This is a genomic window from Cerasicoccus maritimus (genome assembly GCA_031296935.1).
Classification (GTDB): domain Bacteria; phylum Verrucomicrobiota; class Verrucomicrobiia; order Opitutales; family Cerasicoccaceae; genus Cerasicoccus; species Cerasicoccus maritimus.
The window spans coordinates 56699-107261 of sequence record JAVDPD010000022.1 but is presented as its reverse complement, the minus strand read 5'-3'; the positions used below and the strand labels follow the sequence as shown (position 1 = coordinate 107261).

The window sequence follows — 50563 nt, the reverse complement described above, 5'->3', positions numbered from 1 at the left end:
ACCCCCGAAAAACCACCGGCTCATATCAGAAATCACCAATAGACCACGCAGCGACCAACTCCTCGACAGACAATGCTCTTAAAGGAAACCATCAAATCCGACGGGCTGTTAGGCTAAATGAGTTGATAAATACATTATACTCATTTTGGTACAATTTATTGGTAGCGTTCATTAGCAGCAACCACCAGTGTTAGGCGTTTGATGAGCGCAATTTGCGGCATTACAAGTTGCTGGTTCATTTCCGTCGTGCATTGGAGGAGGTAGTTGAAGAGCATGGCCTTGGACAAAATCAAGGCGGAAGCTGGTGCCTGGGGACTACATCGGCTTGTCGATGCTCAATTTGATGCGCGGGGCTTGCGCGGACAGCCGTTTATCAGCGTCATCACGATGGAGCCTGCGGCAAAACCATCGCTGAGTGTAGTGAGGTGAGCGCCTCCACCGTGGAGCGTATTTACCACGATTCTCAAGAAACAACTCAATCTCCGAAGGTTCCATCGAAAAATGAAACTCATACAACGAATCGCCTACGGATTCAGAAACTTTAACAACTACCGACTGCGTGTTAGCGCCCAATGCGAATAACCATCCAACGACTAGAATAAATTAAAAAATGGCCCACTCCCCAATCTTTGGTGTAGCCCCCAAAAGATATCTTGGGAAAGTCGATAAATGATGGTGCTCAGGGCGGGACTCGAACCCGCACGTCCATAGGACACTACCCCCTCAAGATAGCGTGTCTACCAATTCCACCACCTGAGCACTTGGGAAAGAGAGCTAGCAAATGATTCCAGCCAAAAGGTTCAACTAAAAATTTCACTTTTTTGAAAAATAATGAAATCTGTGCTCGCCCCTGAATCGTTAAAACACATGAATCAGGCACGAATCCCGCTTTTTTATTGGCCAAACGATGATTACCCCTACTAACCTATGCGTGATCATCTAAATTAATTCCGGCTGCCGGCTACGCATGTCCGACTCATCAGATAAGTCCAAACCCGAGAAATCCCTGTCTCTCGATCTAAGTCAACTCCAGGATCTGTCCTTCGGTCCTGACTGGAGCGATGCTGCGCGCTCGGCGGAATCCCGCAAGAGCAAGCCAGCGCCATCCAAATCCGGCAAAGGACCGTCGCGAGATCGTCGCCCCGAGCGACCGCCTCGTCGTCGAGAATTTAGTCAGGATTCGGGACCGCGCAGCGAACAGCGAGGCGGTCCACGTGGAGAACGCCGTGGCGGCGGAGGCCCGCGCGGAGAACGTCGCGGTGGACGTCATGGTGGTGGCCAACAAGAACAACGCACGCCATTTAAGCCGACTGTCGACGTTGCGTTCTATCCGGAAGATGCCCCCTTTAAAGCGCTATGCCATGCCATGCGCTCGAACTGCCGGACTTACGAACTATTCGAAATCGCTCGCCTCATTCTGGAAAAAGCCGACCGTTTTGTCGTCGTGCTGCATCCGAAGAAGGATGAAGGCCCGCAGGAATTTTTCATCAGTGTGCCGGACGGCCTGCCCTTCACCAGCGAAGACCAAGTTTTTGCCCACGTAATGAAGCATCACCTCGACAAATTTGTGGATGTAGAAGAAGTCGAAGTGGAACCGCCCTCGGGCAACTTCCCGGTGGTTAACCGCTGTGGTTTGACTGGTGCGCTCCTCGGCCCACCAAATTACCACCGCTATCAGGCAATGATCGCGGAGCACCATGCTGTGAACGTCACCAACATGCCGTTCGAAAAGTTTGTTTCGCGCATTGAATCCGTTCGCGACGAAGAAGTCGTCCAGCAGTGGGTCGACCAAATGCGCAAGGAAACACATTACAAGCTTAAGACAGCCGACGAGCTGGTCGAAGGCTTCGACAATCTGGAATCGCTCAAGTTTTACTTGCTCAATAAGCGCAAGGCAGAAATCGTCCGCACCACGCACCAAGCACGATTCTCCGGCCAACAGGCCGAAACGCTGCCTCGTGGTCCGCTGCGCGACTCCATCTTTGGCTGGCGCGAGCAGCAGCAGCGCTTCCCGCTGGAAACCGCCAACAACCTGCGCGGTCGCCTGCGTCGCATGCACTTCACCATTTACAAGCGTGGCTCCAAGGGTGCCTCGTATGTCTGCTCGGTTAAGCGCAAGTTCCGCAACTCGCAGACACGCCTTGCTGAATCGCTACAGGAGTTGATTGATTTCATAGAAAAGCATCCGAACATCGAGGTGACTCACCTCCCGGAAAAGTATCTTGGCATCGATGTGTCCGCCAAGACTATTGAGCCGCCTCAGGAAAAGGCACCGGATATTGAATCCGTCCCCGAAGAAGAGGCCGCAAAAATAGTCGAAGCACACGAGCAAAAGCGCGCTGCCAAACAAGCGGAAGCAGCTGACACTGAAGAGAAGAAAACTGAAGAACCTCCTGCCCCCGAAACGCCAGTTGAACCCGCAAAGCCAACTGTAGAGCACCTGGAAGACCCCACACTGCGCCAGATGATGTTCGATCTGCGCTGGTTGGTCACCGAAGGTTATGTTACCGAATATGGCGACGGTCGTCTCTTTGCGCCAGCCCCCATGGAAGAACACAGCACGAAGGAAGAGGCATCCTCGAAGCCGGTTGAGTCCACTCAGGAAAAGCCATCAACTGAAACAGCTACGGCCGACACACCTGAAATCGCAAAAACAGAAGAAGCTCAGCAAAAAGCGGAACCGGAATCAGATTCTGCTGACAAACCAGAAAAAGAAGCGACTCCCAACTAATCCGCTTCCTAATTCTCATTTCCTCCTGTTTGAATGGCATATGCTGTCGTTCCGCAGGTTGCATACACATTCTTCGGTGTTTGCAGTTCAGTTAATCGTATGCAGCAAGTTGTTATACGCCACATTCCTGCATATCGATTTATTGATTCGAATCAGTGAATTCACTGGCCATCTGGTGATAACTGATTTCCTTTGCCTGTCTCGCTTGGACTCATGTTTTCCCGTAAAAGCCATCTTGATAAAGTAATTCTCCCCCTGACTTTCGGCCTGGGATTGGTTGCAGTACATGCGGAAAACCCTCTCAAGCCAGATACGATGGCCGAATCACCAATGGAGTCAGAAACGCCGGCCAATGAGCACGCATCAGCCCGCGCACTCGATGCGTTGAACATCTGGAACACTACGCAAACTGGCTATTCAGATTATCAAAGCGGCCTCGAAGCCGACATCGATATTCTACAAATAGTTCGCCAAAGCCCACTGGTAATGGATCTCGATACAGACATCGCGCCAATGCAGCTAACTTTGCGCGAGGCTATTGATTTGGCGTTGGAAAAAAACCTGGGGCTCAGCATTACTCGTTATTCTCCAGGCATCTCGCTCGATACATTGACGGTCGCCGAGGCCGCATTTGATCCTACGATCAATGCCTCATTAACTGCAGATGAAAGTGGCTCCCCCCCCTCCTCCTCTCTTTCTGGCGTATCATCAGGCCGCGCAGTGAATGCCGACCAGCAGTTTAACCTCAGCGTCGATAAGCGCTTTACTTACGGCACCGAAGTCTCTCTAGGGACACGACTCAATCGCGCCACCACCAACTCCAGCAACGCCCTGCTCAACCCAGATTATTCCACAAGACTGGGTTTGAGCTTCCGCCAGCCACTCTTGTCTGGTTTTGGCCAGACAGTCAACTTGGCGGACGTTACCAAAGCACGTATTGGCCTTCGCTCCAGTCGCTTAGAGGTTCGCCGTGAAGTGCTCGATTTAATCGCCGATGTCGAGATGGCTTATTGGAATCTTGCCGCTGCTCGTCAGCGTCAGGCGCTCTATATTTCCAATCTCCGCCTCGCAAAATCTCTGCTCGAGGAAAACCTCGAACGCGAGCGCGTTGGCCTGGCGACCCGACTGGATGTCTTGCAGGCCGAAGCGTCCCTAGCCGCTCGCAGTGAAGATGTGATTCTGGCTCAGGAAACTGCGGACAATGCAGAAGACGGTCTGCGCTCGGTGCTCGGCGTGCTGTATTCAGAGTCCCTTAACCCGCTGGCCGTGGAGCCACTACCTGAGAATGATCCTGAATTGCCAGAGTTTCGTGACAGCGTTACCGGGGCTTTATCCAGCGACATGGATAGCCAGATCCAGCTAGAGTTGATCGATCAGTTGGGTGTCGATGTCAAAGTCGCCAACAACAATACGCTTCCTGACTTGGATCTCTATGCGGGAGCCGGCGTCCTCGGGCGAGAGTCCAGCGCTGACTACTCATACAAAAGCGCCTTCGAATCCAAAGGCTATGACTGGAACGTCGGCCTGGAGTTCAGTATGCCGTGGGGCATGCGTGCACAGGAAGCCCGTTTGCGCAGCTCAGTACGCTCAGTATACCGCGCCGAAACACGTTTGGCCGAAATTCAACAAGAGCTAATGCGCCGTCTACGCCTGGCATGGCGCTCCATCGCCTCGGGCCGCGAGCGCCTGGCCACCACCCGCGCGTCCCTGCGGCTCAACGAAGAAAGCTTTGAGCAGGAACGCGCGCGCTACGACGCCGGTCTTTCCAATTTCCGCAACGTGCTGGAAGCCCAACGCGACTTCGACAACGCAAAGCTGCGTCACCTGGCCGCACTCTACGACTTACGCCAAGCCGTCGTCTTGCTCGCTCGCCTCGATGGACGCCTCCTCGCGCGCCACGGTTTCAACTGGGATGAAGTCGATGATGGGACGCAAACCCCGCCCACCCCAATTGCCCCATTGAGCGAAGAGCGCTGGCCCGCACCGGAATTTAACAGCTTCAACCAAGAGCCAGCCACGTTACCCGCCAGCTACGGAAACGTGCCCGATGCGCTGACGGAAACTTATCAAGGAATGGAAAACTAGCACATGAAAAGCCTGCCAACCATAATCATAGTTTGCCTGCTTATTGCCGGAGGCTGGTGGACCTGGACCCGACTCGAGAAAGAGTCGGAAAAGACCAAAAGCAAGCCGCTGCAAACCTCGGAGGTAACCATTGGCTCCATCGAAGATGTAGTCAATGCCGGCGGCTACGTGGAGCCCGTAATCTCCACCGAGGTGCGTTCTGAGATTACTGGCCGCATTGAAACGATCCACATCGCAGATGGCGATACTGTCGAAGCTGGCCAAATCCTCCTTGAACTGGAGAAAACCGAACGCGAAACCGAACTCGAAGAAGCCGAGCGTCTGTATGAAGCCCAGGCCCTCCGCCTCAAACAAGCCCAGCGTGACTACGCACGCCTGGAAGACCTCCGCGCCAAAAACTTTACTAATGAAAAGGATTTCCTCGACGCAAAAACCGAGCTAGGCCTCATGGAAATTGAGCTGGAGGTGCGCCGAGCTCGTTTGGAAAAAGCCAAAGACAACTTGGCCAAAACAACGATCCGCGCCCCGCATGAAGGTGTGGTTGGCAACTTTGACCTCAATCCCGGGCAAGTCATCACCGGTGCCACATCCGTCAACCAGGGAACGACTTTGATGACGATCAACGACTTGCTCAAACTACACGTACGCACTAAGGTGAACGAGTTGGACATCAACAAGATACAGAAGGCCATGAAAGCGCGTGTTGCCTTTGATGCCCTGCCGGACGAGGAGTTTGTCGGCGAAGTTTCCCAAATTTTCAGCTATGCAGAGTCAGAGGGCAATGAGCGAATTTTTCGTGTTCTAGTGACTTTCGAAGCCGGTGACGACCGCATCCGCCCCGGCATTAGCTCAACGGTGACCCTCCCCCTCAATCAGGTTGACGACGTGCCAGTAGTTATTCCGACGGCGCTCTTTAAGTCGAAAGATGGCTTCGTGGCCTACCGGCAATCCGCAGGCGACGTCTGGGAAGAAGTCGTGGTGGAGACCGGCTTGAGCGACGTCCACTTCGTTGAGGTCATCAAAGGGCTCAACGTAGGCGACAAAGTCAGCCTGACTCGCCCTGAAGAAGATAAGCCGAATGCTGATTCTTAACCTTTGGCTCGCATGGCGCTGATCGAACTCCAGGACATCCGCAAGCACTACAAGATGGGCGACGAAACCGTCAAAGCACTCGACGGGATCACGCTGAACATCGAGATAGGTTCGTATTCCGCCGTCCTGGGCCCCTCGGGATCGGGCAAGTCCACACTCATGCACTTGCTCGGATTCATGGATTTTCCGACTTCCGGTAAAATGCTGTTCGACGGCGATGACGTCTCCCGACTCAGCGCCGCCAAACGTGCCTGGTATCGGGCTAACCGTCTTGGCTTCGTCTTTCAAACATTCAACCTCCTCCCCCGCCTGAGCATTTTGGAAAACGTCCGCCTGCCACTCGACTACGCACGTAGCGACCGCAAAAAGGACGATCTGGCCAAGGAAGCGCTCGCTCGGGTGGATATGACGCACCGCATCAGCCATCGTCCGGGCCAGCTATCCGGAGGAGAGCGTCAACGCGTCGCCATTGCCCGCGCCCTTGTCAACAACCCGAAGCTCATCCTGGCTGACGAGCCCACCGGTAATCTCGACACCAAAAATGTCGAGCGCGTGATGGAGCTTTTTGATGCCCTGGTTGACGAGGGCCAAACACTAATCCTCGTCACCCACGACTTGGAAGTGGCCCAACACGCACGCTCCATCATTCTTGTGCGCGACGGGCACTTGGTCGGTGGAGAAGAAGATGGCCCCGAGGATCGTTTCCCTCACGCTGGAAAGGAACAGCAATGATGATCGCTGGCGCAGTCGTGCATGGGGTCCGCGAGATCAGCTCTCATAAATTTCGCAGCTTGCTGTCAATGATCGGCATCATCCTCGGTGTGGCCGCGCTGGTCGCGATGGTGGGTGTCGTCGAAGGTATGATGTCAGGCTTTCGCAAAACTTTTGAAGCAACCGGCGGCATCGAGAAGATGGAAATCGAGCATGCCGAGCCACCCATCGAGCAGCAGCCTTACGCGCATCGCTCACCTCGTCGCACCTTGAAGGATTATTACGCGCTACAGGCAGCCGTGCCGAATGCTCGACGTGTTTCGGCAGAAAAAAGTTTGAATTGGACTCCTTTGCAGAGCAGCACCCGGCGTGAGTGGACTCGTCTACGCGGCACTACACCCGAGACTTTTGAGATCGAGCGCTTCTACATGCGAGAAGGTGGACGTGCGATTTCAGACTGGGATGTGGAACAGAAAACCCGCGTTATGATTCTAACTGATCGAACCGCCAAACGCCTTTTTGGTAACTCTTCCGATGCAGTCGGCGAAACGATTGTTACTCGCGGAGTCGTGTTCACAATAATTGGAGTCATTGAGCCCGATGAAACAGATTCCTGGAGCCGTTCTCGATCGACCTTCATTCCGATTTCTACCGCAATCCACTACTTTGCTGAACCTGATGACGACACAATTCATGATCTCGGCGTCCAGGCAAAAAGGATGGAAGACATTCCCGACTTGAGCGATCAGATTGAGCGCACGCTGCTGGTGACTCATCGCGGCATTAAGGATTTCAACGTGGAAACACGTGAAAAGGAATTGGAGGACTTCCAAGAATTGGAGCGATCATTCGTTTATTCGTTAGGCGGCGTAGCGGCCATTACTCTGCTTGTCGGCGGTATTGGCATTGCCAACGTTATGTTGGCGTCAATTTCCCAGCGAATTCGCGAAATCGGCATTCGCAAGGCAGTTGGCGCTCGGGGCAGCGACATTTTCATCCAGTTTGTCGCCGAAGCGCTCGTCATTAGCGTGATCGGTGGCCTAATCGGTATCATTGCCAGCGTAGGGCTCGTTGAATTGCTCCGCGACTTCATTCCCGAAGACAAAGGCGATGTCGCGCTTTCGGCTAAGGCAATGGGCTGGGGCTTCATGTTCAGCGTAGTCGTTGGCTTTTTGTCAGGGGTATTTCCTGCGATCAAAGCCGCCCGCCTGCCGGTGATTGACGCCCTGCGCTACGAGTAGCGAATTAATCTTCTGCCAATGGCGGACGTGGGATTACCATTTCTTCGTAGCCTTCCGGCGGCAGAAACTCGACATCTTCGACTTGCCGCTCCACGATCTCGACAACCTCCATTTTCATAATCAAATCGTCACTACGGTTGAAGCTTTCGATGCGCAAGGCCAGCACTTGGTCCGTGCCAAAGACTTCCTCGAACTGCTCTGTCATGCTCGTAGTCAGGCCAGGCAAGCTCGCCAAGGCGTCATTCTTAACGGCTGCTGTTGCCCAGACAATGGAGTGGTTCCCACTTTCTTCAGTTAGGAGAAATTTACGCGTCGGCAGGCCGAGAAGCTCTTCTTTTCCGTCCAGGAGCTTGATATTACCCGTGAACTTAAAATCGGAACCACCCTGTTCGAGCTCCTGAACGATGTATTTCTTCGAATTACCCATGAGTATAGTCATGGTATTTTCCTGACTATCGAGGATGAACGCTCCCTGTCCTTCGGGCAGCACCTGCATTAGATAATTGCCTTTGGCTACCAGCTTGGTTTCAGACACCTTCCCGCCGTTACTATTTTTGACAAAAATATCTCCAACGAAGGAAAAAGTCGAACACGCAGATAAAACCAGGCTAAAGAAATACAGGAATTGTCTTTTCATTGTCTAAAAATGTCTCAATGCGGATTGTTCGACAGCATATTTTGAGTCAAAATTAGCGCAAGCGGCAATTATTGCGGGTGATCCACTCGAAAATGCCGCAATTATGAAATCTAGAGGCATAAAGGGGGTTGACAGCGAGTAAGCACAACGCACAACTGTTTACCTTTTTCCCGAAACGCGTATCACGCGGAGACCCAACTGATCTTACATGCAGAACTTTGCTGACCAGTGCCTGGATATGGCCCAGGCCATCCTGAGCCACAATCTGGAAGCCATCAATGAGGATGGAACCATTCGCCCGATCGACGGCGAGCATTCCCGCACGGACGAGCCGGGCCACGCCGCGCTCGCCATCGGTGAATACTACCGACTCACGAACGACACGAAATTTGGCGACTACGACCTAGTCGACCTCGTCGCGCGCACTGTTACAGCGCAGACCTTCACCGATGAAGAAGCGGAAAACGGCCTCGCCTACGCGGCTCTCGGCCTGCTTTCTTTCAGCCCGGCCAAGGAGCGTAATCCCGTTTGGGAACGCCTGCTCGAGCAGACCCAGGAAACCCTGGACAAGCGCCTGCTGCAGCGGAGCGACTACGATAACCACCTCCAATCGTTCAACATCGCCAAGGCCGTTACCCGTTTCTCGATGGGCCTCTCCAAGAAGGACGAAACCGGCAAGCTGGTGGACCGCTTCATCGAGCGCATCAAGGAAAACAGCACCGCTGGTTTCATGGATGACGAGCCGGCCAAAATCGGTGGGTGCTTCGATCTTTATGGCATTCTGAGCTTCGTGTTCATCCGCCAGTCCCTACAGTTGCACGCCAACATGCACCTGCGCGACCGCAAGCTCCCGAGCCTGCGCACGCACGCTGAGAAGTATTTGAAGATGCTCCCGGACATCGTCCGCCTCGACGGCATGGGCTGGTCCTATGGCCGCGGCATCGGTGCCTACGGCCAAATGCACTGCATTAGTCTGATTCTCCAGTCCCTTCGTGATGGGTGGATCACCGATACTGACAAGCCGAAGTACATCGACCTGCTCCGTCGCCTCTTCCAATTCTTTTTCCTGACCTACGTCGACCGCGAACATGGCTTCCTTGTCATCCGTGACGACGAGCGTACCACTGGTGACAACCACACTACGCGCATGGCCAATTTCGACGCGGCGCGTTACCTGTGTCAGTGGGCCCGTCTCGCGCGCTCTATTGGCGGCGCTATGGACGCCAAGCCTAGCACGCCCAAGCGTGTCAGCCGTTTTGTTGTTTTCGACAAGTCTCACAAGAAGGAACAGGGCCTGTTCATGTATCACGACCCGGAAAGCGGCCTACACGTGCAGATCCCGCTGATCAGCCAGGGCCGCGAACGTTTCAGCGACTCCCTCGCCTTCCCGCACGCTCCCGGCGTGATCGATTGGCCCGTCTGCAAGTATGCGCCGATCCTTCTGCCCGAGCTGACCTTCGGCGACAAGGTGATCATCCCCTCCTTCTACGGCAAGCGTTGCACCATCCGTCAGGGACTCCGCGGCGCGTTGACTTTCTCCTACGAGCAGCCAGACCTGATCACTAAGGACGAAGAATTCGTTAGCGGCCTCGGCTCCTGCAAGGTCACCTGGACCTTCACAGGCGGCAAGATGACCAGCGAATTCGTCTTCAGCGTCAAGCAGCAGGTCTCGATGGACTCTATGCGCTATGTAATTGCCCTCGGCATGCCGCATAGCCAATACCGCTCCGGCATGACCTTTACCAACGGTCCGGAAGGCCTCCGCCCCGCCGTGGTCAAGGATGACTTCCACGCGGAGTGGGACACCGAATCCGTCACTGCGGACCCGGCTTACAAGACCTACTGGGGCAAGCTCCATTACCTCCAGTCCTTGAAGCGCGACCACCCGCTGATCATGCGCCCCGGCCAGCAATACCGCCTCACGGTGGAATTCGAGCCGGACTTGGCCATGGCCGACGAATAAGCTGATTGCGGAATGTGAAGTGCGGAGTGCGGAATGGGTAGCGAAAATCTACAAATCCGAACAAAAACCTTCGCTCTCCGCATTCTCAAATTAGTTGAGGCGTTATCGGAAGGTCGCTCGAGTAGAATATTTGCCAATCAAATAGGCAGATGTGCGTGCTCGGTCGCGGCAAATTATCGAGCGGCATGTCGCGCCAAATCTAAAGCTGATTTCATAGCCAAACTTGGAATCGTTGAAGAAGAAGCCGACGAGACTCTTTTCTGGTTGGAAATGATCCGTGATGCCGAGATTATGAAAAGCGAGAAGCTAGAACCACTGATGGAAGAGGCAAATGAATTGATTGCCATAACGGTCTCCTCGATCAATACCGCTCGTGGCGGCAAACGTTAACTAAACCATCACTTAATTCCGCACTCCGCATTCCGCAATCCTCACTAAAATGCTATCAGTCAGAATCATCCCTTGCCTCGACGTCCACAATGGACGCGTCGTTAAAGGCGTCAATTTCGTCAACCTAATCGATGCAGGCGACCCTGTTGAGCAGGCGAAAGCATACGAAAAACAAGGTGCCGATGAGCTGGTGTTTCTGGATATCACCGCCTCCAGTGACGAGCGCAATATCATGCACGATGTCGTGGAGCGCACGGCCAGCGAGTGCTTCATGCCGCTTACCGTTGGTGGTGGATTGCGTAGTATTGATGATATTCGCAAGATGCTCAATGCTGGCGCGGACAAAGTCTCGCTCAACACTTCGGCCGTTAAAACACCTGAGCTGATCAAGGAAGCCTCGGATAAATTCGGCAATCAGTGCATCGTAGTCGCCATCGACGCCAAGCGTGTCGCCACGGGTAAATGGGAAGTCTTCACCCACGGTGGGCGCACCCCCACCGGCCTCGACGCGATTGAGTGGGCGCGAAAAGTCACTGAGCTCGGTGCCGGTGAAATTCTGCTGACTAGCATGGACGCCGATGGCACCAAGGATGGCTACGATTGCGAACTGACGCGCGCCGTCAGTGAAGCAGTAACAATCCCCGTCATCGCCAGTGGCGGCGCTGGCAATCTCGATCACTTGGTCGACGTGCTCAAGGAAGGCAAAGCCAGCGCAGTATTGGCGGCGTCAATTTTCCACTTCGGCACATACACCATTCGTGAGGCCAAAGAAGCATTGGAATCGGCAGAACTGCCCGTGCGCTTGTAGCGGTAAATCTGTAAGATTCCTAGCGTTCGCCGATTGCGTCGCGGCGAGAATTGCCCTTCACTACTTCGAACGATTTAGCTGAATATGCGTCCTACTGCTTTTTACGCCATCATGGCCACCGCTGCGATGGTCATTATAGTCTACGGCATTCGTCAGGCCGCAGTGATTGTAGTTCCCTTTTTATTGGCGATCTTCCTGGTAATCCTGATCGCCCCGCTCTACTTCTGGCTACAGAAAAAAGGTGCCCCGTCTTGGTTGGCACTACTCACTTTAATTTTTGGCTTGGTTGGACTTGGTTTATTTGGCGCAAATTTCTTCACGAACGCCATTAATGAGATGATCACTAACCTGCCGAAGTATCAGCGGGAGCTGTCCTTTCAAATTAACGATAGCGTGGATTGGCTGGAAGCCAAGGGCGTCAAAGTGGAAGATGACATTGTCAACCAGATCTTCGACACCAGTGCACTGTTTCGCCAGACGCGCGACTTACTTAACAAGCTCGGTGGAATTCTGTCCAATGCCTTCATCATCATCCTGATGGCCATCTTCATACTGATGGAAGCAGCCCGTCTACCGCAAAAAATCCGCAATCTTCCAGGCATGACCAACAACCGTTGGTATGACTTGGTGCGCATTGTTGAAAGTGTTCGTAAATACATGGGCATGAAGGCCGTAATGAGCACACTTACGGGAATATTGGTCACTGCGCTGCTCTACATTATGGGCGTGGATTACCCAATCTTGCTTGGTGTGCTCGCTTTCCTATTCAATTTCGTCCCGAGCATAGGCTCTATCTTTGCCTCAATTCCAGGCATTATTCTAGCGCTGATTTTACATGGCCCAGGTGAAGCGATGATCGTGACCATTGGCTACGTGGTGATCAATGTTGGCGTTAGCAATCTGCTGGAACCGCGCTATATGGGTAAGGGCCTCGGGCTTTCGCCCATGATCATCATCGTCACGTTGTTCCTCTGGGCATGGATGCTTGGCCCAATTGGCATGTTGCTATCAGTGCCACTCACTATGGCGCTAAAAGTTGCCCTGGAAGCCAGTGAGAAAACACGTGGACTCGCCTACTTGATGTCCGACACGGTCCCACCGCCTGAAGACGATTCCAAGAGCGTGTGAGCAAAAATTATTCAACGGCTGCCGATTGAACTGACTCGCTAATCGCCGCATGGACTGCTTTTAGTGCTTGGCCAATCTGAGGCCCTGGCACATTCAATAACTGCGGATCCACCACATAAATATGGCCATTTTTCACTGCCTGTAAATTCTGCCAAAACGGATCTGTTTCCAAAATTGCCGTTACATCCGCTAGAGCTTTGGCTTCGCCTTCAGGCATTGCTTGGGTTACGATGATGCAATCAGGATTGGCCTGAATTATCGCCTCTCGCGAAAGCTGGGGCCACATCGAAAGCGCGCCTTCCGCGACATTTTTAGCGCCAGCAAGTTGGATCAAATTATCGCCATAGCTTCTCGGCCCAGCTACGTATTCTAGCGTCGGACTCAGCGCCAGCAATACACTCGGTTTAGTGTTACGCCCAGCAACAGCCCCCACTACAGCAGCGCGTTCATCCTCCAAATCAGCAATTATCGACTGTGCTTCAGCAGCGTGATCCATAGCCTCGCCAAGCAATGCGCCATCCAGCAAAATACCCTCGAAGCCATCGTTATTCAGCACGAGGACTGTCTGCCCAAAGGCACGCAACTTGGCAACATGCTGCGGATCCATAATGTCGGCCGTGATGATGAGATCAGCGTTCGCACCAACGACTACTTCAAAGTTGGGTGCCGGATAGGTGTCGTAGCGGACAATATCTTGATGCGCGTCACTGAGTTCACAAAACTTAGTCGCTCCAATCAATTTGGACTCCAACCCAATGCAACGCATCCACTGCGTAGTGCTTGGCGCAAGGCTAATCACCCGCTCAGGCTTCTTTTTGATGACTACTTCCGCGCCGCGACCATCCTTTAGCTGCTTGGGGTAACTCGTTGTGCCGGCCGACTGATAGCCTTTCTTGCTTTCAAAATCCGACTCTGCAATCGGGTCTATCATTACGGATACCGTCTGCCCAACACGCAGTTTGATGTCCTCCGGCAAATTGAGCGGCTTGATGCGCACCGGGAACCTCTGCGCCAAGCGCACCCAGTCCACCGTCGGTTGAACCACCGGAAGCTGCGTCGTGGAGTTACTAGCGCCGTCCTCCCGATAAATGCCCCAGCTAATGCTCTCCACCTCGCCATGAAAGGGTTCGAAGAAATCTCCCATCATCACAATACGAACGCGATCCCCGGGCTTGATTGTCTGTAAATCGGTTTCCCGGAAATAGGCGGAGATCCAAAATGAGCTCGCGTCGACCAACGCCATGAGCGGTTGCCCAGTGGTCACATATGAGCCCGTGGTTACTTCGAGGTTAGTGATGTAGCCACTAACCGGCGCATTGACCCTAGTGTAGCTCAAATTTAAGCGCGCCAGCTCCAGCTGTGCCTCATCGACAGCGATATCCGCCACGGCTTCCAAATACCGTGCCTCGAAGTCCTGAAATGTTTCCAGAGAAATTAATTTCTGCGACACCAGATCACGTCTACGATCAACCTCAAGTTTCAAGTTTGCCGCCACGGTTTTGGATTTTTCCAATGCCGCTTCCGCTCGACGAACTGCCTTTTCGTAGTCGGTGGGATCAATTTCAAACAAGGGCGTGCCCTCGTCGACCCACTGATTGTCTCTCACGTAGACGTTGACTATCGGACCATCCACTCGCGCGGCAATGCCCACCACGTAGGCGCGCACTTGCCCATCACGCGTCCATGGATGAGATTCGTATAGCTGATAAAAGCGCCACGCCAATGCCCCCGCGGCCACCACCGCAAGCAACGTCAGCACAACTTTAAGCAAACCCTTCATCAGCGAGGAAACAGGAGTAAGCCAAGGCCGGCGCTACAGCCAACCATCATGGCAAAGAGAAAAAGAGGTGGATGCCAAACAAAGCGCGTCAGTCCAAGACGATCCATTGCCCAAGCCAATGCCCATGCCAGCATGAACCCCAAAGTTACTATGAAAAATGAAAACGGCACGTAGAACCCCAGAACATCCAGCTCTGGATTCAGCGAGATATCGGGAAGCAGCGCCATGACGGAGCCCCCCACCCTCCCTTGGATGGTTTCATCGAAAAATGTGCCGAGCATCCGAATCATCAACGCCTTATGATTGCAAAGATTTCGCAGCTAAAGACAATCCTGATTAATCCACTTCTGCGCGCCATGCTTTCGGCCAACCAACTGCGACTGCTCACCTCCTTCAAGACTGCCTTGGCTGTTGTGATTGCATTGGGCATCGCAATGAAGTTGAACTGGGAACGTCCCTATTGGACAGGCATCACGGTTTTCATTACTTTTCTGCCCTACGTTGGCGCAGCGTTTGAGAAATCCGTCTTGCGCGTATTGGGCACAATCACGGCTGGCTTCATTGCCTACCTACTCACCGGCTGGTTTGAGCAAGATCAGTTAATGATGACCATTTCGCTATTCGTTATCCTTGGGATTTTCGGCTACGGCGGAACGGGCAAGGTTTACCCCTATTTCTTCATCTTGGGTGGCATCACCCTGTGCATCATTCTGGGCACAACCATTGTCTATCCGGACGCTCTTTGGTATTTGGTGTTGTTCCGCACGTTGGAGGTCTGCCTGGGCGTAGTCGTTGCACTGACCGTCAACAACCTGATTTTTCCACAGAAAGCGTCCAATGCATTTCGTAATAAGGCCTCCACTACCTTGGAGAGCTGTGACACGCTCCTTGGCCATGCCATCGCCAAATATCAAACGAACACTCCGCTCCCGGACAACGTTGAAGCGCAGACTAAACTCATTGCTGCAGATTTTTCTGCATTGATGAATCTCTTTCACTCCGCCTTGCGCGACAGCAGTCGTATTCTGCATCACCAACATGCGATGGAAGAGCTCTTGCGCGAAATGCGTCAAATCTATGTAGCAATCGTAACCGTGTTGCGCGCAGCGAGCAGTGATTTCCCGAAAGAGCTTCAGCATGAACTTCAAGCAGAGCTCGACGGATATGTTAGCGCTATTCAGTCTGACTTGTCGCAAATTATTGAAGACTTGCGCCAAGACCGCCCTGCCCGACGCTTAACGAAACTTCATGATGCACGGGAAACTTTGCGGGACAAAGTTAATGCCCTTCGCGCCGAAGGCATCTCATATCAATATGCTGTCGACGACGCTATAAACTTCTACGCCTACCTGGGAGACTTAACCGCCCTGCACGACTCGATGATCCGCCTGGTGCAGGCCGACCGTGCGCTTTATCGCGACGCCTCTGCCCGCGAACTCCCCCCGCGTATCCGCCCAAAGCCTAATGGCTGGAAGCCAGACGCTCTACGCCTCAGACACGCTATCAAGGTCGGTATTGCATGTATTATCGCACTCTATGCCTATCTCTGGCTACAGTGGCCGTCTGGGGTGACGTCGTTCCTGACTTGTTCAATCGTCATGCAAGTTTCGGCGGTGGCGAGTAATCAGAAGTCTATGCTCAGGTTGGGCGGTTGCTTGTTGGGTGGAATTTTCGGCGCTTTCACCCTCACGTTTATCGAACCCAATTTTGCCACATATTACACTTACTGCGTGCCGCTGTTCTTCATTTTCGCGTTTTTCTCATGGATCAACAACGGCCCGGTAAAATACGCCTATGCGGGCTTTCAGGCCCAACTCGCATTTTTACTAATGACCTCAATCTCCGCCGAGCAAAGCATAGACTTAGCCGCTGGCGTAGATCGATTTCTGGGTATACTCCTGGGCGTATTCATTGCCGCATTGGTGCACCGGATAATTTGGCCCGTACTGCCTGAAAAGGAATTCGCTCGTGAGCTTCGACAGTTTTTCAACCGTGCTCGCTGCTTCATGCTCGAGCAGGATGATCGCATAGCAAGCGAACAATCTGATGCTACGGGACGCGCCCAAGAAAAGGACTTGGCGAGGATTGAGGTCATTCCCGCAAAGTCATTTGATTGGCTGAGCCAGATTGGTTTCCGCGACAATGAATCAAAGGATCACGCGACACTCATGCAGATTTACCTCCATGTGCAGGCGATTTCCTTCGCGCTGCGAGGGATGTCTCAAGCCAATGCTCGCAACCTGAATCGCGAAACACTAGATCTGCTTCGACCTCAACTCAAAGCGATGGATCACGCCTTGGCCGATGTATTGCAACGTTGCGAGCTGTCATTTCAAACAAACGCCCCAATTGCAGGCTCCGATTATTTCAAAACCGCACGCATTGAGATGGAAAAGCAACTGACAAAACTCCTGCGCGTCGATCGCGCCACGCGTAAACTGAGCAATGAAGAACTCGGTGCATTTCTCAGCTTGGTGAGACGCTACCGCGAAGCCGGCGAATACATCAATGCCTGCGAGCAGGAAATCCGCAAACTGAACTTTGAAGTACTGAAACGCAGCGCGTTTTTCTAGTAAGCGGACTGCCCCCTAAACCAGGCCTCTGCGGCAGCTTTGTCTTCACCAATTTGCTGACGCAACGCATCCAGCGATAAAAACTTTTGTTCGGGCCGCATGAAGTGCTCCCATTCGACCATCAGACGGTCGCCAGTTTTTAACTTTGTATCGCAGAGTATGTGCGCTTCCAACAACGGCTCGGCATCAGCATTTTCTACAGTGGGACGCACTCCATAATTCGCTACGGCGTTTTCCCAAGGAGCTGTCTCGTCGTTCGCAGAGCGCACACGAACCGCATAAACGCCAAACTTAGGCTTACGTTCCGGATTCCAACGCAAATTGAGTGTGGGGAAGCCAAGCGTGCGCCCCAACTGCCGACCGGGAATACTCTTACCCAGCGAAAAATACGTATAACCGAGCAGCTCGTTGACTTCATCAATTCGCCCTTCCTCCAACTCCTGTCGAATGCGCGTGCTACTGATCGGCTCGCCATTATGTTTGATGCGCTCGACGCTAAACACTCCAATGCGCAGGGGTTGGCAAGCGGCAATCAGCGACGTGATGTCGCCCAATCGACCTTTACCGAAACGAAAGTTTTCGCCGATATGCAGCGACCTAAGCGTCGGCAAATGCCTGCGTAGCATTGCCGGAAAATCCTCGGCGACCACACTTGCGAACTCCTTGCTGAAGCGCTGAAAAATCATCAATTCCACACCACGTTCGCTGAGCAAGTGCTCTTTGACCGAACGCGGCTGTAGCAAGCGAGTGGGATTATCCGGACGAAACAGCGTGCTTGGATGCGGATCAAAAGTCAGCACTCCGGCATAGCCACCCGTGCGACGGGCGGAGTGCACTGCCGACTCAATAACTGCTTGGTGGCCCAAGTGGACACCATCGAACATGCCCAAAGCCAAGTGTAGCGAGCCGGCAACCTTTGCTTGTTCCAAGGACTCAACAATGATTGCCACTCGCGTCACCTGTCGTTGGGGTTCGGGTTTACAGCACGTGACTCGGCACCGCTTGGTAAACCGGAATTAGACGGCGGCGAATTTCAATTGTGGTCAGCTCTTCGAACTTCTCCAGCGGTGTGCATTGGGCGATCTTAAAGCTGCCGCTCAACGTGCGGCGGAGCTCTTTCAAATGTGCCCCGCAGCCAATTTTCTGGCCAATGTCATGCGCCAAAGTGCGGATGTAAGTCCCCTTGCTGCAAGCGACTTCAAAGCTGACTTCCGGCAGCGCAAAGTTGCTTAGCTCCAGACGAGAAATACGGATAAAGCGCGGCTCTCGCTCCACTTCCTTACCCTTGCGAGCGAGCTTGTAAAGAGGCACGCCATCGATTTTCTTTGCCGAAAACATAGGCGGCGTTTGGTATTGATCGCCGACGAACTCCGCCAACACATCCTTCACCGCGTCTTCAGTCAGGTCTGGCACATCACGTGTTTCCATGACTTCGCCTTCGCAGTCGTAAGTATTGGTAATCTCACCCAGTTTCATGACTCCGGTGTATTCCTTGTCGAGCGACATGAGGTATTGCGACACCTTCGTGGCTTTGCCGACGAGAATAATCAGGAGGCCGGTGGCGTTCGGGTCGAGTGTGCCAGCGTGGCCGACCTTCTTCATTTTTAGCTTACGACGAACGCGATCCACCACGTCATGCGAGGTGCAGCCCACGGGCTTATCGATCAGCAATACGCCTTCGAAATCTGTTGTGCTTTGAGACATTGGGTTTTCTGAGGAATGGGTTATTCAGGCGACTATGGCAGGAATGTCCAGTGAAAGCGTTATGCTTTCACCGGCGCAACTTCAGCCAGGTGCTCTTCCAGCTTGGCCACGATTTCCAGGTAAAATTTCTCTATAGTGGAATCGACATTAAAACCAGCTGCTGTGGCATGACCACCTCCACCAAAACACTTAGCAACTTGATCCACACGATAGTTTGCATCCTTCGCGCGAAGGCTGCCCTTGAGCATGCCGTCTTCGTATTCTTCAAGCAAGAGGCCTATCTCCACGCCAGCAATGTCGCGTGCATAGTCGACAAAGCCTTCGGCTTCCTCGCGCCAGGCACCGGTGTCTTGATAGGCCTTCAGTGGTAAGCGTCCGATGCAGATCCTGCCGCCAATCTCCAAGCGCAGGGAGGCGAGGAAACGCTGGAGCAACGCCAGTTTGTTAAAACGCTCGTTTTCAAATAGATGACGCGCCGCTTCGTTAGGCGATGCGCCGCAGTCCATGAGCTGTGAGCAGATTTTAAATACCTTTTCCGTGGTCGACGGAAAACGGAACTGCCCCGTGTCAGTGGCAATGCCGACATAAAGCGCCTGAGCGGTGACCACATCCACCGGCAAATCGAAGTCGAAAAACAAACCGGCCAAAACCTCTGCGGTTGCTGCGCTTTGCGGCTCAATAATGTTGAGCTGCGCATACGCCGGGTTCGAGATGTGATGGTCGATGTTCGCGTAGGACTGCGGAAAAATATCGATCAGCTTCTGCGAGACACGTATCGGGTCAGCACAATCCACGTTGATCGCAATATGGTCGTTATTCGTGAACTCGTCCCATAGCTGGAATGGAGTATCCTGCACAATAGGCTGAATATCGCGTGGCACGCTATGCCGATTCACGGACACAGCATCAACGCCTATAGCGCACAATACGCGGGTCAAAGCCACCTGTGAACCAATGCAATCGCCATCTGGTCGCATATGTCCAAGCACGGCAACGCGCCGATCCTTCACCGTAGCAAGTAGCTCAGCGAAGGCTTCTTTCTGCTCAGGATAATACATCAGCGCTGCATTTCGCCCTCGTCGGATTCATCATCGATTTCTTCTAGTAAGTCCAACACCCGCACGCCGCGGGCGATGGAATCATCGAATTTGAATTGCAACTTGGGCAGGTATTTTAAGACCACCGTCTTGGAAAGAAATTGCCGAATGTTCTTATGCTCCTTGTTAAAAAGCGACTCCGCCGCCTGAACCGCCGTCTGATCACCGATCACCGAATAATAAATCCGTGCATTGCGGAGGTCAGGTGATACATCCACCTCGGTAATAGTAATGCCCACCGCGCGCTCACGATAATTCGTGTGCAACACGGTGCTGATCTCGCGCTTCACGAGCTCATTGACTCTGACACTACGGGAGGACATTTCGTAAGATTAATAAGAGTTTAATGAAAAAGAAATGAGTAAAAATAGTGTGTAGACCGATTCTGTTCGATTCACTAACTTTACTTTAATCCTTTTCCTTTCAACTTCCTTACAAGCTCGGGCGGAATTCGACGATTTCGTAGGCTTCGATGACGTCCTTCTCCTGGTAGTCGTTGCAACCGGTGATGTTGGCACCACACTCGTAACCAGCACGTACTTCCTGAGCGTCATCCTTGAAACGACGAAGTGTGCCGATCCGACCTTCATGAACGACCTCATCCTTACGCAGCAAGCGAGCATGAGCATCGCGGCGGAGGATACCCTCGGTAACCATGCAACCTGCAACCCAGCCCTTGCCCACCGGGAAAATTGCGCGAACTTCGGCTGCACCAAGCTTGTTTTCGCGGAATTCCGGTTCGAGCAGCTCGGCCATAGCTTCCTTAACCTGGTCGATCAGCTCGTAAATGATGTTGTGCTGGATGATGTGCACTTCACCGCGCTTGGCCTGTGCCTGCACACCATTTTCAAGCTTGGTGTTGAACGCCACGATCGTTGCATTGGAGGAAGTCGCAAGGACAATATCCTTCTTGGTCACCAGGCCTACGCTGCTCTGAATTACGTCAAGGTTTACCTTATCACTCTTGATGCCTTCCAGCATGCCAATGACCGCTTCCATCGAGCCATGCACGTCGGCCTTTACGATGACACGGAGCACTTTCGCGCGCTTCTCATCGATCATGCCCAAGAACTCTTCCAGATCCATCGGTGCGTTGGCCTTGGCCTGTAAGTCGAGGATTTCCTTCTTGAGTTGCTGAGCGGTTTCTTCGGCCTGCGCGCGTGCAACCTTGTCGTTCTTGACGGCAGTAAACTCGCTACCGGATTCAGGCGCATCGGACCAACCCATGATGCGGACTGGAGTAGATGGCGGAGCGGCCTTAACCTGCTTGCCATTCTCATCCAGCATTGCGCGGACCTTACAATGTTCCGGACCGCATACCAAGGCGTCGCCTGGCTTGAGCGTGCCCTTCTGCACGATGACCGTTGCGGTTGAGCCACGGCCTTGCTCGACCTGAGATTCGACAATAACGCCCTGGGCCGGGCACTTCGGATTTGCCTGCAATTCGAGCACTTCAGCCTGCAAGAGCACCAGCTCCAGCAAATCTTCGATGCCCTCATTGTTAATCGCCGACACTGGCGTGCAAAGTGTTTCGCCGCCCCAGTCTTCCGAGGCAATGTTGCGCTCCTGCATCTGCTGTTTCACGCGGTCGATGTTCGCGCCCTTGGCGTCCATCTTGTTGATGGCTACCACAATCGGCACATTGGCCTTTTGGGCGAATTTCAACGCTTCGTCGGTTTGCGGCATGAAGCCGTCATCAGCTGCCACAACAAGAATGGCGACGTCGGTAACGTTCGCGCCGCGCTCACGCATTTTGGAGAATGCCGCGTGGCCGGGAGTATCGATAAAGGTGATTTTGTGGCCGCTCTGCTCGACTTGGTACGCGCCGACATGCTGCGTAATGCCGCCCGCCTCGCCGGATACGACGTTTGCCTTGCGGATCGAGTCAAGCAGCGTGGTCTTACCGTGGTCAACGTGACCGAGGACACAGACAACCGGCGGTCGAGGAGCCAACTGGCTCGGATCGTCGTCTGAAATTTTGGCTTTGGCCTTCTTGGCTTTGGCTTGCGCCTGCTCTTCACCGCGGTGGCGAACCTCCAGCTTGAAGCCGTGCTTTTCCGCCAGGCGGGAAGCAACATCTTCTTCGATGGTCTGATTCATGCCAGCGAAGATGCCAGCGTCCATGAGCTCAGAAATGAGCTTGAACGGCTTCATCCCAATCAAACCGGCAAAGTCGCGAACGACGATGGGCGGCTTGACCTGGATGATCTTCTGACCGTCCTGCTCGACGACTTTGCCTTCTTCAACCGAGGCAGGTTTGCTTGGCTGGGAGGCACCAATAACGACCTTTTTCGTCTCCTCGCGACTCGGAATATTAGGCGCGGGGGGAGGAGTCTTCGGCGGTAAAGTAACTTGGGGTCCGGCGTCTTCCTTGGGAGTTACTGGTGCCGGCATGGACATTTTCGGAACCGGGGGGGGAGTCGGCATGCTTGGCATGCCGGGAGACTTGCCTGCGGGTTTCGGCATGGATGGCATCGATGGCGACTTGGCGGTGGGCAACGTTGGCATGGTCGGCATCTTAGGCGACTTAGCGCCCTGCTCTGCGGACGCCTGTGGTCGAGATGCGGCCTCACGCTCTTCGCGTCGGCGGGTGATTTCTGCCTCACGTGCACGTTGCTCTGCGGCTTCCTTCTCTAGACGCTCGCGCTCAATGTCTGCCTTGGACTTAACGATCGCGCCTGCTGGGATGTTAGGCTTGACGGGTTCCTTAATAGTTGGAATTGCAGGCGCAGGAGCTGCTGCCTCCGAGCTCTCGGGCTCGGCGTCTGCCTGGTTGCGGAATTCCTCGATAAAGGCGTCGGCGGAGATGTTGTCGATCGTGCTCGACGCGCTCTTCACCTCAAAGCCCCGGTCGCGTAGGATTTCCATGACCTCCTTGTTCTCCATATCGAGTTCTTTGGAGATCTCATATATTCTGCGGCTCATAAAATATCAGTTATGTCTCTTCTTACAGTTAATTATTGTGCTCAGTGCAGTCTCAAACGTGTTTGTGCAATTAGCCGGAAATAGACTCGGCGACTTTGGCAATGACCAGATTGGCCTCTTCTTCGTTCAGGCCCATGTCCATAAGATCATCGGCTTCAACCCCCACAAAGGCTTCGATGTTGTTCAGACCGTTGTCCACGAGAATCGCAGCTCTCGGCACCTGAAGACCAGTTCGCTCGGCGAGCGTTAGAATCGCTTCCTGCCGCTTCTCATCGAAGCCCTGTTCCTGCACCTTCAACTTGCCGATATCGAGACGCCAGCCCAACAGCTTAGACGTAAGCTTGGCATTCTGACCACGACGGCCAATGGCGATAGACAGGTCTTCCTCGTTGACTTCAAAGTAAATGCGGCGGTGCTCATCATCCATACGGATGTTACGTGGTACGGCTGGCTTGATTGCTTCGTGGAGCAGCGCGATCGGATCCGGATCGTATTTAATGATGTCGATCTTCTCACCACCAAGCTCACGGACGATGCTCTTCACACGAGCGCCACGTGCGCCAACACAGGCGCCAACCGGGTCAACCTTCGGGTCTGCACTGTGAACGGCCAGCTTGGAACGATAGCCCGGCTCGCGCGCCATGCCTTCGATTGTCACAGTGCCATCGGCGATTTCCGTCACTTCCAGTTCGAACAGACGGCGAACAAAGTGTAGGGATGCGCGGCTAAGGATTAGCTCCGGGCCACGGGGGGTGGTGTCGATCTTCAAGAGCAAGCAGCGAATGCGCTCACCGGGAGCGTAATCTTCACCGGGGACGCGCTCGCGTGGGGGCAACACGGCTTCTGCCTTGCCTAGGTCGACGATCAGATCGCCACGTTCACGGCGGCGAACGACGCCAGAAACAACGTCTCCCACTTGATCCTTATAATCATCAAAAATGCGCTCCTTTTCGAACTGGCGGATGCGCTGCATGATCGCCTGGCGAGCGGTTTGCGCAGCAATACGGCCAAGAAATGCGGGGTCGACTTCCCGGTAAACCGTGTCGCCGATCATAGCGTCCTTCTTATAGACGCCTGCTTTTTCAATATGAATTTCGCATGCCGGATCGCTCACGGAGTCGACCACGGTCAGTTCCGCCCACGCCTTGAGTGCGCCATTGCGGGGATTAATTTCCACCTTCAATTCCTGGCCGGCGTTCACACCTCGTTGTGCGGCGTTGCGAATCGCCGAGGAAATAGTCAGAATCATGTCTTCACGACTGATTCCCTTTTCCTTTTCCATGTATTCGAGGACTGACAGGATTTCGTTGCTCATTCTTGTGGGATTTTAAAATAAAAAAAAGTGGGCCGAGACCCACCTATCGTTCGTAAGATAGTTGTTTTGAGCACCAATAATGAAAAGTGCGCCCCTCTTGTCAAGACCTCTGGCACCCGGTGTGCTGTATTATTACGCTTGCTGTTTTGTCATCATTGGAACAAAATGGCACACCTATAACCACACTGACTTATGAATAAATCGCTACTGACAATCACCGCCCTCACTAGTTTGCTGTTCTGCCTTGGCTGTGAATCGACAGATTCTTCTACAGCTTCGACTGAAACAGCTGCTCCTACGGGCACGACGACCGCAACCACTGCCCAGCAAGCCATGACTCCGTCAGAAATCACAGTCATGAAGATGCAGGCACTGGACAGACAATATGCCAACGGCGCGCTGACTCCAGGCGACTATGACATGCAGCGCCAGGCGATACTCGACATGTATTAAAAAATTAACGCAGTTTTTCGTTGGCGGAACTTGCGGGATTTACTTCCCTCTTTTCCGTGAGCGAAACTGCCGTTGATAACAATCCGCTGTCCATACTCGAAGACGCATTCACACAAGGGCGTCTTGCACACGCATTATTGTTTCAAGGTGCCAGCTTGGAAACACTGGACGAAGGTTGCCGCAGCTTGGCGGGACGACTACTGGGAGCGGCAGACGCTATCTGCCATCCGGATTACTTCAGTGTCCGCCCAGCCAACAAGATGCGACGCATCAGTACAGATGAGATTCGTGAACTAAACCGCAATATTCAGCAAACATCTAACCGGGGCGGAGCGAAAGTTGCCGTTGTATTTGAGGCCGACCGGCTCCAGCCGCAGGCCGCCAATGCATTCCTTAAGACGCTTGAGGAACCACCAGCGGAAACCACAATTTTTCTGCTAACCACTCGCCCCTACGACCTGCTGCCGACCATCCGAAGCCGCTGCCTACTGGTCAACTTTCCCGCTGATCAGGATCGTATCGCATCTGTCGAGTGGAAGCAATGGCTCTCGGACTACTCAGCCTTGCTCGACTTAGCAGGACGTGGAGCCAACCGCAGCACTGCCCCCGAGCTCATTCTCGGCGCATATGGGCTAATGACGCGTTTTGTGGGTATTAAAAACGACCTATCAGGTGCCGCATGGAAAGAATTTAAGCAAACCCTCCCCGAAAGCATGACCGATGAGCAGGTCGTTGCCATGGAGACTGGCTACATGAAGAGCTTACGCGGACGTATGCTCTCTGAAATCGAAGAACAAACCCGCAACGCCGCCCTTGACACAGAGGATCTGGCAACCGCAGGACGCCGGCTTGACCGCGCGGTCCAGCTTCTGGAGAAATCAGCGGGTTTACTTGAAGTCAATTTCCAGGAAGCCGCTGCCCTAGAATATTTTCTGCTCAGCAGCCTCCGTGTTTGGGCCCGCGCCTAATGCACTTCTAGCCTTTCTCGAAGTCGATGAACACGTTGCTTCGTAATATGGTTTCCACCTAGGCTTTTTCGCACTGCGAAAATCTGCACGCGCAGCGGGACGCTGCCTTAGTCGACTTGCTCCAAGACACCGCGCATCTGGGCCTCATAGAATTTAGTGAGCGCGCTGTGGATTGCGTGCGGGTCTGTCAGCTTCGCTACTTCCTGAGCGAGCATTTGAGCGTCAGCCAGCTTCATTTTGCGAATTAGATACTTAATTTCTGGCAAAACCGTGCCAGTTGCGCTGATTTCGTTCGCGCCTAAGCCAAAGAGCAACGGTACGTAAATTGGGTCGCCAGCCATTTCTCCACAGATGCCAACATGAATACCATGCCGATTTGCGCTTTCAATAATCATCTTGAGTGTGCGGATTACCGCGGGATGATTCGGCTCGTAGAGGTGGGCAATGCGGTCATTGACTCGATCCACCGCCAACAGATACTGAATCAAGTCATTCGTTCCAATGCTGAAAAATTGGCAATGCTCGGCTAAAAGGTCGCAAATGTAGGCGGCACCAGGAATTTCGATCATCGTGCCAACCTGAATGTTCTCATCGAACTTTTGGCCCTTGGCCCGACACTCGGCCTTGGCTTCCTCCAAAAGCAGATTTGCCGCGATCAGCTCTTCTGCGTTGCTAATCATAGGATACATTACCTTTACGTTCCCACTAGCGCTAGCGCGCAGAATCGCTCGTAGTTGATCCTTGAATAGATCCCGGTGCTCAAGGCAGAAACGAATCGCCCGAAAACCCATAAACGGGTTGTTCTCGTTCTGGACGAAAAAATCCGACAGATGCTTATCTCCGCCGAGGTCAAGGGTGCGCAAAATGACTGGATGCGGGGCCAGCATTTCAGCAACCTTGCTGTAAGCCTTGTATTGTTCGTCCTCGTCAGGGAAAGTATCCTGCTGCATGAACAGCGCTTCAGTGCGGTAAAGCCCAACACCTTCGGCACCGTGTTCCAGGGCGGCATCGCAGTCTTCAGGGCCACCAATATTGGCACCAATCTCCAGCCGATGTCCATCAGCCGTCGTGGCTGGCAGCAAGGCTGAAGTCTCGAAAACACGCTGGATATTCTGGCGCTCGCTTTTGAGCTCACCGTAGCGGAAAAGCGTCTCTTCCGATGGATTGATAATGACCACGCCATCATAACCATCGATCAAAATGTAGTCGTCATTGTCTAGCTGCTCAGAAGCATTATGCAAGCCAACCACCGCCGGAACCCCCAGAGAACGAGACATGATGACAGCATGGCTGGTCCGACTGCCAGAGTCAGTCACGACTCCCAGGATTTTACGCTTATCAAAGCTCGCTGCCTCAGATGGTGTAATGTCTTCAGAAACAATGATACGCTCAGAAACAAGCTCCATCAAATTGCGCTGAGTTTGCCCAAGGAGTATCTGCAAGACGCGACGTGAAACGTCTTCAATATCCTTCACCCTCTCCTTTAAATAATCATCCTGGAGAGCCTCAAAGGCCTCGATAAAACGGTTACTAACCTCGCGGAAACAGTACTCAACATTATAGGCTGTATCCTCCATTTCCCGAAGGGTTTCTTCGATAAGTGCACGGTCTTCGAGCACCATGATATGGGCATCGAAAATACGCGCTTCATTCTCTCCTAGGCGCCCGGAAATTTCGTGACGGATTTCGGCAATTTGTCGCCGTGCTTCGAGCAGCGCTTTCTCAAAACGTTCCTTCTCATGCTCCAGCTGCTTGACCGGAATTTCATAGACCGGAATCTCTAACTCCTTCTGTAAGATAACGAAAGCCGAGCCATGCGCGACCCCTGGTGAGGCGGCGATACCGTCCAGGACGATTTCTTTTGGCTGTTCAGAATCCATTCGCAGAAGTTACTTGGGGTGCGCTCACTAAAACGAGCTTATGAGTAAAAGATTGGGCAGCAATACGATACAGGCAAGATAAATCCGTTCAGTCAAAATCCAACCTGCCACTACCCCCGATTGGCCCCCTAGGCCAGCGTCGTTTCGACGCAAAAAACGTCATCTCCCAAACAGTCTCTCACCGTCTTGGTGATGGCGCTCACATCCGCATTTTCGTCCAGCCAGACAAAACAAGAACTGCCGCTGCCACTCATCAAACAACGTAAGTTATGGCGCTCTCGAATCAACCCAAGAACAGTGGGCAAAGCAACGTATTTCTCAAATGCAGCATTTTGCATATTGTTGAATAGTGGCACTTTACGTGTTTCTGGACCAGCCTGCCAATCAGCCAACATACCCTCCGCCTGAGCCGTAGGGCAATACCACGCACCGGTCGCCTTCATGCGCCCATAGGCCCACCCAGTATTCACACCGAAAGTGGGCTTGAAGAGGAGGAGGCGCTGGCCAACCAGAGTCGATTCCGCAACTTGGCTGAGGGACTCCAAATGCTCACCACGTCCCCTCATTATTACGGGCTTTTTCGCGAGGAAGAGCGGGCAGTCAGACCCAAGCTGGGACGAAAGTTTTAATAATTCATTATCACTGAGCGGTTGACCACATAACTCGTTCAGGGCAAGCAAGACAGTCGATGCATTGCTGCTACCACCGCCCAATCCAGCGCCAGCAGGTATGCGCTTTTCCAAGTGAACTTTTACAGCGCCAGCGATCTTGTATTTTTGTCGAAAAGCGGCCACTGCTTTCAGGCCAAGATTAGACTCATCGGTTGGCACACCAGGATAATCGCAAGCAAGTGAATCCCCCCCTTCCGACGGTTCGATCGACACCGTTACTTCGTCACCAAAATCAACCGGCGACACCAGGCTGACCAAGTCGTGGAAACCGTCCTCGCGTACCCCGGTAATCGCAAGCACCAGATTCACTTTGGCCGGCGAAGGCAGTGTAATGCTGATCATCGCTTAAACCGTTTGTTCGCGCTCGGAAAGCAGGGCTTCGAGGCGTGCTGCCATATCAGCACGGGTTAGCGCTTCAATGATCTCGTCTAAATCCCCATCCATAACCGCGGTGAGGCTATGCAGCGTCAAGCCAATGCGGTGATCGGTCAGGCGGCTCTGAGGGAAGTTGTAGGTGCGAATACGCTCGGAGCGGTCACCCGTGCCCACCTGGCTGCGGCGGTGCTCGGCGTATTTCTGCGCTTCCTCCTTTTGCTTCTGCTCAAGGAGCCGTGAACGCAACACCTTCATGGCCTTGGCGCGGTTCTTAATCTGCGAACGTTCGTCCGCGCAATAGACCATAATCCCTGTCGGCAAGTGGGTCAGTTGAACAGCAGACTCGGTCTTGTTGACGTGTTGACCACCAGCTCCACTGGCGCGACACGTAGTGATGTCTAGATCTTCGGGACGAATTTCCACGTCGACCTCTTCCGCCTCAGGGAGCACTGCCACTGTGGCGGTCGAGGTGTGAATACGGCCCTGCGACTCAGTTTCCGGCACACGCTGTACGCGGTGAACGCCACTTTCGTATTTCAATTTCTTGTAGACGTCTTCGCCAGTAATCAAGAATGCCACTTCGCGGAACCCTCCGGCATCAGACTCATTCATACCCATTGCTTCGATGCGCCAGCCCTGTCGGTCGGCAAAACGCTGATACATCCGGAATAAATCCCCAGCAAAGATATTGGCCTCATTGCCACCGGCCCCCCCGCGTATTTCAACAATGGTATTTCGGGAATCCGTCGGGTCCGGCGGAATCATCGCCAAGAGCAACTCGTTACGGTAGATTTCGTGGTTCTTCTCGGCTTCAGCTACTTCCTCACGAGCCATTTCACGAAGTTCTTCATCTAGCGATGCATCATTCATCATCGCCTGATTTTCCTCCAACTCACGCTCAAGCTTATCCAGGCGATCATACAGATGAATCAAGTTGCCAATATGAGTGTGCTCGCGGGTTATTTCTGTCGCCCGCCGTTGGTCTGTAAAAAAGTCAGGCTCCGCCATTAACTCATCGAGTTCGGCGCGGCGCTTGCGAAATGGTTCAATGTCGGGAATACCTTCCATAATCATCTGAGCCGTGAATCCGGCAAAACGCGACAAACAAGCGCATTGCTCAGCAATTAGCAAGATATTCCATCAAACTACTTGGATAACTGAGCATCAACCTCGCCCGCTATACTGACACCGAAGAGCAACATTTGCGTAGAGTAATAAATCCAGAGCAGGAAAATCACCAGCGTATTCGCCGCGCCATATGCAGAGGCAATCTCACTTTGCTCCAGATAAACATTAACCAATAAGCGTCCGATTTCGAATGCTACCAGCACAAACACACTACCGATCAGTATAGCCTTCCATCTTGGCGCATGCACTGGCAACAATCGCATAATTGCCCCAATCGCAAGAAAGACCAACAATGCATTGATGCCGCTAATGACGTAGCTTGCCCAATTCGCATTATGTGGTAAAAACAGAGAAATCACCTTCGGCGCCATCGCGGTGGTGAGTATACCTGCAACCAAAACCAGCCCAGCGGCAAGGGTGAAGACAAAGGCATTAAGTCTGCCAAGCAAACTACGCTTCACGGCTTGTCGCATGTCGATGCTTGTGATTTGCAGTAGCCGGTTAACACTAATCCTCAAACGGACAAATATCAAGGTCGCTGCCCAAAATAGCGTAACCGCCGACACCACAGCAAGGAGCCAGCCTTGCTTCTCAAAGGCGTCCGGCTGCAACAGCTTTATTAATGATGCCGCCTCTGTCTGGGACATGAAATTTTGCAACCAATCCACCGCTGCATCCCGAGCTCCGGACTCACCGAGAATCTTACCTGCGATCATGAGCGCAAATACAATCAGTGGCGCTGAAGAAAACAGCATATAAAAAGACATCGATGCGGACAAACCAAAGCCATCCGCATTCATCCAGCGCGACACCGTATTGAGCAGAAATTTCCCACAGGATTTCACTTCCAACTAAAGTGTGGGTTCCCTGCACTGGATCAAGCCTCGAAGGCTCAGAGTTCAGCTATTGATTTCGACAACAGCTCCCTGAAGGTAGCTTCAGACAGTAGACTCCACCCGATGAAAGCGAAAACGAACGCCGTTACCCTTGAGCAACTAGTGCGTATAAGCGGAAATTTTTGCGTCATCCAAGATATAACGCTGGGCCGCTGAAAGCACATCATACGCATTTGGCATGGAGGAAAAGCTCAGCTTACGACTAATTGCATAAAGGCGGAATCGCAGCATCGCCCTACCCTCTGTTTGACCAACCCATTCAACTCGCGCCCAATCATTGAGCCCTATTTCAGGTTGCCCCCGGGCATCGCAAAGAGTCGATAAGTAGTTTTCCGGAATCTGTCTCCAATTTCGAGGGATATTGTAAACGACCCAATGCACAATGGGCATTCCATGCTCATTCGGTTCATCGACTACTAAAACATAAGAAGCAACTTTGCTCGAATCGCATGACCACTCCAATGGGGGAGAGAATTCTGAATCTTGTGCATAATAGAGCTCAGGCAAACTCCCGCCATCCACGAAAGCCGGTGATAGCACATCCAGAGCCATGACTTTCCCCCAAAGCAGCAGCCAAGCCCCGTACACAAAGGCACGTTTACCCCAATTCCCCATAATGCACATCATGGAACATATTACTCACTAGGCAAGACTGGGATCAGTCAGTTGTGAGAAATGTAGCAACACTGATAATCGAAATCACCACAGGCAAAGAAGCTATACCAACTCACCAAAGAGTTGAGACTTTCTAGCCAAAGTTACTTATTGCATGTGGCTAAAAAACGAGAGATGAAACAAAAGCCGACCGGCAGCATGGCCGCTCATCAAAAGAGTTCATTGCTCACGGCCGGTCTGGCGCATCAGGATCTGAAAATCCACTAGCAAGTATTATGTAAGCTCTCAAATTAAGTGAGGTGCAGCATGACTCAAAACAGTAAACAGCTAATCTCGCGCTACTAGCGCTAGAACGCCGGGGAAATGCGCCTCCATTTCGTCTTCGCGGACGGAGCTCAGGCACTTGGCACCTTCAACGCGGGTTTCAATCAGGCCAGCGCCGCGTAGGACTTCCATGTGATGCGACAAGGTTGCCTTCGAGACCTCCGTTGGCAGTTCGTTACAAGCTAGATTCGGTTTCTCCAGCAATGCGCTGACGATTGCGATGCGGCACGGATCCGACAAGGCGTGCATGACGGATGCCAGCTGGACCTCTTTCAGTTCCGGGTGGGCGTAGGTTTTCATAATCAGTCAGTTGGAAATTAGTTCGAAAAATTGCGAACAGTCATTTGACGAATGCAATGACGTCGGTTATTGTTCGAGAAATATAGAACAACACACCGCAATGAGCAACTCAATCACTGAAAAATCCGTTTTACACTCACCACTCAAGGTCGGCGCTTGGGAGCTTCCCAATCGCATGATCATGGCTCCCCTCACCCGCTGCCGCGCCAGTGAAGGCCGCGTGCCCAACGCCATGATGGCCGAATATTATGCGCAGCGCGCGAGCGCCGGGCTAATTATTACGGAAGCCACTTCGGTTGATCCGATGGGCGTCGGCTACCCGGATACGCCCGGTATCTGGAGCGATGAGCAAGTCGAAGGATGGAAGCTAGTGACGGACGCCGTACACGCCAAGGGCGGGCGCATCGTGCTGCAGCTTTGGCATGTGGGCCGCATTTCGGACCCGATTTATCTGGACGGCAAGCTGCCCGTCGCTCCGAGCGCGGTTAAGCCCGCGGGCCACGTGAGTCTCGTCCGCCCGATGAAAGATTTTGAAACGCCGCGCGCGCTGGAGCTCGACGAAATCAAAGCCATCGTCGAAGCCTATCGCAAGGGCGCGGAAAACGCTAAGCGCGCCGGGTTTGACGGAGTGGAGTTACATGGTGCCAACGGCTATTTGCTCGACCAATTTCTACAGGATTCCACCAACAAGCGCACCGACGAGTACGGCGGCCCAATTGAAAACCGCGCCCGTTTGATGCTCGAAGCCGTCGACGCCGCGATCTCCGTCTGGGGTCCCGATCGCGTGGGCCTGCACCTGGCGCCGAAGGCCGACACTCATGATATGGGCGACAGCGACCTCGCGGCGACCTTTGGCTACGTGGCCGAAGCCATGAAGGAGCGCGGCATCGCGTTTATTTTCACCCGCGAATCGCAAGAAGAGCCACGCCTCTTCCCGATGCTCAAGGAGAAATTTGGTGGAGTGCTCGTGGCGAACCAGCAGCTCGACCAAGCTACGGCTGACTCGCTCATCAATAGCGGCGACGCTGATGCGGCTGCCTGGGGCAAGGATTTCATTGCAACTCCGGACCTCGTGCGACGCTTTGCCGAAGGCTTGCCACTCAATGAGCCCCACCCGGACACCTTCTACGGCAGTGGCCCCGAGGGCTACACGGACTATCCGTTTTCCGATTAGACGAGTTTAGCCGTATTAAGGCGCAAAAAACGCAAAGTGCTCAACGCGTTTTGTGGGTTTTGCGCCTTTTCGTGGCCAACAGTTTCCGCCAAAAGCTTGACCTTACGCCGCAATCGCTAGTCTTGGTCGGATGGCATTATTGTTTGATCTAGGACGCCAACTCGATGCGCTTTTGCGCCAAGCTGCCCAGGGGCTCGACGCCTTTGGCGATGACTTCGATCCCGGAGTCCGCCCCGCCGACCCCCGATTTGGCGACTATCAGGCCAACGGCGTCCTGCCCTACGCCAAGAAAGCCAAGGCCAATCCGCGCCAGCTCGCCACGGATCTCGTGAACGCCCTGCTCGCGCTGGACGGCTTTAATGGCACCTTGATTCAGCCGAAAAAAGGCGAAGAGCCGGCCATTCCTGAAGGCGCGGATTACGCCCTCGAAATTGCCGGCCCGGGCTTCATCAACTTCCGCGTTGCCCCGAACGTGCTGCAAGCGTGGCTGAAGGAATTCCGCGACGAATCGTCGTTTAAGGCGGGCGCGGCGAGCCGTTTTGCCGGCCGCAAGATCATCATCGACTACCCGAGCCCGAATACCGCCAAGCAAATGCACATCGGCCACCTGCGTCCGATGGTGATTGGCGAAGCCGTGGCGCGCATCCTCGAGTTTTGCGGTGCCGACGTGACCCGCGACAATCACATTGGCGACTGGGGTACGAACTTCGGCACGCTGATCATGGCTATTAAACGCGAAGGCGTTGACCTGAGCACGCTCGGCGCGGATGCGTTGCCCGAGATTGAGCGCCTTTACAAGCTGGGCACCTCACTCGAAAAGGAAGACCCGGCGATCCGCGACATTTCCCGCAACGAGCTGGTCTTGCTGCAATCCGGCGACGCCGAAAACACTGCGATCTGGGAGCAGATTGTGGCCGTGTCGAACAGCGCCTTTGAGCGCAATTACGACCGCCTCGGCGTGAAGCCCGACATCACGCTCGGCGAGTCGTTTTACCGCGACAAGGTCGACCGCATTTACACCGAGCTGACCGAGTGCAACATCGCCGAAGAAAGCGACGGCGCGCTGGTCGTCTGGCATGACGAGGTGAAGAAATTTGCGCGCGACAACGAGCGTCCCTACCCGTTCAACATTCGCAAGCAGGACGGCGCGAGCAACTACGCCTCGACCGACCTCGCGACGGTGCTGTACCGCGTGGAAGAACTGAAGGCCGACGAAGTAATCTACGTCACCGACGGCCGCCAGCAGGACCATTTCGAGCAGCTTTTCCTGACCGTGAACAAGTGGTTTGCGTGCAAGGGCTACGCGAAGCCTCAGTTGGAGCACGTGTGGTTTGGCACGATTCTCGGCGAGGACGGCAAGGCGATCAAGACCCGCAGCGGCGAACCGATCCGCCTGAACGCTCTCCTCGACGAAGCCGTGAAGCGCGCGTCCGCTACCGCCGAGGAAAAGATGAAGTCGCCGGACCTCACGGACGACGAAAAGGCCGCCATCGCGGAAGCCGTTGGCGTGGGCGCAGTGCGCTATGCCGACTTGTCTTCGAACCGCACGCAGGACTACGTGTTCTCGTGGGACAAGCTTCTCGCCTTCGAAGGCAACACCGCGCCTTACCTGCAAATGCAGGGCGCGCGCATTCATGGCATTTTCCGCAAAATGGGCCTCAAGCCCGGCGAAGGCGAAGACGGTGCATCGGCGCTTGAAACGCCGGAGGAGTTATCGCTTGCCCGCAAGCTGCTCAATTTCCCGGTGGCGCTTGAAATGGCGATTAGCGACCTGCGTCCGCACCAGATTTGCACGTACCTCTTCGAACTGGCAGGCGAGTTCTCGAGCTTTTACAGCGCGAACCACGTGATGGTCGACGAAGCCGATATCAAGGCCCGCCGCATCATGCTCTGCGCCCGCACGCTGGCCGTCCTCGAAACCGGCATGCACCTGCTGGGCATTCAGACGCTGGAAAAAATGTAGGGGCCGCCGCTTAGGCGAGCGTAGTAAAAGGAAGAAGGGTGACGTCATGCGGCGTATTCAGCGTGATGCACCCTTACCTTGAGCCTCTTGGCCTCCCCTTGGTTCTCTGCCATGCTGATGGATACGCACAATCGTGGCATCCAACATGCGCTGCTCGGGATCGCCATCCTCTACATCAGCATCTCCATGCTCTCGCATACTTCATTGGGGTGGCGTAAAAATATCGGCGAAACAACCGTGCCTTGTAGTGCAATCATTTATTCGATCATGTGACCTGCTCATTCGTGCTTGAAGCCCGCCGCTGGATCGCTTGACTGCTGGGTTTCGCATCATGACAGACCCTCTGACCATCCAGCCATTTACGCGCCCCGTGCGTGGTCGCGTCACACTGCCCGGCTCCAAGAGCATTACGAACCGCGCCCTCATTCTGGCCGCGCTCTCCAAGGAATCCCTCACGCTCGAGGCTGCGCTGTTCAGCGACGACACCCGCATCATGGCCAACGCCCTGCGCGCGCTCGGCATCACCGTCAGCGAAGACGAGGCGGGCAAGGAAATCTTCGTCAACGGCTGCGGCGGCCAGATCCCTAATGCGGAAGCCGAGATCTACGTGGGCAATGCCGGCACTGCCGCGCGCTTTCTCACGGCGATGCTCTGCCTGCGCAAAGACGGCGTTTTCAAGCTCGATGGCTCGGCCCCGATGCGCAAGCGCCCGATGCGCGGCCTGCTCGACGCCCTCGTGGCCCACGGGGCAGCCGAGGTCGAGTATCACGGCGAGGAAGGCTACTTCCCCTTCACGCTCAAAACCAAGGGCATGCCCGGCGGTGAGCTGAGTGTCGACGCCTCGGCCAGCAGCCAAATCCTTTCCGCGCTCCTCATGATCGCGCCTTTTGCCGATGGCCCGCTGACCATTACCCTCGCTGGCGAAACCGTTTCCCATCCCTTCATTGGGATGACGCTCGCCATGATCGAGCAATTCGGCGTGGAGCCACAGGGCGAGTCCGATACCGGCCCGTTCACCTTCAACGGCGGCGGCGCTTACTACTACCCGCGCCCGGCCTACGTCGTCGAGCCCGACGCCACGGCGGCCAGCTACTACGCCATCCTACCCTGGGTGGTCGGCGGCTCGCTCAACCTGGAGCGCTGCTACGGCATTGGTCTGCAGGGCGACATCAAGTTCGTGGAAGCCATCCAACCGCTTGGCGCGTTTTTCAATGTCGATGAAAACGACCTCGTGGCCGAATTCCGCGAACGCAAGACGCCCGGCGTGGACATCAATTTCAACCCGATTTCGGACACCTTCCTCACGCTCGCAGCCATTACACCGCTGCTCGACGGGCCAACGACGATTTCCGGCATTGCGCACACGCGTCATCAGGAAACGGACCGCATCAACGCGATGGCAACCGAGCTCCGCAAGCTGGGTCAACGCGTCGAGGAAACCGATGACAGCATGACCGTCTATCCAGACAAGGCCGCGATGATCGCGAAGACGGCCGATGCCCCGCTGGCCATCGATACTTACGAAGACCACCGCGTCGCGATGAGCTTTGGCATCCTCGGTAGCCACGACCTGCATGGTGACGGACGCGCCTGGATCACGATCAACGATCCCGGCTGCTGCGCCAAGACCTTCCCCAACTTCTTCGAAGTCCTGAGTAACCTGCGGTTGCATCCATAGGCAGCGTGCCGCTGCACCCGCAGATTTGCGCATTGCGCAAATGGCCTATTCGACGCCCAAAAGCTGCGGTGCCCCACTGTTTTATCCCATTCTGGGGGCCCAGGGGGGGGTAAAAACGCACTTTTTTAAACTGTCAGAGAACAAGATTCCCGCCCGCTCGCCGAGAAATGGCGCAGGTGGGATGCAGGCGGCTCAGGGGCTGCCGACCGGAGCGTGCCGGGCAAAGCCGCTCCGCGCGCAAATGCGCAAGGGAGGCAATACCGGACAACGGCTCACACGTCGACGCTGCGCTGGGCAGGCTGGCATAGTCCGTCGGGCGAAGTGCAAATCGCGCAAACACAGGGCGTCGGTTGGCTGCTTGCTGTCACCAAGTCAGTCAGCGAATGGGCCCGTTTGCACGACGCAGCAACGCCCGCGGAGCGAATGCCCCCGCATGGCGTCGACTGGGATACCTTCGTCATGCTGGCTAAGGAGGATGATGTTGGGGGAGGTTCATCGTGTTTGTCGGGTTGGTAAGTTGTGAGTTGGAGTGGCAGGAGCGCGAAGCTTTAGCGAGTGATGCGTAGGAGTGGCGTTAGGCTAAGAGGCAGCGCTAACACTCGCTGAAGCTTCGCGTTCCCGTAGCAGTTAGATGGATTAGGGCACAGGCGGGACGCCTATGCTACTTCGGAGAGGCAGTTTAAGTGATCAATAAAACACTACATCATCTACCCCTGTTCGCCAAACAAAAAGTGAACGCGTGAGCATTTCAATAGTGAGTAGCTCTCACTATTAACTCGCACTGGAGCTCAACGACTTAGGAACGTGATATACGCGTTTCGCTCGTGCGACTGGACCAGCGGGACACAAAAAGCCTCCGGCGGAAACCGGAGACTTTCGAAAAACATGTGGCTTGATGTAAACCGTTGCCGTTAATCGCTCAGCTTGGTGGCCGCCAAAACGACGTCCTTCTCGAAGTAATTCAGGTCCATGCCCTGATTGACCACGATGCCTTGCGCGTTAATGCCGCTGCTCATCGGGCTGAGCAGGAAGATGGCGGTGTTGGCGACTTCTTGCGTCGTGATTGCCTTGCCACGCAAGGTCAGCTTCTCCGCGTAAAGGTAGTTCTCCAGGTAGCCCGGGATGCCGGCGCTGGCGCTGGTCTTGAGCGGGCCGGCGTTGACCGTGTTGAAGCGGATTTGTGTGTCGGCGCTGAAGGACTTGGCCAGGAAGCGCGAGGTGCTTTCGAGCGCGGCCTTGATCGGCGACATGTAGCCGTAATTTTCAGCGAGCACTTGGCTCGAGATGCCAATCGACACGACCGAGGCGTCGGGCTTCATCAGCGGCTTGAACGCGCGGGAAATTTCCACCAACGAGAAGCTGGAAATCGCCGTAGCCTGCAGGAAGTCTTCGCGGTCCGTTTCGTGAAACGGGCGGATGCCTTTGCTGTAGTTCGCAAATGCGATGGAGTGGACGATTCCGTCAAACGGCGCCCCACCCTCGGCTTGCAGCTTATCAGCCAGCGCCGTGATTTCCTCGCCGCGCTCGACGTCGCAAATGTGGACCTGACGGTCGCCCATGAGCTTGGTGAGCGACTCCTGGCGAGCCTCGGAACGCACGGAGTAAACGACTTCCGCGCCCTCGGCTTCGAGGGACTTGCCGATGGCCCAGGCGACGCTTTTACGGTTGGCGACGCCGAATACCAGGTAGCGTCGGTTGGAAAGATCGAGCAAAGACATGGATTTAATCTTCAGGCAGGCTGACGTTCTGCTTCTTCATCGTCAACTGATTGCGGCCATCCACGTACTGATAGTCCAGCTCGTCCATCATTTGCTTGAGAAAGAAAATGCCGAGACCGCCGATTTCGCGTTCTTCGATCGCGGACTCCAGGTCGGGGTCCTTGGCGTCGGTGAGCGGGTTGAACTCCTTGCCGTTGTCAGTCATCGTGGCGACGACGAACTCGCCTTCCATCGACAGTTCGAGGTCCACGCGGTGGTCCGCGCCGTCCTCAAATCCGTAGGAAATAATGTTGGTCAAGATCTCGTCGAGGCAGAGGTTGAAGGCGTGCACGATGGCCGGGTTGACCATGTGCTCGTCACCAAAAGCTTCGAGGTCCGCGGCCAGTTTTTCCAGCTCGGACAAATCATTGTGGTAAGTAAAATGCATCAGCAGGTTTCAGGGGTTGGCAGAGATGGCGTTTACTTGAAAATGACTTCGACGAGGGAGTAATCGTCTTCGAAAGGATCGCGGCCCTGCGCCTCGCGCACCCAGTCGACCATGTAATCGACCTTGGCTTTGCTCGACGGGTTGGGCTTGTTGAGCTCCACCGCGAATTCGTCGTCCGTCATCATCCCGGAGCCGTCCTTGTAGTCGACTTCGTAAACGCCGTCGCTAAACACGTAGAGCTTGTCGCCAGGCTCGATTTTGACGGTCTCCGTCATGTAAGTGAGGCCCGGCATGCCGCCCACGATCATACCCGGTGTCGCCAGGCGTTGCAGCTCGGCACCCTCGCGAACGAGGACCGATGCGGGGTGTCCGCCGGAGCTGTAAACCATTTCGCGGGTCTGCTTATTATAGACGCCATACCACATGGTGAAGTACATGTCGTTGTGCTTCTCCATGTCGAAGGCTTCGTTGAGCCCGCCCAGAACGGCACCCGGATCGTGGAAATCCACTCCCGGCAGAGATTGTGCGCGCATGACGTTGATCGCCGATACGGAGTGCAGCGCCGCGCCCACGCCGTGGCCGCACACGTCGAGCAGGTAGATGGCAAAATGGTCGTCGTCGAGCCAGTGGTAGCCAAAGGTGTCTCCGGCAAGATCAGTCGAGGCAATGAAAACCCAGTCGGTCTTGACGATGTCGTCCTCGTGCTTGCCCGGGAAGAGTGACTGCACGTAGCGCGCAGCTTCGTCGAGCTCGGCTTGCAGCGCGGCTTGCGCGGCATTACGCTCCAGCAGCCGGATGTAGCCCGTGGAGTGGTAGCGAATGCGCGCGATGACCTCCAGCTTGTCGGGCAGCTTGACCATGTAGTCATTGGCGCCGAGCTCGAAGGCCTTCTTCTTGGTTTCGGCCTCTTCCTTGGACGAAAGCACGATGATCGGCACGTCCTTCAGCTCGGGTTTGGCGCGGTAGAATTTCACCAGCGTCAGGCCATCGACATCCGGCATGACGAGGTCCTGCAAGATGACGGTCGGCTGGATGTGCAGCGCGGAATCAATGGCCTTGGTCGGCTCAGTCATCGAGTGGAATTCAATGCCGGGTTCATCGGCCAACATGCGGCGCACGGCCTCGCAAACCATGCCCTGGTCGTCGACCATCAGCACCTTAATTTTGAAATCCTGTTTAGCAGCTTCAAGGGCTTCACTCATAGCAATAATAGCCTCACCATAGCGGCCCCGCCTCCCAGCACAAGCGTTCAGTCATAAAATACGCCTTTAAGGCGTTAAAAATTAGCCAGTTAGCGAATAAAATGCGCAGAAATACACCATTTGGGGCACAAACACGACAATGGCACATTCAGTGCTAGGAGACACAACATATTGATTAGGGCCTTTACCATTTCACTACATTTAGGGCCAAACTACTATTTTTTTGACGTATTATTGACTAAAAACAATTTGACGTTTTGCCGGTTTCATACGATCGTATCGTCATCGGTGAAACGCCGTTAACTAACTAAACGAGACAGAACATGCCAGCAACCATCGAGACACCAAAAGCCCGTCAGGCTCCCAAGCCCAAGACGACCAAGAAACTCGCCGCGATCATCGACCGCATCGACGACCTCGGCGAATGGCCCATCACCAAGTGCGACGAGGCCAATGTGCCGCTGAACATCGTGATCAGCGAACCCGACGAATTCAATGCCCGTTGGACCCTGCTCGCGGATAACTTCAAGCCGCTCAACGCCACCATTGAAATCGAATCCTACGAGATCGAAGCCGACAACAAAGAAGACCTCCTGGCCGTCGTCAATGAAATCATCCTGCCGCTTTACAAGGCAGCCGTCTTCCAGCTGGAAACCAAAGGCACCTGCTTCTTCTGGAGCAAAGACAACAGCCAGAAATAGTCATCTCAGCACAGTTCAGTTAACGGAATCACGGGCGGGCCGTCACCTGCCCGTTTTTGTGTACGGATTTCTGAAATGTGGAGAGCCCACTCGAGTTTAACCACGGGGGACACGAGAGTGCTTTTGATTCTGAGCGACGTTGTGTCCTTCATGCCTGCAACTTTTCCGCGAAGCTGAGGTTGTAGATTGAAGCAACCTGTGATTAATTACATTTCTCGAGCAATGAGCCGCGCAATAAAAATACTCGCCCTCGGCGCCCTCGTGTTGATCACGGTGGTCGGCGTGTTTTGGCTGGGACGGCAGCGAGACGAAGCGGCGTCCACACCATCCACAACAGACACCTTGCCCACCACCACGTCCGCGCCACAGTATGCCACAGCACCCAACGGCGAATTCTCAGCCCGACAACCCCAAATCCCCAGCCAGCAGCCACACAGTGAGTCTAGCAGCGCGCGCACTGGCGAGATCATTGAAGGCGAAGCCATCGTGCAATTTGACGATAAAGCGGCCTTCAACGAAGCCATCCGCATCTTAACCAATGCTGGCATCCCCATGACTGGCAGCATCAGCTCGCTAGGCATGCTCCGCGTCGAGCTACCAGCTGGCGGCATCGATGAGCTGCGCCGCCTTCTGGGCGATCGCATTGCCGAGACCTACAACAACATCGCCGTCGCCCTGCCCGAGCCCATCGACGCCGGTGCCGACGGCGCGCACCTGCAAGCCTTTGGCGATAATTGGATCAAACTCCTCGGCGCACCCGACGACATAGCCGACTGGGGCAAGGGCGTCCGCATCGCCGTCATCGACGCCGGAGTGACCAGCCACCCCGCCTTGAGCAGTGCGCGTATCGACCGCTATGCACTGATCGAGGAGCTCGTCGCCAACGGCCACGGCAACGCCGTTACCTCGCTCATCGTGGGCAATGGAGACCTCGGTCAGCCCAGTGGCCTTGCCCCCGCAGCAGACATCCTCGCCTATCAGGCCCTGGGCGAAGACAGCGGCAACACCTTTACCATCGCCCAGGGCATCGTGGACGCCGTCGACCACGGCGCGAACATCATCAACCTCAGCCTCGGCGGCTGGGGCGACACGCCCGCAGTCCGCCAAGCCGTCCAATACGCCCACGAAAAAGGGGTGGTCATAGTTGCCGCCGTGGGCAACGACCGTCTCGACCAGATTACCTATCCGGCCGCTTACCCGGAAGTCATCGCGGTGACCTCCGTCGACGCTGGCCTGCATTGGGCGGAGTATCCCAACGCTGGCCTCGAAGGCAAATGGCCTGACATCGCGGCGCCCGGCGTCGGCCTGCCCGCCGCCTACACCGACCGCGACAACATCCTCTTCAGCGGCACCTCGGCGGCCACACCCGTGGTCAGTGCCGCCATCGCCGCCACCATGTCCGAGCTGAACGTCAGCGCGCAGGAAGCGGCGTCCATTGTCCTCGCCCAAACCAGCGACCGTGGCGAGCCCGGCGCCGACCCTTTTCTTGGCACTGGCGTGCTCGATCTAACCCGCGTCATGCGCGCCAACGAGAAAGGCGTGGTCGACCTCGCGGTGACAGATCACTACGTGGACGCAGGCCTCGCCAGCAGCGCCGGCCTGCCCGTCCGCATCGGCATTCAAAACCGTGGCACAACGGTCATCAACCACCCGGTCCTCACGCTGATGATTGGTGCGCAAAACAACCGCTCGACGATTCAGTTTGGCCCCATCGCGCCGGGCCAGGTCATTGAGTACGAGGCCACGATCCCCGCCGAATTTTTCACCGCCGGTCGCCCTGCCGCCATCGGCACAGTGATCAATACCGAAGAGGCCGAAGACGTCAACACGGCCAACAACGTAATCGTCACCGCCTACGGCGTCACCCTCGACGACGACGGTCAGGAAACCTTCATTGAAGCCCGCGTCCAGTAGGCGCTACCCAATCGCTACTCGCCGAATCCGGCATTAGCGATCATCAAACTAAACCAATGCAAAGCTGATGCAAAGAGCCCCTGGAAACCCGGGGACTTGGTAAATCGATGGTCAGCAGCCCGTCGGATTTGGTCGTACTGCCGGGCTGAAGTTGATTTGATGCATACAGTGGCTTTTCGCGTTGAGTGGCTACCCGACAACATTACTGGCGTTTACACCCCCCTGCGCATTGTGTCGTATTTCAACCTCCGCCCGGACATCGGCTCGGAGTATTAAGCATCGTCCAATTAACTTCCTGAAACAACTCAGCGGAAGCTTGGCAAGGTGACAATGGGGCGGACGTGAACACGGCGCTAAGATTTCTTTGTGAATCGTTTTTCGCTTCAGCCTTCTGGGGGCTACGACCATCTGTGTTCGTGGCCTAGACTCATCCGAAGAGCCCTGATGACATCAGTTGCCAACAGGAAAGGTGCTGCTTATACTCTCCGGCGGATCATCAGACCAAAAAGCATCGCTGCTCCAAAGAGCATGGCGTAGTGCGATGGCTCAGGGATCAAATTGACGCCATAGGTATCGGCTAGAGACTGCGAAATGGAATCCATCTGCCCGGCAGCCAAAGCGCCTGTGTAAAACTCAGCCGCAGCAACCTGGATGCCGTTACCGTCGGACAAAGTGCTGCGCGCATTCACGCCTATCCCGTAGCGATCGATGCTCGTAATGCCTACGCTGGACGACGTTGCGGTGTTGTGTACGAGCACTGACACGCCGTCCACGAAGACTTCGATGTCGTCCTTGGCGCGGAAATCAACGGCAAACAAATGCTCCTCACCGAAGACATTCAGGCCGGTTGACGACGTGAAATTTATTGAGAAATTCGTACCGCGCCAACCAACCGTCAAATTGCCATCAGCGGTCGCGCTGAGCAAGATGTAGCCTACCGAGCTCCCGGAATTGCCCAAGGAGAAAACAGCGCCTGCCTGATCAATCTGCGCGACGACAAAGCTCGACATACCCCAGTCCGCCAGCGTTGGCGTAGCGCCGACGAGATAGTCTCCACTTTGGGCGCGCACAAAGGGCTGATTGCCGAATACACCAACTTCGGCTGCATCATAAAAAGGTGAAGTAAAGATGTCCGTCCCCGCAGCGTCGCGGCCGTTGCCGCTGCTGTCCGGCCAGGGGATCGGCGTGCTCAAGCCACTGTCGAACATCCGCTCACCATCCGACAAACCAGTGATGTTCTCGCTGAGCAAACGCACTTCCAGCACCGCTTGCGCGGCAAGTGATGAGGTAAGGATCGAGGAGATTCCGAGGATGAGAAGTAAACGCATATTTTTGCTCCGGGTAGGGGTTTCTAATATTTGGGTAGAGGTGATTGCCACAGTCTGCATGACATGAGTTTGACACACCCGTGAAGCGACAGCACGCAATAGCACTTAACTTAAAATGACCCTTGAAAAATCGTCAATTCCCCCAAAACTTACGCGCGTAAGCAATCTATGAACAAGCCCCTTGTAAAACGCGAAGACGTCGCCCAAGCCGCAGGCGTATCCACTGCCGCTGTCTCTCTGGCGCTTCGCGGCAAAGTCGGCGTTTCCGCGGCCAAACGGGAGCACATCCTGGCCGTCGCACAGCGCATGGGCTACCAGATCGACACCGTAGCCTCGATGCTCGCCAGCAAGCGCCACCGCTCGCACAGCGAAGCCAGAAACCTCGAAATCGCATTCCTCTCTGAAAATCCGCTTGAGGATGGCATTGAAGAGCAAGTTCGCACGGCCACCCAGACGAATTTCCGAATCGTGCAAATTAATAAGCACACGAACTTCCGCCGCCTCCTGCGCGAACTTTATCATCAGGGCGTGTCCGGCATCCTGCTCCAATGGCGCAACATCGATTTCAACGGCGAGGACCCGCTCGCCCTGCCGTGGAGTGATTTCTCCGTCGCCAAAGTCTCCCGCGGCAACACTGCACTCCCCTTCAACCTCGTGCGCCACAGCCCCTTTGACTTCACCATGACGACCCTCGTCGAAGTCGCCAAACGCGGCTACCGGCGCATGGCGATGCTCTGCACTGAGTCCGTCAACCCCTGGGATGACGACGCCCGTCTCGGCGCTATCTATAGTTTTCAACATCGCCGCCGCAACGAGGGCATCCACTGTTTTTGGCGCGTAATCCAAAAGCAAAAGTCACATCCCGACTTGGGCGCGACCACCATCGACTGGCTCCGTGAATGCCGCCCCGACGTCGTCATCTTGCCCTATACCGACCTTCGCAAAGCATACGAGCAGGTAGGTCTGCATAGCCAGTTTCCCACCTACTGCTCCATCACCACAAACTCATTCTGCGGCATTGCCGGCTGCGACTCCCAAATGTCGGAGCTCTACATTGCTGGCGCTCGCATGGTCGCTGAACAAATTGCCCACGGCGAAAAAGGCTTTCCCACCTACCCCAAGGAAATCGTGATGGTCCCCCAATGGGTCGAAGGCAAAAGCCTGCCCATCCGCACAAGCTGAGCGGCTTCTCTGGTAGCGCATTTTTCATCTAACTTGGCCGAATCAGGTGGGGATGAGATTGAAATGCCAACGCCGCGACCTTCCAATCTGGCCTAAGCCTTTAACCGAGCGCTTTTCCACGTCAGCTTCGTTGGCTTTTCACTCACGCACTTCCAGTGCGCTACGCTCAAGCCGCCTTGCTGGACTCGAAAAATCACTGCGGCCTGATCGGCCAAGTTAGATGAAAAGCGCTCTAGTATCTTCACAAACGTACTGCCAATACCAAGGTGCAGCCGTTCGCCAGTTTCAAGGACGATGCATGCTTTCGGTCAGCCTATACATCGAACTCCAGCAGCACAGGCTTGTGGTCAGAAAAGAACCCAGGCAGCACCTCACAGGCGGTCATCCGATAAGGCTCGGGCAGAAAAACAAAGTCGATCGTTTTGCTGGGCAAATGCGCAGGGAAGGTCCGCTTGTCCCGCGGGTAGAGATGATATTCGCGGTGCTTGAGGATGTGCTGAAACAGGTGGTGGACGGCGTCTGCCTTCGGGCGTGAACGACTGTTGAAATCTCCGCAGATAATAGGCGCGAGCGGACGTTCGTCCGGACCACGATGTGCATTCTCGATGATATAGTCTACGATCTGTTCGACCTGCTCCAAGCGACGCTTGCGCGAACGAAAATCCAGATGAACGTTGAGCAAAGGCAGCACCTGTCCCTTATAGAGAATTTCCGCGTAGAGAAACCCTTTCTCGCCTAACGTGGCTTCCCCAAAAGCCTGGTTATGCCAATGCTCTAGTGGGTAGCGGGAAAGGATTGCGTTACCGTAAGACAGCGGGCGCTTGCCCTCGCGGCGATTATTCACGCCCAACTCCGCATACTCGTACCCAGCGGCGGCCTGGATCTCCTTGAGCAGATTGATGTTCCAGTTCCAATGCGAATCCTCATCAACCTCCTGCATGGCGACAATATCGGCATCCACTCTTTTCATGAGCTCACCGATTGCTCGCAGGTTTTTGCGAATACGCTCCGGAGAACTGAACTTCTGGTAGAGAGACAATCCGCGCCCGTGAGCGATATTGAAAGTGACGAGTCTGAGTTTGTCAGGCACGCGTTTAAATTGCTAAAATTGAGCTATCGCGCAAGCGGTTAGTGCATTGTGGATTCAAGTTGCATCGTTTGCGCAAATTACTCGAAGGCCTGCCGGCAGAATACCAGCAGGCCAAGTTTATAGTTCGTGTTAAACGCCTGCTTCTTTAGCGCTCTCAAAATACCATGACTATCCAAAGCACTCGGGTATCTGCTCAAGCTCAGTAACGACCAAGTCGGGCGTTACGTCCTGACAATCGGAATCATCCTCTCTGAGGCGCAGAGAACGGTTGTCACCTGCAAAGAGCGCAGTCTTAAATCCTAGTTCCTGCGCAGGCCAAATATCGTTGCGCAAATCGTTGCCGATGAAGAGAGTTTCTTCTGGTGCAATGCCGTCAAGGGCTTGGAGGCGCTCCTTGGCGATTTCGTAGAGACCAGGGCCGGGCTTGGCCACACTGTGTTCATAGGAATAAATGCAGAGCAATTCTTCCAAACCAAGATCATGTGGGCTGTCTTCAAAGAAGGCATCGAATAAGAGCGGCGTGAAAGCCTGCGCATTGGAAACGAGTCCGAGGCTCTTGCCTTTGTCGAGGCAGCTTTCAAAAACATCGAGCACGCCAGGCATCGGGTAAACCGGATTCACGCGCACCTCGAAGAGCGTTGCGAGCTGCATAAGGTTGTTGCGCGTGCTGCGACCACGGATCAGCTCATAGGCTTCGAGTTGCCCGAGCAGGTCCTCCCACACGCCGATGATGTCCACCTCGGGAAACGGCGTCCCCTGATCGCGACGGATGTCCTGCTCGGCCTTAATCGTGTCGAGGAAGAGTTCATTGATCGGCGTTTTCTCATCCAGAAGAATGAAGCCGACCTCTTCAATCGATTGACGAATGAGTTTTTCGCGGGTTTTGGATTTGTCGTTTGCAACGAGTGAGATGTCGCCCACTCCGCTCTGAAAGAGCGTGCCATAAATGTCGAACAAGACAGCGCGGATGCCCTTGAGCTTTTTCAGCTTAGGCTTTTGGCCAGTCGGGACTGGCTCCATTTCCGGGGAATTGTTACGGATGATATCAACGGGTTTCAGCTTAAGTGCCATAATCGGAATATTGCGGCCTCAAGCACGGGCGGCAATTTGAAAACGCTCCAAATTTTGATGCCCCTGATAAGCGGCCTCAATCAGGCTGTTTCAAGCGCCTTTATTTTGGCTTTCATTTGCTTGGCGGCCAAGGCGTAGCCGCCATCAGCACCGTCCACAAAATGAAGGTGCTCGTGCTGATAGTCGTCAATAACACACGTCATGATCGCTGAGTCAGCCACGTGACTCCCGAAAACAAGCTGCTCTGGCTTGAATGCTTCTTTGACGCGGGCAATCAGCTCTTCGCGTTGCCCTGTTGTGCCCGACAAGACAAAACGTAAACAGTCGTCTATCTTACGAAAATCAGCGTTAGCAATCAGGTCCCGTTGATAATGGCTCCAGTCTACCCCCGCAAACTTCAGCCCATACTTCATGATAATCCGTCCAACGATGATTTGGAGGCGCAAGTATTTGCCATAGCTCCAGCGACGCACAGCGTTCTGGGCAAACGTCCTCACCCGTTGCTCAAGCCGCAGCAAAGCCGGCTTGTTGGTGAGCTTGAGCCCACCCAAATGGAGAGGATTGGACTGCTCCGAGTCGCCATATGCGTCCTCCACCATCGCAATTAACTGACGGAAGATCGACGCGCGCTGATGCTCCGTGCCCATCGCCCGAAAAATGTAAGCCACCGTTTCTCCATGTCGGCTTGGGACATTATCCCAGCGGCATTCCAAGCCAGAGAAATCAGCGTTTTGCGGGCCTTCTTCCGTGAGCCGGTACGGGTTATCCGCCCGCGGATCCTTGACCAGCTCGTCTGCCTTTTCCAAGCCGCCTCCCATGAACATGGTCTGCGTAACCCACTCGGTCAGTTGAAGCCGCGCTACCCGCACTTCCCTCCCCTGCGCAATGATGTCCGCGTGCGGGACAATGCCAATGCGCAGCTTGAGCCCGAAGTCCTCGCGCGCCATACGACTGCTGGCCCGCAGCACCGCTTCGACATCCGCCCGACGCTCTGGCGGCAAACAGAACGTTGCGCCGTCACCACCAAATACGAACGGAATTTCCTCTGGTTTGTGTTGGTTGCGCACGCCCGCAATGGCCGCAACGCCCACCCCATTGACTTCCTTGTAGCGCCCAAGACGCAGATTTTCCGTGGAACCCTGAACATCAGTCAACGCGATCAGCCAGTCCTTCGGCAAACGTCGATAGACACCGGGATCGACGGCCTCCCGCAAAGATTTAATAAGGGGAAGCTGTTGAACGAAACTAATACCTTCAGCAGGCGGCACTAATTCATCCAAGTGATTTTTGGAGATTTGGCGAGCGGACATTTGTCGCCTCCTCTAAAATTATTGACAAAAAAACCGCCCCAAATTGGAGCGGTTTGAAAAAGTCATTCCTCGAATTCTAGTAGCGATAGTGCTCAGGCTTGTAGGGGCCCTCAACCGTTACGCCGATGTATTCTGCCTGCTCGGGCGAGAGTTTGGTCAGCTTGCAGCCGATCTTCTGCAGGTGCAGGCGAGCGACTTCTTCGTCGAGGTGCTTCGGCAGGATGTAAACACCTGGCTTGTAGGTTTCGACGTTCTTCCAGAGCTCAACTTGAGCGAGCACCTGGTTGGTGAAGCTGTTCGACATCACGAAGGACGGGTGACCCGTTGCGCAACCTAGGTTGACGAGGCGGCCCTTGGCCAGCAGGTAAATGCAGTTGCCGGTCGGGAAAGTGTATTTGTCCACCGCGCCCTGGTTGTCGGGCTTGATTTCCTCGTGGTCGACGCCGGGCATGTCGTTCAGCTTATCGACTTCGATTTCGTTGTCGAAGTGGCCGATGTTGCAGACGATGGCCTGATCCTTCATCTTGGACATCTGGTCAGCGCTGATGATGCCGAAGTTGCCCGTGGTGGTGACATAGATGTCGCCCCAGCCAAGAGTGTCTTCAACGGTCAGCACACGGAAACCTTCCATGGCGGCTTGCAGTGCGCAAATCGGATCAACTTCGGTGACCACCACTTGAGCGCCTTGAGCGCGCATGGCTTGGGCGCAGCCCTTGCCCACGTCGCCGTAACCACAGATCACGGCAACCTTGCCCGAAATCATGACGTCGGTGGCGCGCTTGATGCCGTCCACGAGGGACTCGCGGCAGCCGTAAAGGTTGTCAAACTTGCTCTTGGTGACAGAGTCGTTGACGTTGATCGCCGGCACGAGGAGCTTGCCCTTCTTGTGCATTTCGTAGAGGCGGTGAACGCCGGTAGTCGTTTCTTCGGAAACGCCCTTCCAGTCTTCCATCACGCTGTGCCAGTGGTTCGGCTTATCAGCGTTGATCTTCTTGAGCAGCTTCTTGATGACTTGCTCTTCGAGGCTGCTGGAATCGCTGTCGACCCACTTGTCGCCATTCTCGAGCTCGAAGCCCTTGTGGATGAGGAGCGTCGCGTCGCCACCGTCGTCAACGATGAGCTGCGGGCCTGTGCCGTCCGGCCAAGTGAGGGCCTGCTCAGTGCACCACCAGTATTCCTCGAGGGTTTCGCCCTTCCAGGCAAAGACCGGCACACCGAGGTTCTTCGCGACATAAGCCGCCGCGTGGTCCTGGGTGGAGTAAATGTTGCAGGAGCACCAGCGCACGTCAGCACCGAGTGCCTTCAGGGTTTCGATCAGAACAGCGGTCTGAATCGTCATGTGCAGCGAGCCCATGATACGGACGCCCTTCAGGGGCTGCTCGCCGGCATACTTTTCGCGCGTGGCCATGAGGCCCGGCATTTCGAATTGAGCGATCTCGACTTCCTTGCGGCCGAAATCGGCCAACGTGATGTCGCGAACTTTATAGTCAGTGGTTGTTTCTGTTACGGTGCTCATGTAATTGCTGAATTATGAATTCAGAATTATGAATTATGAAATCGACTGCGAACGTGCTGATAGTTTTCAGCATTCATAATTCATAATTCATAATTTTAAGAAATCGCAGATTTCAGTTCTTCGGCCTTGGCCGTGCATTCCCACGGCAGACCTTCCTTGGCGAAGTGGCCATAGTGAGTGGTGTCGCGATAGATCGGACGCAGCAGGTCGAGCTGCTTGACGATGTCGGCTGGCTTGAAGCTGAAGACTTCCTTGACCGCCTTGACGATGGCTTCGAGAGGAGCTTTTTCGGTGCCGAAGGCGTCGATGTGAATCGAAGTCGGGTGCGGGTAGCCGATTGCGTAAGCGACCTGTAGCTCAACCTTATCGGCGAGGCCTGCGGCCACGATGTTCTTGGCAACCCAACGGCACATGTATGCAGCCGAGCGGTCGACCTTCGACGGGTCCTTGCCGGAGAAAGCGCCCCCACCGTGACGACCGTAGCCGCCGTAAGTGTCGA

General features: G+C 54.7%; 44 protein-coding genes, 1 tRNA gene and 1 pseudogene (1 of these 46 only partly in view). 21 read left to right on the top strand and 25 right to left on the bottom strand.

Annotated elements, in window-relative coordinates; genetic code table 11:
- Positions 1-457: 457 nt before the first annotated feature.
- Positions 458-582: pseudogene (locus RBB62_RS13965) on the top strand (transposase); the annotation flags it as partial.
- Positions 583-673: 91 nt separating this feature from the next.
- On the opposite strand, the gene RBB62_RS13960 reads toward RBB62_RS13965, so the two are convergent.
- Positions 674-759, bottom strand: a tRNA-Leu gene (locus RBB62_RS13960).
- 208 nt (positions 760-967) lie between these two features.
- On the opposite strand from RBB62_RS13960, the gene RBB62_RS13955 reads away from it, so the two are divergent.
- From RBB62_RS13955 to RBB62_RS13935, 5 genes are all read left to right on the top strand, one after another.
- Positions 968-2731, top strand: coding sequence for a hypothetical protein (locus tag RBB62_RS13955; protein ID WP_309399567.1), 1764 nt, complete (start codon positions 968-970; stop codon positions 2729-2731).
- Between the two features lie 315 nt (positions 2732-3046).
- Positions 3047-4816, top strand: coding sequence for a TolC family protein (locus tag RBB62_RS13950; RefSeq protein WP_309399565.1), 1770 nt, complete (start codon positions 3047-3049; stop codon positions 4814-4816).
- Positions 4817-4819: 3 nt separating this feature from the next.
- Entirely contained in the window at positions 4820-5908 is a 1089-nt protein-coding gene (locus tag RBB62_RS13945; RefSeq protein WP_309399563.1) for an efflux RND transporter periplasmic adaptor subunit, read from the top strand.
- Positions 5909-5920: 12 nt separating this feature from the next.
- Positions 5921-6640 (top strand): ABC transporter ATP-binding protein, encoded by a 720-nt coding sequence (locus RBB62_RS13940; RefSeq protein WP_309399561.1) that lies wholly within the window; start codon positions 5921-5923, stop codon positions 6638-6640.
- Complete coding sequence (locus tag RBB62_RS13935) at positions 6637-7860, top strand: ABC transporter permease (RefSeq protein ID WP_309399560.1); 1224 nt, start codon at positions 6637-6639, stop codon at positions 7858-7860. Before RBB62_RS13940 ends, RBB62_RS13935 begins: the two co-directional genes overlap by 4 nt.
- Positions 7861-7864: 4 nt before the next feature.
- On the opposite strand, the gene RBB62_RS13930 is transcribed toward RBB62_RS13935, so the two are convergent.
- Complete coding sequence (locus RBB62_RS13930) at positions 7865-8497, bottom strand: DUF4412 domain-containing protein (protein WP_309399559.1); 633 nt, start codon at positions 8495-8497, stop codon at positions 7865-7867.
- A gap of 208 nt (positions 8498-8705) precedes the next feature.
- Here RBB62_RS13930 and RBB62_RS13925 point away from each other — a divergent pair, with 208 nt between their 5' ends.
- The 4 genes from RBB62_RS13925 to RBB62_RS13910 all read left to right on the top strand — a co-directional run bounded on the left by RBB62_RS13925 (position 8706) and on the right by RBB62_RS13910 (position 12786).
- Positions 8706-10460: a hypothetical protein gene (locus tag RBB62_RS13925; protein WP_309399558.1), complete on the top strand. Its 1755-nt coding sequence runs from the start codon at positions 8706-8708 to the stop codon at positions 10458-10460.
- A gap of 33 nt (positions 10461-10493) precedes the next feature.
- Positions 10494-10850 (top strand): four helix bundle protein, encoded by a 357-nt coding sequence (locus RBB62_RS13920; RefSeq protein ID WP_309399557.1) that lies wholly within the window; start codon positions 10494-10496, stop codon positions 10848-10850.
- Between the two features lie 49 nt (positions 10851-10899).
- The gene (hisF, locus tag RBB62_RS13915; RefSeq protein ID WP_309399556.1) at positions 10900-11658 is read left to right on the top strand and encodes an imidazole glycerol phosphate synthase subunit HisF; all 759 of its coding nucleotides are present in this window, start codon (positions 10900-10902) and stop codon (positions 11656-11658) included.
- 84 nt (positions 11659-11742) lie between these two features.
- Positions 11743-12786 carry an AI-2E family transporter gene (locus RBB62_RS13910; protein ID WP_309399555.1) on the top strand — a complete coding sequence of 348 codons (1044 nt, stop codon included), beginning with the start codon at positions 11743-11745 and terminating at the stop codon, positions 12784-12786.
- Between the two features lie 7 nt (positions 12787-12793).
- Here the strand turns inward: RBB62_RS13910 and RBB62_RS13905 are convergent, their stop codons facing one another.
- Complete coding sequence (locus RBB62_RS13905; protein WP_309399554.1) at positions 12794-14566, bottom strand: efflux RND transporter periplasmic adaptor subunit; 1773 nt, start codon at positions 14564-14566, stop codon at positions 12794-12796.
- Positions 14566-14847, bottom strand: a complete 282-nt coding sequence (locus RBB62_RS13900; protein WP_309399553.1) for a DUF1656 domain-containing protein — start codon at positions 14845-14847, stop codon at positions 14566-14568. The genes RBB62_RS13905 and RBB62_RS13900 overlap by 1 nt, the downstream gene beginning before the upstream one ends.
- A gap of 18 nt (positions 14848-14865) precedes the next feature.
- Here RBB62_RS13900 and RBB62_RS13895 point away from each other — a divergent pair, with 18 nt between their 5' ends.
- A complete protein-coding gene (locus tag RBB62_RS13895) occupies positions 14866-17139 on the top strand; it encodes an FUSC family protein (RefSeq protein WP_309399552.1) in 2274 nt (757 codons plus the stop codon).
- Here RBB62_RS13895 and ribF read toward each other — a convergent pair.
- The 6 genes from ribF to nusA all read right to left on the bottom strand — a co-directional run bounded on the left by ribF (position 17136) and on the right by nusA (position 24180).
- A complete protein-coding gene (gene ribF / locus RBB62_RS13890) occupies positions 17136-18068 on the bottom strand; it encodes a riboflavin biosynthesis protein RibF (protein WP_309399551.1) in 933 nt (310 codons plus the stop codon). The two genes, RBB62_RS13895 and ribF, sit on opposite strands and share 4 nt — an antisense overlap.
- A 49-nt stretch (positions 18069-18117) precedes the next feature.
- On the bottom strand, positions 18118-18843 hold the full coding sequence (gene truB / locus RBB62_RS13885) for a tRNA pseudouridine(55) synthase TruB (RefSeq protein ID WP_309399549.1): 726 nt from the start codon (positions 18841-18843) through the stop codon (positions 18118-18120).
- Positions 18844-18902: 59 nt separating this feature from the next.
- On the bottom strand, positions 18903-19901 hold the full coding sequence (locus tag RBB62_RS13880; protein ID WP_309399548.1) for a DHH family phosphoesterase: 999 nt from the start codon (positions 19899-19901) through the stop codon (positions 18903-18905).
- Complete coding sequence (gene rbfA / locus RBB62_RS13875; protein WP_309399546.1) at positions 19901-20263, bottom strand: 30S ribosome-binding factor RbfA; 363 nt, start codon at positions 20261-20263, stop codon at positions 19901-19903. Before rbfA ends, RBB62_RS13880 begins: the two co-directional genes overlap by 1 nt.
- 109 nt (positions 20264-20372) lie before the next feature.
- Positions 20373-22865, bottom strand: a complete 2493-nt coding sequence (infB, locus tag RBB62_RS13870) for a translation initiation factor IF-2 (RefSeq protein WP_309399545.1) — start codon at positions 22863-22865, stop codon at positions 20373-20375.
- 70 nt (positions 22866-22935) lie between these two features.
- The gene (gene nusA / locus RBB62_RS13865; protein WP_309399544.1) at positions 22936-24180 is read right to left on the bottom strand and encodes a transcription termination factor NusA; all 1245 of its coding nucleotides are present in this window, start codon (positions 24178-24180) and stop codon (positions 22936-22938) included.
- Between the two features lie 192 nt (positions 24181-24372).
- Here nusA and RBB62_RS13860 point away from each other — a divergent pair, with 192 nt between their 5' ends.
- Together RBB62_RS13860 and RBB62_RS13855 are read left to right on the top strand one after the other, a co-directional pair.
- Positions 24373-24633 (top strand): hypothetical protein, encoded by a 261-nt coding sequence (locus RBB62_RS13860; protein ID WP_309399543.1) that lies wholly within the window; start codon positions 24373-24375, stop codon positions 24631-24633.
- 56 nt (positions 24634-24689) lie between these two features.
- The gene (locus RBB62_RS13855; RefSeq protein ID WP_309399542.1) at positions 24690-25601 is read left to right on the top strand and encodes a hypothetical protein; all 912 of its coding nucleotides are present in this window, start codon (positions 24690-24692) and stop codon (positions 25599-25601) included.
- A gap of 107 nt (positions 25602-25708) precedes the next feature.
- Here RBB62_RS13855 and ptsP read toward each other — a convergent pair whose 3' ends face one another.
- From ptsP to RBB62_RS13825, 6 genes are all read right to left on the bottom strand, one after another.
- Positions 25709-27481, bottom strand: coding sequence for a phosphoenolpyruvate--protein phosphotransferase (gene ptsP, locus RBB62_RS13850; protein ID WP_309399541.1), 1773 nt, complete (start codon positions 27479-27481; stop codon positions 25709-25711).
- Positions 27482-27609: 128 nt separating this feature from the next.
- On the bottom strand, positions 27610-28494 hold the full coding sequence (ispE, locus tag RBB62_RS13845) for a 4-(cytidine 5'-diphospho)-2-C-methyl-D-erythritol kinase (protein ID WP_309399540.1): 885 nt from the start codon (positions 28492-28494) through the stop codon (positions 27610-27612).
- 3 nt (positions 28495-28497) lie between these two features.
- A complete protein-coding gene (gene prfA, locus RBB62_RS13840; protein ID WP_309399539.1) occupies positions 28498-29595 on the bottom strand; it encodes a peptide chain release factor 1 in 1098 nt (365 codons plus the stop codon).
- 77 nt (positions 29596-29672) lie between these two features.
- Positions 29673-30500 carry a YihY/virulence factor BrkB family protein gene (locus RBB62_RS13835; protein WP_309399537.1) on the bottom strand — a complete coding sequence of 276 codons (828 nt, stop codon included), beginning with the start codon at positions 30498-30500 and terminating at the stop codon, positions 29673-29675.
- A 150-nt stretch (positions 30501-30650) separates the two neighbouring features.
- The gene (locus RBB62_RS13830) at positions 30651-31103 is read right to left on the bottom strand and encodes a YbhB/YbcL family Raf kinase inhibitor-like protein (protein ID WP_309399536.1); all 453 of its coding nucleotides are present in this window, start codon (positions 31101-31103) and stop codon (positions 30651-30653) included.
- Positions 31104-31493: 390 nt separating this feature from the next.
- The gene (locus tag RBB62_RS13825) at positions 31494-31790 is read right to left on the bottom strand and encodes an ArsR/SmtB family transcription factor (protein WP_309399534.1); all 297 of its coding nucleotides are present in this window, start codon (positions 31788-31790) and stop codon (positions 31494-31496) included.
- A 100-nt stretch (positions 31791-31890) separates the two neighbouring features.
- On the opposite strand from RBB62_RS13825, the gene RBB62_RS13820 reads away from it, so the two are divergent.
- The 5 genes from RBB62_RS13820 to RBB62_RS13800 all read left to right on the top strand — a co-directional run bounded on the left by RBB62_RS13820 (position 31891) and on the right by RBB62_RS13800 (position 37121).
- Complete coding sequence (locus RBB62_RS13820; protein ID WP_309399533.1) at positions 31891-32964, top strand: alkene reductase; 1074 nt, start codon at positions 31891-31893, stop codon at positions 32962-32964.
- Between the two features lie 130 nt (positions 32965-33094).
- On the top strand, positions 33095-34927 hold the full coding sequence (argS, locus tag RBB62_RS13815) for an arginine--tRNA ligase (RefSeq protein WP_309399532.1): 1833 nt from the start codon (positions 33095-33097) through the stop codon (positions 34925-34927).
- Positions 34928-35044: 117 nt separating this feature from the next.
- Positions 35045-35200, top strand: coding sequence for a hypothetical protein (locus RBB62_RS13810; RefSeq protein ID WP_309399531.1), 156 nt, complete (start codon positions 35045-35047; stop codon positions 35198-35200).
- 58 nt (positions 35201-35258) lie between these two features.
- Entirely contained in the window at positions 35259-36605 is a 1347-nt protein-coding gene (gene aroA / locus RBB62_RS13805; RefSeq protein ID WP_309399530.1) for a 3-phosphoshikimate 1-carboxyvinyltransferase, read from the top strand.
- A gap of 213 nt (positions 36606-36818) precedes the next feature.
- Positions 36819-37121 carry a hypothetical protein gene (locus RBB62_RS13800; RefSeq protein ID WP_309399529.1) on the top strand — a complete coding sequence of 101 codons (303 nt, stop codon included), beginning with the start codon at positions 36819-36821 and terminating at the stop codon, positions 37119-37121.
- 395 nt (positions 37122-37516) lie between these two features.
- Here the strand turns inward: RBB62_RS13800 and RBB62_RS13795 are convergent, their stop codons facing one another.
- Genes RBB62_RS13795 through RBB62_RS13785 form a run of 3 tightly spaced genes read right to left on the bottom strand, consistent with a single transcriptional unit; the run spans position 37517 to position 39952 of the window.
- Positions 37517-38323, bottom strand: a complete 807-nt coding sequence (locus RBB62_RS13795) for an enoyl-ACP reductase FabI (RefSeq protein WP_309399527.1) — start codon at positions 38321-38323, stop codon at positions 37517-37519.
- Positions 38324-38327: 4 nt separating this feature from the next.
- Complete coding sequence (locus RBB62_RS13790) at positions 38328-38750, bottom strand: ATP-binding protein (RefSeq protein ID WP_309399526.1); 423 nt, start codon at positions 38748-38750, stop codon at positions 38328-38330.
- 32 nt (positions 38751-38782) lie between these two features.
- On the bottom strand, positions 38783-39952 hold the full coding sequence (locus tag RBB62_RS13785; RefSeq protein ID WP_309399525.1) for a SpoIIE family protein phosphatase: 1170 nt from the start codon (positions 39950-39952) through the stop codon (positions 38783-38785).
- A gap of 323 nt (positions 39953-40275) precedes the next feature.
- On the opposite strand from RBB62_RS13785, the gene RBB62_RS13780 reads away from it, so the two are divergent.
- A complete protein-coding gene (locus RBB62_RS13780) occupies positions 40276-40653 on the top strand; it encodes a hypothetical protein (protein ID WP_309399524.1) in 378 nt (125 codons plus the stop codon).
- Between the two features lie 222 nt (positions 40654-40875).
- Positions 40876-42567, top strand: a complete 1692-nt coding sequence (locus RBB62_RS13775) for a S8 family peptidase (RefSeq protein ID WP_309399523.1) — start codon at positions 40876-40878, stop codon at positions 42565-42567.
- Between the two features lie 476 nt (positions 42568-43043).
- Here RBB62_RS13775 and RBB62_RS13770 read toward each other — a convergent pair whose 3' ends face one another.
- A complete protein-coding gene (locus RBB62_RS13770) occupies positions 43044-43895 on the bottom strand; it encodes a PEP-CTERM sorting domain-containing protein (protein ID WP_309399522.1) in 852 nt (283 codons plus the stop codon).
- Positions 43896-44063: 168 nt separating this feature from the next.
- Between RBB62_RS13770 and RBB62_RS13765 the strand changes: the two genes are divergently transcribed.
- Complete coding sequence (locus tag RBB62_RS13765) at positions 44064-45077, top strand: LacI family DNA-binding transcriptional regulator (RefSeq protein ID WP_309399521.1); 1014 nt, start codon at positions 44064-44066, stop codon at positions 45075-45077.
- 313 nt (positions 45078-45390) lie between these two features.
- Here RBB62_RS13765 and RBB62_RS13760 read toward each other — a convergent pair whose 3' ends face one another.
- The 5 genes from RBB62_RS13760 to metK all read right to left on the bottom strand — a co-directional run.
- Positions 45391-46167, bottom strand: a complete 777-nt coding sequence (locus tag RBB62_RS13760) for an endonuclease/exonuclease/phosphatase family protein (protein WP_309399520.1) — start codon at positions 46165-46167, stop codon at positions 45391-45393.
- Positions 46168-46335: 168 nt separating this feature from the next.
- Entirely contained in the window at positions 46336-47238 is a 903-nt protein-coding gene (locus RBB62_RS13755) for an HAD family hydrolase (protein WP_309399519.1), read from the bottom strand.
- A gap of 80 nt (positions 47239-47318) precedes the next feature.
- Positions 47319-48548, bottom strand: coding sequence for a DUF3095 domain-containing protein (locus RBB62_RS13750; RefSeq protein ID WP_309399518.1), 1230 nt, complete (start codon positions 48546-48548; stop codon positions 47319-47321).
- Between the two features lie 76 nt (positions 48549-48624).
- On the bottom strand, positions 48625-50064 hold the full coding sequence (ahcY, locus tag RBB62_RS13745) for an adenosylhomocysteinase (RefSeq protein ID WP_309399517.1): 1440 nt from the start codon (positions 50062-50064) through the stop codon (positions 48625-48627).
- Between the two features lie 95 nt (positions 50065-50159).
- A protein-coding gene (gene metK / locus RBB62_RS13740) for a methionine adenosyltransferase (protein WP_309399516.1) crosses the window boundary here: on the bottom strand, positions 50160-50563 show its end. It continues 769 nt past the right edge of the window; only the last 404 of its 1173 coding nucleotides appear in the window; its start codon lies off the right edge, out of view; its stop codon occupies positions 50160-50162.

Coding starts and splice junctions, on each gene's coding strand:
- RBB62_RS13955 (WP_309399567.1), top strand. CDS start 968: ATGTCCGACTCATCAGATAAGTCCAAACCCGAGAAATCCCTGTCTCTC.
- RBB62_RS13950 (WP_309399565.1), top strand. CDS start 3,047: ATGGCCGAATCACCAATGGAGTCAGAAACGCCGGCCAATGAGCACGCA.
- RBB62_RS13945 (WP_309399563.1), top strand. CDS start 4,820: ATGAAAAGCCTGCCAACCATAATCATAGTTTGCCTGCTTATTGCCGGA.
- RBB62_RS13940 (WP_309399561.1), top strand. CDS start 5,921: ATGGCGCTGATCGAACTCCAGGACATCCGCAAGCACTACAAGATGGGC.
- RBB62_RS13935 (WP_309399560.1), top strand. CDS start 6,637: ATGATGATCGCTGGCGCAGTCGTGCATGGGGTCCGCGAGATCAGCTCT.
- RBB62_RS13930 (WP_309399559.1), bottom strand. CDS start 8,497: ATGAAAAGACAATTCCTGTATTTCTTTAGCCTGGTTTTATCTGCGTGT.
- RBB62_RS13925 (WP_309399558.1), top strand. CDS start 8,706: ATGCAGAACTTTGCTGACCAGTGCCTGGATATGGCCCAGGCCATCCTG.
- RBB62_RS13920 (WP_309399557.1), top strand. CDS start 10,494: ATGGGTAGCGAAAATCTACAAATCCGAACAAAAACCTTCGCTCTCCGC.
- hisF (WP_309399556.1), top strand. CDS start 10,900: ATGCTATCAGTCAGAATCATCCCTTGCCTCGACGTCCACAATGGACGC.
- RBB62_RS13910 (WP_309399555.1), top strand. CDS start 11,743: ATGCGTCCTACTGCTTTTTACGCCATCATGGCCACCGCTGCGATGGTC.
- RBB62_RS13905 (WP_309399554.1), bottom strand. CDS start 14,566: ATGAAGGGTTTGCTTAAAGTTGTGCTGACGTTGCTTGCGGTGGTGGCC.
- RBB62_RS13900 (WP_309399553.1), bottom strand. CDS start 14,847: ATGCTCGGCACATTTTTCGATGAAACCATCCAAGGGAGGGTGGGGGGC.
- RBB62_RS13895 (WP_309399552.1), top strand. CDS start 14,866: ATGATTGCAAAGATTTCGCAGCTAAAGACAATCCTGATTAATCCACTT.
- truB (WP_309399549.1), bottom strand. CDS start 18,843: ATGTCTCAAAGCACAACAGATTTCGAAGGCGTATTGCTGATCGATAAG.
- RBB62_RS13880 (WP_309399548.1), bottom strand. CDS start 19,901: ATGTATTATCCTGAGCAGAAAGAAGCCTTCGCTGAGCTACTTGCTACG.
- rbfA (WP_309399546.1), bottom strand. CDS start 20,263: ATGTCCTCCCGTAGTGTCAGAGTCAATGAGCTCGTGAAGCGCGAGATC.
- infB (WP_309399545.1), bottom strand. CDS start 22,865: ATGAGCCGCAGAATATATGAGATCTCCAAAGAACTCGATATGGAGAAC.
- nusA (WP_309399544.1), bottom strand. CDS start 24,180: ATGAGCAACGAAATCCTGTCAGTCCTCGAATACATGGAAAAGGAAAAG.
- RBB62_RS13860 (WP_309399543.1), top strand. CDS start 24,373: ATGAATAAATCGCTACTGACAATCACCGCCCTCACTAGTTTGCTGTTC.
- ptsP (WP_309399541.1), bottom strand. CDS start 27,481: ATGGATTCTGAACAGCCAAAAGAAATCGTCCTGGACGGTATCGCCGCC.
- ispE (WP_309399540.1), bottom strand. CDS start 28,494: ATGATCAGCATTACACTGCCTTCGCCGGCCAAAGTGAATCTGGTGCTT.
- prfA (WP_309399539.1), bottom strand. CDS start 29,595: ATGGAAGGTATTCCCGACATTGAACCATTTCGCAAGCGCCGCGCCGAA.
- RBB62_RS13830 (WP_309399536.1), bottom strand. CDS start 31,103: ATGGCTCTGGATGTGCTATCACCGGCTTTCGTGGATGGCGGGAGTTTG.
- RBB62_RS13825 (WP_309399534.1), bottom strand. CDS start 31,790: ATGAAAACCTACGCCCACCCGGAACTGAAAGAGGTCCAGCTGGCATCC.
- RBB62_RS13820 (WP_309399533.1), top strand. CDS start 31,891: ATGAGCAACTCAATCACTGAAAAATCCGTTTTACACTCACCACTCAAG.
- argS (WP_309399532.1), top strand. CDS start 33,095: ATGGCATTATTGTTTGATCTAGGACGCCAACTCGATGCGCTTTTGCGC.
- RBB62_RS13810 (WP_309399531.1), top strand. CDS start 35,045: ATGGATACGCACAATCGTGGCATCCAACATGCGCTGCTCGGGATCGCC.
- aroA (WP_309399530.1), top strand. CDS start 35,259: ATGACAGACCCTCTGACCATCCAGCCATTTACGCGCCCCGTGCGTGGT.
- RBB62_RS13795 (WP_309399527.1), bottom strand. CDS start 38,323: ATGTCTTTGCTCGATCTTTCCAACCGACGCTACCTGGTATTCGGCGTC.
- RBB62_RS13790 (WP_309399526.1), bottom strand. CDS start 38,750: ATGCATTTTACTTACCACAATGATTTGTCCGAGCTGGAAAAACTGGCC.
- RBB62_RS13785 (WP_309399525.1), bottom strand. CDS start 39,952: ATGAGTGAAGCCCTTGAAGCTGCTAAACAGGATTTCAAAATTAAGGTG.
- RBB62_RS13780 (WP_309399524.1), top strand. CDS start 40,276: ATGCCAGCAACCATCGAGACACCAAAAGCCCGTCAGGCTCCCAAGCCC.
- RBB62_RS13775 (WP_309399523.1), top strand. CDS start 40,876: ATGAGCCGCGCAATAAAAATACTCGCCCTCGGCGCCCTCGTGTTGATC.
- RBB62_RS13770 (WP_309399522.1), bottom strand. CDS start 43,895: ATGCGTTTACTTCTCATCCTCGGAATCTCCTCGATCCTTACCTCATCA.
- RBB62_RS13765 (WP_309399521.1), top strand. CDS start 44,064: ATGAACAAGCCCCTTGTAAAACGCGAAGACGTCGCCCAAGCCGCAGGC.
- RBB62_RS13755 (WP_309399519.1), bottom strand. CDS start 47,238: ATGGCACTTAAGCTGAAACCCGTTGATATCATCCGTAACAATTCCCCG.
- RBB62_RS13750 (WP_309399518.1), bottom strand. CDS start 48,548: ATGTCCGCTCGCCAAATCTCCAAAAATCACTTGGATGAATTAGTGCCG.
- ahcY (WP_309399517.1), bottom strand. CDS start 50,064: ATGAGCACCGTAACAGAAACAACCACTGACTATAAAGTTCGCGACATC.